The 50,793-nt window shown below is 69.0% G+C and carries 50 protein-coding genes and 1 pseudogene; 28 read left to right on the top strand and 23 right to left on the bottom strand.

Translation table 11 applies throughout. The features are described 5' to 3' along the window. Nucleotides 1-429 (bottom strand): annotated as a pseudogene (locus tag ACOMG5_RS07470) (acetyl-CoA C-acetyltransferase); the annotation flags it as partial. A gap of 378 nt (nt 430-807) precedes the next feature. After that, on the bottom strand, nt 808-1,653 hold the full coding sequence (locus tag ACOMG5_RS07465) for an EAL domain-containing protein (protein WP_420343167.1): 846 nt from the start codon (nt 1,651-1,653) through the stop codon (nt 808-810). Nucleotides 1,654-1,806: 153 nt separating this feature from the next. On the opposite strand from ACOMG5_RS07465, the gene ACOMG5_RS07460 reads away from it, so the two are divergent. Continuing rightward, a complete protein-coding gene (locus tag ACOMG5_RS07460; protein WP_420343166.1) occupies nt 1,807-3,072 on the top strand; it encodes a hypothetical protein in 1,266 nt (421 codons plus the stop codon). Nucleotides 3,073-3,435: 363 nt separating this feature from the next. On the opposite strand, the gene ACOMG5_RS07455 is transcribed toward ACOMG5_RS07460, so the two are convergent. Next, on the bottom strand, nt 3,436-3,975 hold the full coding sequence (locus ACOMG5_RS07455; protein ID WP_420343165.1) for a TlpA family protein disulfide reductase: 540 nt from the start codon (nt 3,973-3,975) through the stop codon (nt 3,436-3,438). 24 nt (nt 3,976-3,999) lie between these two features. Here ACOMG5_RS07455 and argH point away from each other — a divergent pair, with 24 nt between their 5' ends. Genes argH through ACOMG5_RS07430 form a run of 5 tightly spaced genes read left to right on the top strand, consistent with a single transcriptional unit; the run spans nt 4,000 to nt 9,646 of the window. Further along, on the top strand, nt 4,000-5,400 hold the full coding sequence (gene argH / locus ACOMG5_RS07450; protein WP_420343164.1) for an argininosuccinate lyase: 1,401 nt from the start codon (nt 4,000-4,002) through the stop codon (nt 5,398-5,400). Further along, the gene (locus ACOMG5_RS07445) at nt 5,397-5,537 is read left to right on the top strand and encodes a lipoprotein (protein ID WP_420343163.1); all 141 of its coding nucleotides are present in this window, start codon (nt 5,397-5,399) and stop codon (nt 5,535-5,537) included. Before argH ends, ACOMG5_RS07445 begins: the two co-directional genes overlap by 4 nt. Beyond that, the gene (locus ACOMG5_RS07440) at nt 5,537-5,752 is read left to right on the top strand and encodes a hypothetical protein (RefSeq protein WP_420343162.1); all 216 of its coding nucleotides are present in this window, start codon (nt 5,537-5,539) and stop codon (nt 5,750-5,752) included. Before ACOMG5_RS07445 ends, ACOMG5_RS07440 begins: the two co-directional genes overlap by 1 nt. 53 nt (nt 5,753-5,805) lie before the next feature. Further along, entirely contained in the window at nt 5,806-7,071 is a 1,266-nt protein-coding gene (lysA, locus tag ACOMG5_RS07435) for a diaminopimelate decarboxylase (RefSeq protein WP_420343161.1), read from the top strand. A 28-nt stretch (nt 7,072-7,099) separates the two neighbouring features. Then, nucleotides 7,100-9,646 carry a DUF4175 domain-containing protein gene (locus ACOMG5_RS07430; RefSeq protein WP_420343160.1) on the top strand — a complete coding sequence of 849 codons (2,547 nt, stop codon included), beginning with the start codon at nt 7,100-7,102 and terminating at the stop codon, nt 9,644-9,646. Here ACOMG5_RS07430 and ACOMG5_RS07425 read toward each other — a convergent pair. Further along, on the bottom strand, nt 9,643-10,569 hold the full coding sequence (locus tag ACOMG5_RS07425) for a zinc-ribbon domain-containing protein (protein ID WP_420343159.1): 927 nt from the start codon (nt 10,567-10,569) through the stop codon (nt 9,643-9,645). The two genes, ACOMG5_RS07430 and ACOMG5_RS07425, sit on opposite strands and share 4 nt — an antisense overlap. Nucleotides 10,570-10,691: 122 nt before the next feature. On the opposite strand from ACOMG5_RS07425, the gene ACOMG5_RS07420 reads away from it, so the two are divergent. The 3 genes from ACOMG5_RS07420 to ACOMG5_RS07410 are packed head-to-tail and all read left to right on the top strand — an operon-like array spanning nt 10,692 to nt 12,984. Then, nucleotides 10,692-11,363, top strand: a complete 672-nt coding sequence (locus ACOMG5_RS07420; protein ID WP_420343158.1) for a cell division ATP-binding protein FtsE — start codon at nt 10,692-10,694, stop codon at nt 11,361-11,363. 11 nt (nt 11,364-11,374) lie between these two features. After that, the gene (locus ACOMG5_RS07415) at nt 11,375-12,259 is read left to right on the top strand and encodes a cell division protein FtsX (RefSeq protein ID WP_420343203.1); all 885 of its coding nucleotides are present in this window, start codon (nt 11,375-11,377) and stop codon (nt 12,257-12,259) included. Next, complete coding sequence (locus ACOMG5_RS07410) at nt 12,256-12,984, top strand: lysophospholipid acyltransferase family protein (RefSeq protein WP_420343157.1); 729 nt, start codon at nt 12,256-12,258, stop codon at nt 12,982-12,984. Before ACOMG5_RS07415 ends, ACOMG5_RS07410 begins: the two co-directional genes overlap by 4 nt. A 3-nt stretch (nt 12,985-12,987) precedes the next feature. Here the strand turns inward: ACOMG5_RS07410 and ACOMG5_RS07405 are convergent, their stop codons facing one another. The 3 genes from ACOMG5_RS07405 to ACOMG5_RS07395 all read right to left on the bottom strand — a co-directional run bounded on the left by ACOMG5_RS07405 (nt 12,988) and on the right by ACOMG5_RS07395 (nt 15,508). Next, nucleotides 12,988-13,302: a DMT family transporter gene (locus tag ACOMG5_RS07405; protein WP_420343156.1), complete on the bottom strand. Its 315-nt coding sequence runs from the start codon at nt 13,300-13,302 to the stop codon at nt 12,988-12,990. Then, the gene (locus ACOMG5_RS07400; protein ID WP_420343155.1) at nt 13,299-14,261 is read right to left on the bottom strand and encodes an acetyl-CoA carboxylase carboxyltransferase subunit alpha; all 963 of its coding nucleotides are present in this window, start codon (nt 14,259-14,261) and stop codon (nt 13,299-13,301) included. Before ACOMG5_RS07400 ends, ACOMG5_RS07405 begins: the two co-directional genes overlap by 4 nt. A gap of 290 nt (nt 14,262-14,551) precedes the next feature. Beyond that, nucleotides 14,552-15,508 (bottom strand): L-malyl-CoA/beta-methylmalyl-CoA lyase, encoded by a 957-nt coding sequence (locus ACOMG5_RS07395; RefSeq protein WP_420343154.1) that lies wholly within the window; start codon nt 15,506-15,508, stop codon nt 14,552-14,554. A gap of 294 nt (nt 15,509-15,802) precedes the next feature. On the opposite strand from ACOMG5_RS07395, the gene dgcN reads away from it, so the two are divergent. From dgcN to ACOMG5_RS07380, 3 genes are read left to right on the top strand one after another with little or no spacing between them, the layout of a single operon-like run. Continuing rightward, nucleotides 15,803-16,804: an N-acetyltransferase DgcN gene (gene dgcN, locus ACOMG5_RS07390; RefSeq protein ID WP_420343202.1), complete on the top strand. Its 1,002-nt coding sequence runs from the start codon at nt 15,803-15,805 to the stop codon at nt 16,802-16,804. 30 nt (nt 16,805-16,834) lie between these two features. Beyond that, on the top strand, nt 16,835-17,797 hold the full coding sequence (dgcA, locus tag ACOMG5_RS07385) for an N-acetyl-D-Glu racemase DgcA (protein ID WP_420343153.1): 963 nt from the start codon (nt 16,835-16,837) through the stop codon (nt 17,795-17,797). 10 nt (nt 17,798-17,807) lie between these two features. Continuing rightward, nucleotides 17,808-18,668, top strand: a complete 861-nt coding sequence (locus ACOMG5_RS07380; RefSeq protein WP_420343152.1) for a D-amino-acid transaminase — start codon at nt 17,808-17,810, stop codon at nt 18,666-18,668. Nucleotides 18,669-18,702: 34 nt separating this feature from the next. On the opposite strand, the gene ACOMG5_RS07375 is transcribed toward ACOMG5_RS07380, so the two are convergent. The 3 genes from ACOMG5_RS07375 to ACOMG5_RS07365 are packed head-to-tail and all read right to left on the bottom strand — an operon-like array spanning nt 18,703 to nt 21,307. Next, nucleotides 18,703-20,058: a PepSY-associated TM helix domain-containing protein gene (locus tag ACOMG5_RS07375; RefSeq protein WP_420343151.1), complete on the bottom strand. Its 1,356-nt coding sequence runs from the start codon at nt 20,056-20,058 to the stop codon at nt 18,703-18,705. Between the two features lie 58 nt (nt 20,059-20,116). Continuing rightward, nucleotides 20,117-20,500, bottom strand: a complete 384-nt coding sequence (locus ACOMG5_RS07370) for a hypothetical protein (RefSeq protein ID WP_420343150.1) — start codon at nt 20,498-20,500, stop codon at nt 20,117-20,119. A 57-nt stretch (nt 20,501-20,557) separates the two neighbouring features. Further along, nucleotides 20,558-21,307: an N-formylglutamate amidohydrolase gene (locus ACOMG5_RS07365; protein ID WP_420343149.1), complete on the bottom strand. Its 750-nt coding sequence runs from the start codon at nt 21,305-21,307 to the stop codon at nt 20,558-20,560. 132 nt (nt 21,308-21,439) lie between these two features. Here ACOMG5_RS07365 and pyk point away from each other — a divergent pair, with 132 nt between their 5' ends. The 6 genes from pyk to pheT all read left to right on the top strand — a co-directional run bounded on the left by pyk (nt 21,440) and on the right by pheT (nt 27,867). Beyond that, nucleotides 21,440-22,885: a pyruvate kinase gene (gene pyk / locus ACOMG5_RS07360; RefSeq protein ID WP_420343148.1), complete on the top strand. Its 1,446-nt coding sequence runs from the start codon at nt 21,440-21,442 to the stop codon at nt 22,883-22,885. 120 nt (nt 22,886-23,005) lie between these two features. Continuing rightward, nucleotides 23,006-23,206 carry a 50S ribosomal protein L35 gene (gene rpmI, locus ACOMG5_RS07355; protein ID WP_420343147.1) on the top strand — a complete coding sequence of 67 codons (201 nt, stop codon included), beginning with the start codon at nt 23,006-23,008 and terminating at the stop codon, nt 23,204-23,206. 15 nt (nt 23,207-23,221) lie between these two features. Next, nucleotides 23,222-23,587: a 50S ribosomal protein L20 gene (gene rplT / locus ACOMG5_RS07350; protein WP_420343146.1), complete on the top strand. Its 366-nt coding sequence runs from the start codon at nt 23,222-23,224 to the stop codon at nt 23,585-23,587. A gap of 128 nt (nt 23,588-23,715) precedes the next feature. Continuing rightward, nucleotides 23,716-24,798, top strand: coding sequence for a phenylalanine--tRNA ligase subunit alpha (gene pheS, locus ACOMG5_RS07345; RefSeq protein WP_420343145.1), 1,083 nt, complete (start codon nt 23,716-23,718; stop codon nt 24,796-24,798). Next, on the top strand, nt 24,795-25,442 hold the full coding sequence (locus ACOMG5_RS07340) for a hypothetical protein (protein ID WP_420343144.1): 648 nt from the start codon (nt 24,795-24,797) through the stop codon (nt 25,440-25,442). Before pheS ends, ACOMG5_RS07340 begins: the two co-directional genes overlap by 4 nt. A 13-nt stretch (nt 25,443-25,455) precedes the next feature. Continuing rightward, nucleotides 25,456-27,867: a phenylalanine--tRNA ligase subunit beta gene (pheT, locus tag ACOMG5_RS07335; RefSeq protein WP_420343143.1), complete on the top strand. Its 2,412-nt coding sequence runs from the start codon at nt 25,456-25,458 to the stop codon at nt 27,865-27,867. Here pheT and ACOMG5_RS07330 read toward each other — a convergent pair. Together ACOMG5_RS07330 and ACOMG5_RS07325 are read right to left on the bottom strand one after the other, a co-directional pair. Next, the gene (locus ACOMG5_RS07330) at nt 27,864-28,133 is read right to left on the bottom strand and encodes a hypothetical protein (RefSeq protein WP_420343142.1); all 270 of its coding nucleotides are present in this window, start codon (nt 28,131-28,133) and stop codon (nt 27,864-27,866) included. The two genes, pheT and ACOMG5_RS07330, sit on opposite strands and share 4 nt — an antisense overlap. Further along, a complete protein-coding gene (locus ACOMG5_RS07325; protein ID WP_420343141.1) occupies nt 28,130-30,403 on the bottom strand; it encodes an FdhF/YdeP family oxidoreductase in 2,274 nt (757 codons plus the stop codon). The genes ACOMG5_RS07330 and ACOMG5_RS07325 overlap by 4 nt, the downstream gene beginning before the upstream one ends. Nucleotides 30,404-30,560: 157 nt before the next feature. Here ACOMG5_RS07325 and ACOMG5_RS07320 point away from each other — a divergent pair, with 157 nt between their 5' ends. Together ACOMG5_RS07320 and serB are read left to right on the top strand one after the other, a co-directional pair. Continuing rightward, entirely contained in the window at nt 30,561-31,205 is a 645-nt protein-coding gene (locus ACOMG5_RS07320; protein WP_420343140.1) for an HAD family hydrolase, read from the top strand. Between the two features lie 29 nt (nt 31,206-31,234). Beyond that, nucleotides 31,235-32,107, top strand: coding sequence for a phosphoserine phosphatase SerB (serB, locus tag ACOMG5_RS07315; protein ID WP_420343139.1), 873 nt, complete (start codon nt 31,235-31,237; stop codon nt 32,105-32,107). Here the strand turns inward: serB and nagA are convergent. After that, nucleotides 32,083-33,198, bottom strand: coding sequence for an N-acetylglucosamine-6-phosphate deacetylase (nagA, locus tag ACOMG5_RS07310; protein WP_420343138.1), 1,116 nt, complete (start codon nt 33,196-33,198; stop codon nt 32,083-32,085). The two genes, serB and nagA, sit on opposite strands and share 25 nt — an antisense overlap. Then, nucleotides 33,183-33,998 (bottom strand): BadF/BadG/BcrA/BcrD ATPase family protein, encoded by an 816-nt coding sequence (locus tag ACOMG5_RS07305; RefSeq protein ID WP_420343137.1) that lies wholly within the window; start codon nt 33,996-33,998, stop codon nt 33,183-33,185. The genes nagA and ACOMG5_RS07305 overlap by 16 nt, the downstream gene beginning before the upstream one ends. A 191-nt stretch (nt 33,999-34,189) precedes the next feature. Between ACOMG5_RS07305 and ACOMG5_RS07300 the strand changes: the two genes are divergently transcribed. The 3 genes from ACOMG5_RS07300 to ACOMG5_RS07290 all read left to right on the top strand — a co-directional run bounded on the left by ACOMG5_RS07300 (nt 34,190) and on the right by ACOMG5_RS07290 (nt 35,934). Next, nucleotides 34,190-34,804, top strand: coding sequence for a hypothetical protein (locus ACOMG5_RS07300; RefSeq protein WP_420343136.1), 615 nt, complete (start codon nt 34,190-34,192; stop codon nt 34,802-34,804). Between the two features lie 74 nt (nt 34,805-34,878). Further along, on the top strand, nt 34,879-35,598 hold the full coding sequence (locus ACOMG5_RS07295; protein ID WP_420343135.1) for a DUF6478 family protein: 720 nt from the start codon (nt 34,879-34,881) through the stop codon (nt 35,596-35,598). A gap of 9 nt (nt 35,599-35,607) precedes the next feature. Continuing rightward, nucleotides 35,608-35,934, top strand: a complete 327-nt coding sequence (locus tag ACOMG5_RS07290; protein WP_420343134.1) for a hypothetical protein — start codon at nt 35,608-35,610, stop codon at nt 35,932-35,934. Here ACOMG5_RS07290 and ACOMG5_RS07285 read toward each other — a convergent pair. Then, the gene (locus ACOMG5_RS07285; protein ID WP_420343133.1) at nt 35,931-37,928 is read right to left on the bottom strand and encodes an FAD-dependent oxidoreductase; all 1,998 of its coding nucleotides are present in this window, start codon (nt 37,926-37,928) and stop codon (nt 35,931-35,933) included. The genes ACOMG5_RS07290 and ACOMG5_RS07285 overlap by 4 nt on opposite strands. Before the next feature lie 279 nt (nt 37,929-38,207). Between ACOMG5_RS07285 and ACOMG5_RS07280 the strand changes: the two genes are divergently transcribed. The 4 genes from ACOMG5_RS07280 (at nt 38,208) to ACOMG5_RS07265 (ending at nt 41,835) form a co-directional block, all read left to right on the top strand. Then, nucleotides 38,208-39,251, top strand: coding sequence for a methionine ABC transporter ATP-binding protein (locus ACOMG5_RS07280; RefSeq protein WP_420343132.1), 1,044 nt, complete (start codon nt 38,208-38,210; stop codon nt 39,249-39,251). Next, entirely contained in the window at nt 39,241-39,915 is a 675-nt protein-coding gene (locus ACOMG5_RS07275; RefSeq protein WP_420343131.1) for a methionine ABC transporter permease, read from the top strand. The genes ACOMG5_RS07280 and ACOMG5_RS07275 overlap by 11 nt, the downstream gene beginning before the upstream one ends. Before the next feature lie 21 nt (nt 39,916-39,936). After that, the gene (locus ACOMG5_RS07270) at nt 39,937-40,713 is read left to right on the top strand and encodes a MetQ/NlpA family ABC transporter substrate-binding protein (protein WP_420343130.1); all 777 of its coding nucleotides are present in this window, start codon (nt 39,937-39,939) and stop codon (nt 40,711-40,713) included. Nucleotides 40,714-40,791: 78 nt separating this feature from the next. Next, nucleotides 40,792-41,835 carry a phosphotransferase gene (locus tag ACOMG5_RS07265; RefSeq protein WP_420343129.1) on the top strand — a complete coding sequence of 348 codons (1,044 nt, stop codon included), beginning with the start codon at nt 40,792-40,794 and terminating at the stop codon, nt 41,833-41,835. Here ACOMG5_RS07265 and ACOMG5_RS07260 read toward each other — a convergent pair. The 3 genes from ACOMG5_RS07260 to ACOMG5_RS07250 are packed head-to-tail and all read right to left on the bottom strand — an operon-like array spanning nt 41,798 to nt 46,605. Continuing rightward, complete coding sequence (locus tag ACOMG5_RS07260) at nt 41,798-42,901, bottom strand: ABC transporter permease (protein WP_420343128.1); 1,104 nt, start codon at nt 42,899-42,901, stop codon at nt 41,798-41,800. The two genes, ACOMG5_RS07265 and ACOMG5_RS07260, sit on opposite strands and share 38 nt — an antisense overlap. Nucleotide 42,902: 1 nt before the next feature. Beyond that, a complete protein-coding gene (rbbA, locus tag ACOMG5_RS07255) occupies nt 42,903-45,581 on the bottom strand; it encodes a ribosome-associated ATPase/putative transporter RbbA (RefSeq protein ID WP_420343127.1) in 2,679 nt (892 codons plus the stop codon). A gap of 1 nt (nt 45,582) precedes the next feature. Next, nucleotides 45,583-46,605 (bottom strand): HlyD family secretion protein, encoded by a 1,023-nt coding sequence (locus tag ACOMG5_RS07250; RefSeq protein ID WP_420343126.1) that lies wholly within the window; start codon nt 46,603-46,605, stop codon nt 45,583-45,585. A gap of 145 nt (nt 46,606-46,750) precedes the next feature. On the opposite strand from ACOMG5_RS07250, the gene ACOMG5_RS07245 reads away from it, so the two are divergent. Further along, on the top strand, nt 46,751-47,803 hold the full coding sequence (locus ACOMG5_RS07245) for an AI-2E family transporter (RefSeq protein ID WP_420343125.1): 1,053 nt from the start codon (nt 46,751-46,753) through the stop codon (nt 47,801-47,803). 233 nt (nt 47,804-48,036) lie between these two features. Here ACOMG5_RS07245 and ACOMG5_RS07240 read toward each other — a convergent pair whose 3' ends face one another. From ACOMG5_RS07240 to ACOMG5_RS07220, 5 genes are all read right to left on the bottom strand, one after another. Then, the gene (locus ACOMG5_RS07240; protein ID WP_420343124.1) at nt 48,037-48,462 is read right to left on the bottom strand and encodes a hypothetical protein; all 426 of its coding nucleotides are present in this window, start codon (nt 48,460-48,462) and stop codon (nt 48,037-48,039) included. A 20-nt stretch (nt 48,463-48,482) separates the two neighbouring features. Then, entirely contained in the window at nt 48,483-48,827 is a 345-nt protein-coding gene (locus ACOMG5_RS07235; RefSeq protein ID WP_420343123.1) for a hypothetical protein, read from the bottom strand. Nucleotides 48,828-48,953: 126 nt separating this feature from the next. Then, nucleotides 48,954-49,667, bottom strand: coding sequence for an adenosylcobinamide-GDP ribazoletransferase (locus tag ACOMG5_RS07230; protein ID WP_420343122.1), 714 nt, complete (start codon nt 49,665-49,667; stop codon nt 48,954-48,956). After that, entirely contained in the window at nt 49,664-50,671 is a 1,008-nt protein-coding gene (gene cobT, locus ACOMG5_RS07225; RefSeq protein WP_420343121.1) for a nicotinate-nucleotide--dimethylbenzimidazole phosphoribosyltransferase, read from the bottom strand. Before cobT ends, ACOMG5_RS07230 begins: the two co-directional genes overlap by 4 nt. Further along, a complete protein-coding gene (locus ACOMG5_RS07220) occupies nt 50,668-50,790 on the bottom strand; it encodes a bifunctional adenosylcobinamide kinase/adenosylcobinamide-phosphate guanylyltransferase (protein ID WP_420343201.1) in 123 nt (40 codons plus the stop codon). Before ACOMG5_RS07220 ends, cobT begins: the two co-directional genes overlap by 4 nt. Nucleotides 50,791-50,793: the final 3 nt, after the last annotated feature.

The raw sequence follows: 50,793 nt of genomic DNA, 5'->3' as shown, positions 1-50,793 counted from the left end.
GATCATGGTGTCGATGAACTTCATGTCGCCCATCTTCTGGCCCGCGCGCAGATGCGCCGCATGGGCGGAGAGCGACATGCTTTCCTGACCGCCGGCGATCACAACCGAAGCATCGCCAAGCGCGATATGCTGGGCGCCGAGGGCAACGGCGCGCAGGCCCGAGCCGCAGACCTGGTTGATGCCCCAGGCGGCCGATTCGACCGGTAGGCCGGCATGGATATGGGCCTGGCGCGCCGGGTTCTGGCCCTGGGCCGCGGTCAGCACCTGGCCGAGGATGGTTTCGGAGACATCCGCCTTTTCGATTCCGGCCCGGGCGACGACGGCCTCGATCACCGCTGCGCCCAGTTCATGCGCCGGGGTATTGGCAAAGGAGCCGTTGAAGCTGCCGACTGCGGTGCGCGCAGCCGAGACGATTACCACGTTGGTCATGTGTCCTCTCCTCAAAGGAAACCCGGCAGGCAGGGCACCGGGATCGGGGAGGAGGATGCCCGACAGGAGGGGTAGGTCAAGCGGATTTGCCACGGGGTGGCAATTTGTATCGTTCCCGCAGACTTTGGTCGGGGGGCGTGGGAGGGTGAGTATGCCAGCCGAAGGTCTCTGACGTGCCGCTGCGCTTGGGCCGCCGGGGCTGCGTGTGATGCGCCGGGGTCAGATCCTGGATCAATATGATCCGGCCTAGGGTGTCAGGCTCTGCGGAAGACCCGAGGGCGGCAACGCGGCGGCACGATTTCTTGGTCTGGAGTGCCGGGCTGCGGGCCATTCCGCGAGGCGGTTTGGGCAAATCCTTCTGACACGCGTCCCCGCAGGTCAGGCGCTGCGTACCGTCGATGCCTCGGCCAGCTTCCAGGGCGGCAGGACGCTCGGGGCACCGAAATAATAGCCCTGCATGCAGTCCACGCCTATTTCCGTCAGATAAGCCGCATCGGCAGCGCTCTCGACGGCTTCGGCGACGGTGAACATCTCGAAATGTTTCGCGATGGAGATCAGCGCGGCGGTCAGGACCTGATTGTCGGGGTTGTCCGCGATACCACGAATGAACTGGCCGTCGATCTTGAGGATGTCGAAGTAGAACTCGCGCAGGTAGCGGAATGACGTGTAGCCCGCGCCGAAATCGTCCAGCGCGAAGCTGACCCCGCGTTCCTGAAGCTCTCCCATGAAGGCCATGACGATCTCGGGCATCTGCATCGCCGAGCTTTCCGTGATTTCCAGAATCAAGCGCTCGGAGATGGTCGTGTCACGGCCAAGGCCCGAGTTGAGCACGCGCTGCCATTGCGGATAGCCGATCGAGCGCGCGGACATGTTGACTGCCAGGCGCAGAGACGGATCTTCGGCCAGCGCATTGAGGCCGAGTTCGAGTGCCAGACAATCGATTCGGCGCCCGGTTTCATTTGTCTCGGCCTCGTCGATGAAATCGCGCGCGGGGATGATCCGGCCCGAATTGTCCAGCAGACGTATCAGGCCCTCATGGAAGGCCGGGCGCTCCGGGTTGCTGGTCTGTACGATCGGCTGGAAGGCCAGAAGAACCTGACGTTGGTCCAGCGCGCGCTGCACCATCGACAGCACTTCGCTGTCGCGCCGCGCGATGGCGTAGTCGAGCGGGCTGCACAGGGCGGGGTCAAGCGGATCCTTGGGAGGGAAGACGCTCTTGGACATGACAAACTCCGTATCAGGCCCGGCAAGGATCCGGCAACCGGGCTAACAACCCGTAAACGGCGGCCAAACTTCGAGAATTCGTGAACAGGGGTCGCTTAACCGGCTGGAAAGGAAGGCATCCTAGCCTGCGGGCAGCAGAGGCCCGGAGGGAAGATGAACATCCGCAAAGACATTTCCGCCGATCGGGCGGTCGGTCAGGAGGCGTTGGCGCCCCTGTACACGCGGGTGAATGCGGCGGGAATCGTGCGCGCGGTCAGCCCGTCTGTCGTCAGGCAGCTGGGCATTTCTGCAGTGGATCTTATCGGTGCGCCGCTGCGCGTCATGCAGGTCTGCGACCAGCCGCAGGTGCTGACCGACGTGATCACGGAGGCGCTCGCTGCGGGCGAACCCGCCGTTGCCTATCAGAAAATTCGCATGGCCGAGGGGCGCGACGTCTGGATGGTGGTGTTCCACCTTCCCACCGAGGATGGGCTGCTACAGCTGCGCATTCCCGCATTGGCAGAGACATTTTCGGGCGTTCCGGAGCTTTATGCCAAACTGAATGCGGATACGGGCAGCCGTGCGAGCCAGTTGCAGGTGCTGCAGCGCGGGTTCGCCGCCTACGGGGGCTATTCCGTTCACGCCATCGGTCAGGAGCTTCCCGCGCGCGCGGATGCGTTGGGCAAGCCGCGCAACCAACGCGCTCATGTCATGCACCGGGTCAGCGATGCGCTCGACAATGCACTGAAGGAAAAAATCGAACTGATGCGCAGCTTCAATGCGCTGCAGCTGATCCCGAACAATATGCGCATCGTCGCATCGCGGCTGGAGCCCGCCGGGGGGCCGATTTCTGCCATCGCCGAGAATTACAAAGCCTCTTCGGCGGCGATTTCGCAGCGGCTCGCGAGCTTCATCAGTGCGCCCGACAGCCTCTGCGAGCAACTGCGGGCTCAGATCATGCGGATGCTGATCCAGATGGCGGCCCGGCGCCTGCTGCTCGATGTGCGTTCGACGAATTTCACCCCTGTCGCCGGGCAAGAGGCCGAATCGCCGGCTCTGGATCAGCGGTGGCAGGAGGAATGCACGATGATGATCGCCACTGCGGACAGAATCGGCCGCGAATCGCGCAGCGCGATGGCCGGCGCCGAGGAATTTGCCGCCCGCTTTGGCCGCGCCAGCGCCGATATCCGTCGTCATATGCTGGGGCTCGACACGATCCGAGTGCTGGGGCGGGTCGAATGCAGCCGCCTGCACGAGAGCGAGGGGCTGTCCGCGACGATCGACCAACTGGACGCCTTCCATTCTGAAATCCGCACACGGCTGGAAGCGATCATCCGGTATGCCGAGGTGGTCAGCGAGGCGATGGGAGAGATCCCGGGGACGGACCAAAGGACGGCTACGAGACCTCGAAACATGGCTTTTCATGCCGTTAGAACCTAAGGCGGGAAGTCGCTCCAGATGCGCAGATCTGAGGTCGGCATCGGGGGGGCGGTTCTTTGCGGCCCGGGCCAGGTGATCTCATTTTGCGTCTCCGGGAGTTTCCCGCGCGCGCACTGGTGCCTCGAAGTGCCTTTTGATCTTTCGGAGCGGCGCGCGGGTCCGCCGCGCGGGGAATGCCGGATGCGCCGCCAGGTGGCATAACCGCTCGGTCAGGCCCACGCGCACCGCCCCTTGCCTGGCCAACCATCGGGGCACGGGAGAGACCGACTGCGGCGGCCGCTGTCTGGTTTCCTGCGGGGGAGCCACATAGCCCGGCAGATACTATCGGCCGTGCGCAACGACTTTGGTCGCCCCGCCGCGCCCCTATTCCATCAGCGCCGCGATCACCTTGCGGGCCTCGGGGGCGTTCCAGTCGGCATCGCCGATCAGCCGCGCGACCTCGCGGCCCTCGCGGTCGATCAGCACCGAGACCGGCAGCCCCATGACCCCCATCGCACGGGCCAGCTGCTGGCGCTCGTCCTGATAGCGGGGCAGGCGTGTCACCCCGGCCTCGGCGAAGAAACGCTGGATCTGCGCCTGCGGATTGCGCCCGGTGGCGATGGTCACCACGGCGAAACGCGCGCCGCCCATGGCGCCCTGCAGGGCATCGAGCGCGGGCATTTCCTTGCGGCAGGGCGCGCACCATGTCGCCCAGAAATTCACCAGAACTGCCTTGCCGCGAAAGTCCTTCAGGCTGTGCTCGGCCCCGCCCTCATCGGTGAAGGGCAGCTCCGGCACCGCGAGCGGCTCCTCGTAGACCACCAGTTTCGCCATGTCGCCCGCCTTCAATGCGGCGAGATCGGCCGCCGTGGCAGCGTTTGCGCACAGGCTCAGGGCCGTATAAAGGACGAACAGACGCAGCATGATGCCTCCCGAAAGGGCCGAACGATGACCGACAGCACGGAAAAATCCTCGAACGCCATGTGGGGCGGGCGCTTCGCCGCCGGTCCGGACGCGATCATGGAGGCGATCAACGCCTCGATCTCGTTCGACAAGCGGCTCTATGCGCAGGATATCCGCGGCAGCCGGGCCCATGCAGCGATGCTCGCGGCGACAGGCATCCTCACCGATAAAGACGCCGAGGCGATCCGGGAAGGCCTGCTCACGGTCTTGTCAGAAATCGAGGCGGGCGATTTCCCGTTCTCGACCGCGCTCGAGGACATCCACATGAACGTGGAATCGCGGCTGAAGGAGATCATCGGCGAACCGGCCGGGCGGCTGCATACCGCGCGCTCGCGCAACGATCAGGTGGCAACGGATTTCCGGCTCTGGGTGCGAGACCAGTGCGATGCCGCCGCCGCGGCGCTGGAGGCGCTGATCCGGGCGCTGCTCGCGCGGGCGGAGGCCACGGCGGATTGGGTGATGCCGGGCTTCACCCATCTGCAGACGGCGCAGCCGGTGACCTTCGGCCACCACATGATGGCCTATGTGGAAATGTTCGCCCGTGACCTGTCGCGCTTCCGGGATGCGCGCAAGCGGATGAACGAATCGCCCCTCGGCGCCGCGGCGCTGGCCGGCACCGGCTTCCCGATCGACCGCTTTGCCACCGCGCAGGCGCTCGGCTTCGACCGGCCGATGGCGAACAGCCTCGATGCCGTATCGGACCGCGATTTCGCGCTCGAATTCCTCTCGGCCTCCTCGATCTGCGCGGTGCACCTGAGCCGCATGGCCGAAGAGCTGGTGATCTGGTCCTCGGCGCAGTTCCGCTTCGTGGCGATGTCGGACAAATGGTCCACCGGCTCGTCGATCATGCCGCAGAAGCGCAACCCGGATGCGGCCGAGCTGATCCGCGCCAAGATCGGGCGGATCCTTGGCGCCACGGTCGCGCTGTTCACCGTGATGAAGGGCCTGCCGCTGGCCTATTCCAAGGACATGCAGGAAGACAAGGAGCAGGTCTTCGATGCCGCCGACACGCTGATGCTGGCGCTCGCGGCGATGACCGGGATGATCTCCGACCTGAGCGTGAACCAGCCGAAGCTGGAGGCGGCGGCCTCCAGCGGCTTCTCCACCGCCACCGATCTGGCCGACTGGCTGGTGCGCAAGGCCGGGCTGCCGTTCCGCGAGGCGCATCATGTCACCGGCTCGCTGGTGGCGATGGCGGAGAAGACCGGCGTGGATCTGCCGGAACTGACGCTCGCGCAGATGCAATCGGTGCATTCCGCGATCACTGATGATATATTTTCCGTGCTCGGGGTGCATAATTCGGTCGCCTCGCGGCAATCCTATGGCGGCACGGCCCCCGATCAGGTGCGTGCGCAGATCGCCCGCTGGAAGGAATACCTGAAGTGAGACAGATCCTGATCCTGGCAACCCTCGCCGCGCTCGCTGGCTGCGGCGTGGATGGCCCGCCGCAGCCGCCGCAACAGGCGCAGCCCGGTGTGACCATCTCGGGCGAAGCCAGGACGGGTGTCTCGGCGCGGCTCTGATGCGCTGGCTGCTGCTCATCGCGGCGCTCGCCGGCTGCGCGTCCGACCCGCCGCCGGTGCGCAGCCCGAGCGTCGGTGTCTATCGCGGCGCGGGCGGGCAGGTGGGCACTTCGGTGGCCTCCGGGGTCGGGCCCGTCACCGTGGGCGTGAACAACCACGGCGGCGGTTTCCTGGGCACCCATCTCGGCCCGATCCACGTCGGCGCCGGCTTCTGATTGCGCGGCTCCCGGTTCTGCGCTAGCGAACGGCGCACAGCAGGGAGCGCGCCATGGACCATTTCCTCTATCGCAACGGCATCCTCCACGCCGAGGACGTGCCGATCCCCGAGATCGTCGCGGCTGTCGGCACGCCGGTCTATGTCTATTCCGCGGCAACCCTGACGCGCCATTTCCGCCTGTTCGACGAAGCCCTGGGCGCGATGCCGCACCTCGTGTGCTTCGCGATCAAGTCGAATTCGAACCTCGCCGTGCTGAAGCTTCTGGGCAGCCTTGGCGCCGGGATGGATGTGGTCTCGGGTGGCGAATACCGCCGGGCGAAGGCTGCAGGCGTGCCGGGCGAGCGGATCGTATTTTCCGGCGTGGGCAAGACCCCGGAGGAAATCCGCCTCGCGCTCACCGGCGGCATCCGCCAGTTCAACGTGGAATCGGAGCCCGAACTGCTGGCGATTTCGCGGATCGCGGCGGAGCTTGGCCTGCGCGCGCCAGTGGCGCTGCGGGTCAATCCCGATGTCGATGCCCAGACCCATGAGAAGATCGCCACCGGCAAATCCGAGAATAAGTTCGGCATCCCGATTGCGAAGGCCCGCGACGTCTATGCGATGGCGGCCGCCCTGCCGGGCATCGAGGTGATCGGGATCGATGTGCATATCGGCTCGCAGCTGACCCAGCTCGAGCCCTTCGAGGCGGCGTTCCGCAAGGTCCGCGCCCTGACCGAGGCGCTGCGCGCCGATGGCCACGATATCCGCCGGCTCGATCTGGGCGGGGGGCTCGGGATTCCCTATACCCGCTCGAACGAGGCGCCGCCGCTGCCGGTGGAATATGTGGGCGTGATCCGCGAGACGCTGGGCGATCTGGGCTGCGAGATCGAGATCGAGCCCGGCCGCCTGATCTCCGGCAATGCCGGGATCCTGGTGTCCTCGGTGATCTATCTGAAGGAAGGCGAGGGGCGGAATTTCCTCATCGTCGATGCGGCGATGAACGATCTGGTGCGCCCCTCCATGTATGGCGCCTGGCACGATATCGTGCCGGTGCTGGAGCCCGCGCCGGGCACGCCGCTCGCGCCCCTCGATGTGGTCGGCCCCGTCTGCGAGACCGGCGACACCTTCGCCCGCGCCCGCGCCCTGCCGCCGCTCGCGGCCGAAGATGTCGTGGCGTTTCGCTCGGCCGGGGCCTATGGTGCGGTGATGGCATCCGAATACAATTCCCGCCCGCTGGTGCCCGAGGTGCTGGTCAGCGGGGATCAATTCGCTGTCATTCGCCCGAGACCGAGCTTTGAGGAAATGCTCGGGCGCGATACCATCCCCGAGTGGCTCTAGGCATTCCGCCCGGCGCCGGAAAGGACCGATGCGCCGACGCTCTGCCCCTCCGCCCTCGCCGCTTGCGGCCTTCGCCCGCCCGATCGCGCTGACGCGGGCGGCTATGGTGCTGGAGCGGGGGCTACGCGCGTTCTGGCCGCTCCTCTCCGTTTGCGCGCTGTGCTTTGCCGCGCTGGCCTTCGGGCTCTGGCGCGTGCTGGATCCGCTCGGGCAATGGCTGGCGCTGAGCGTTGCGGGGCTGGCCGTGCTCGCCGCGGCCGGGTTCGGCCTGTGGCGGTTCCGCTGGCCGAGCCGGGCGGCCGCCGTGGCGCGGCTCGATGCGACACTCCCCGGACGGCCGCTGACGGCGCTGGTCGATGGGCTGGCGCTTGGCGCTGAGGATCCGGCGGCGGCCGCGCTCTGGCAGGTGCACCTGCGCCGGATGATGCGGCTTGCGCAGGGCGCGCGGGCGGTGGCGCCCGCGCCCGATCTCGCCCGGCGCGATCCGTTCGGCCTGCGGCTGACGGCGGCTGCGGCGCTGGTCCTCGCGCTGATTTTCGGCGCGCCGATCGCGGGGCTATCCCCCGGCCCCGTGCCCGGCACCACCGGCCCGGCGCAGGCCGCGCTCGGGCCGAGCTGGGAAGGCTGGGCGGAGCCGCCACGCTATACCCGCAAGCCGGGCCTCTATCTGAACAGCCTCGACACCGCCGAAATCACCGTGCCCGAAGGCACCCGCTTCGCCTTCCGTTTCTATGGCTCCGAAGTGCCGTTCACCGAAAGCGTCTCCAGCCCGGCCGCGCCGCCGCAGGCCGCGTCCGATGATGCGGTGCCGCGGCGCGATTTCGAGGCGGTCCGCTCGGGTGTGATCGAGATCGGCGGCCCGCTCGGGCGCGGCTTCCGGGTGACGGTGCTGCCCGATGCGGCGCCCTCGGTGATGCTGCTGGGCGTGGCGGAGCGCCGCGCCGATGGCAAGATGGCGCAGCCCTTCCATGCGATGGACGATTATGCCGTGGTCTCGGGCCATGCCCGGATCACGCTCGATCTGGCCGCAGTGCCGCGCCGCTATGGGCTTCGGGCGGAGCCCGAACCGCGCGAGGATCTGGTCTTCGACCTGCCGATGCCCTTCTCCGGCTCGCGCGCCGATTTCACCGAGCAGATCGTCGAGGATGCGTCGAAGCACCCTTGGGCAAACCTGCCGGTGAAGCTCACGCTCGAGGTGGAGGATGGCCGCGGCCAGCAGGGCAGCACCGGCGCGCAGAGCCTGGAGCTGCCGGGGCGGCGGTTCTTCGATCCGCGCGCGGCGGCGCTGATCGAGCTGCGGCGCGATCTGCTCTGGTCGCGCGCCAATGCGGCCAGCACGGCGCAGCTGCTGCGCGCGATCACCAACCGGCCCGGAGATCTGTTTCCGGTGCCGCAGATGGCCGAGACCCTGCGCCAGGCGGCGCTGCGGCTGGAGGAGCCGGAGCTGAGCCCTGAGGCGCGTGATGAGATCGCCGAGAAGCTCTGGGAGCTGGCGCTGCTGCTGGAGGATGGCGGCCTGTCCGATGCGCTGCAGGCGATGCAGCAGGCGCAGCAGCGGCTTTCGGAGGCAATCCGCAATGGCGCCTCCAAGGACGAGGTCGCCAAGCTGATGCAGGAGCTGAAAGAGGCCACCGACCGCTACCTGCAGATGCTCGCGGAGCGCGGCCAGCAGCAGGAGCAGGGTCCGCAGTTCGGCCAGCAACAGCAGCAGGGCCAGCAGATCACCGGCGATCAGATCCAGCAGATGATGGACGAGATCCAGAAGCTGATGAACGAGGGCCGCATGGCCGAGGCGCAGGAGCTGCTGGATCAGCTGGCGCGGCTGATGGAGAACCTGAAGGTGACCCAGGGTCAGGGCGGCGAAGGCGGCCCGGGCAGCCAGGCGATGCGCGATCTGGGCCAGACGCTGCGCGACCAGCAACAGCTTTCCGACGATGCCTTCCGCGGCATGCAGCAGCAGCCGGGGGATGGCCAGCAGCCGGGCGAGGGCACGCAGGGGCAGCAGCCCGGATCCGGCCAAGGCCAAGGGCAGGGCCCGGGGCAAGGCGAGGGGCAAGGCCTGGCGGAGCGGCAAGGCGCCCTGCGCCGCGAGCTGGACCGGCAGCGCGGGCTGCTGCCGCAAATGGGTGGCGAACAGGGCGAGGCCGCGCGGCGGCAGCTCGACGAGGCGGGCCGCGCCATGGAGGGCGCCGAGCAGGCGCTGCGCCAGGGCGACAATGGCACCGCGCTCGACCAGCAGGCCGATGCGATCGAGGCGCTGCGCGAGGGCATGCGCAACCTGCGCGATGCGCTGGCGCAGGAAGGCGGCCAGAACGGTGAGCGCAGCCCGGGCGAGGGCGAGCAGCGCACCGGCGATGCGATGGGCGGCCAGCCCGGGCGCGAGCTGCCGCGCGACCCGCTCGGGCGCGCCACGGGCGAGGGCGCGCAGATCGGCTCCGAGCGCAACATGCTACAGGGCGAGGATGTGTATCGCCGGGCCCGCGACCTGCTCGACGAGATCCGGCGCCGCTCCGCGGACCGGCTGCGCTCGGCCGAGGAGCTGGATTACCTGCGCCGGCTGCTGGACCGGTTCTAGTCGCCCAGCACCGCCTGCACTTCGGCGATCAGCGCGCTCACATGCGCATCGAGCCAGAGCCGCCCCGCGTTCACCTGCAGCACATAGGCCTCCAGCCCGGGCGCGAGCGCCGGCAGCGCCCGGCCGATCTGCGGGGCGAAGCCATAGGTGGCCGTGGCCAGCGCGGCCGCCGCCATCACCGTGCCGAAGCCCAGCCGGAAGCCCGCCCGGTGCCGGTCCAGCACCTGGGGGGTGTCGAGCGTCGCGGGTTCGCCCGGGCGGTCGGCGCTCGCCCGCAGCGAGGAGTTGATCTCGCCGATATCGGGCAGCGAGACCACCTCGGCCTCTGCCGGGCCATCGTCTTCGGCCTCGGCCACGGCCTCGGCCACGATCACGGGCGCCGCCGCCACCAGCGGCTCCGCATCGGAAAACACCCGCGGCAGCGCCAGGGCGACTGTCTTGCCGCGGCTTGCCGGGCCGCCCGGGGGCTGCAGGCGCACGGCGGGGCGCAGCACTTCGGGGCGCTGCGGCTCCAGGATCATCTCTTCCTGCGTTTCCAGGGCGCCGCTTTCGGCGCGGCGCGCCTGGGCTTCGCGCTCGGCCTCCTCGCGCAGGATCGCGAGCAGGGAATCGTCCAGCGGCCGGCGCGGCACCGCGCCTGCAGCGGGAGCAGGGCCGATCTCCTCCCGGTTGTTCTCGGCGCGGTTGTCCTCGGCCCAGGCCCGCAGCGCGGCGGCGCTCACCGGGCCGGGATCGGGCGCGCCATCGGGCTCCCAGTCATCCTCGGGCAGGGTGACGGCCTTTTCCTCCGACAGCAGGATCGGGCGGCTCTTCTGGAACCAGACATGGCCACAGGCGGAGCATTGCACATCGCGCCCGGCGTCGGGAATGACACCGTCGTCGACCTCGTACTGGGCCCCGCATCCCGGACAGATCAGCCGCATGCCCCTCCCACTCCGACGTCAATCGGCATTCTGGCAATTCTTCTGCACATGTTGTAGCAAGCGCCAAACCATTATCCAAGGGTTTGAGTGCCCGCGCGGACGGGCCGTCAGAGGGGTGCGCATTGATCGAGCTGCAGAATGTGGCGGTGGGCTATGGCGGAAGCGAGCTCCTGGCGGAGATGACGCTGAAGCTGGTGCCGGGCTCGTTCCACTTCCTCACCGGCCCCTCGGGCGCGGGCAAGACCACCTTTCTGAAACTGTGCTATGCGGAGCTGCTGCCTGCGGCCGGCTTCATCGGCCTGTTCGGCCAGGATGTGCGGATGATGGGGCGCGACGATATCGCCCGCACCCGTCAGCGCATCGGCATCGTGCACCAGGACTGCCAGTTCCTGGACCATCTGTCGCTGGTGGAGAATGTGGCGCTTCCCCTTACGGTTGCGGGGCGCGGGGTCGATATCGGCGAGCTGAAGGAGCTGCTGAGCTGGGTGGGCCTGCGGGCGCAGGCCAATGCGCTGCCGCCACAATTGTCGGGCGGGGAGCGGCAGCGGGCGGCCTTGGCGCGGGCGGTGATGACATCGCCCGAAGTGATCCTCGCGGACGAGCCCACCGGCAACCTGGATTGGGAAATGTCGCTGCGGCTCCTGTCGCTGCTGGTGGAGCTGAACCGGATGGGCAAGACGGTCGTGATCGCGACGCATGATCTGAACCTGATCCGGCAGGCCAAGCAGCAGGTGCAGGCGCGGGTGCTGCGCATTGCCGGGCGGCGGCTGCATCTGGCGGGGGCAGACCTGTGATCCGCGCCGTGATGATGTTCCTGCGCGCCGAGGGTACGGCGGTGGACCGGGTGGTGCCGCCGTCGTCGCATACCGCGAACCTTACCGTGCTCACCTCCGCGGCTATGGCGTTTCTGGCCGTGTTCGCGCTGGCGCTGTCGCTCGCGACAGGCCGGCTGGCGGATCGCTGGTCCGATGCGCTGGCGCGCTCGGCCACGATCCGGATCTCGGCCCCGGCCGAGCAGATGGAGGCGCAGACCCGCGCCGTGCTGGACGCGCTGAAAACCACGCCCGGGATCGAGAGCTACCACGCCCTCGACGAGGCCGAGATGAAGACCCTGCTCGACCCCTGGTTCGGCCCCGACCTGCCGGTGGAGAGCCTGCCGCTGCCGACGCTCGTCGAGCTGACCGAAACCTCCGCCGGAATGGATGCCGAGGGGCTGCGGATGCGGCTCGCGGCCGAGGCCCCCGGCGCGGTGCTCGATGACCATACCCGCTGGCGGCGGCCGCTGGTGGCAGCGGCGGGGCGGCTGCGCTTCCTCGGGGTGCTGTCGCTGCTCCTGATCGGCGGGGCGATGGCGGGGATGATCACGCTGGCGGCGCAGGCCTCGCTGGCCGCGAACGGGCAGGTGATCCGCACGCTGCGGCTCGTCGGCGCGCGCGACAGTTTCATCGCCCGGGCTTTTGAGCGCCGCTTCACCCTGCGCGGCGCCATCGGGGCTGCGCTCGGCACGGTGCTGGGCATGCTGGCGGTGGCGTTGCTGCCTGCGGCGAACGCGGCCGGCGGCTTCCTCACCGGGCTCGGCTTCACCGGCTGGGGCTGGCTCTGGCCGTTCATCATCCCGCCGCTGGCGGCCGGGGTGGCCTTCTGGGCGACGCGGATGGCCGCGCGCCATATGCTGCGGGGGATCCGGTGATCGTGGTGCAATACATCCGTTCGTTCGTCTTCATCGTGCAGATGTATGTGGTGATGGCGGTGATGGCGGTCGGGCTGTTCCCGGTTGCGCTGCTGGGGGGGCGCGGCGCGGCGGTCTGGGTCTGCCGGAGCTATTGCAAATGGGTGCGGCTGTCGCTGCGCGTCCTCGTCGGGCTGCGCACCGAAATCCGCGGCCCGGTGCCGCAGGGCGATGCGCTGATCGCCTCGAAGCATCAGAGCTTCCTCGACATCCTGCTGATCTACTCGGCCCTGCCGCGGGGCAAGTTCATCATGAAGAAGGAGCTGATCTGGACCCCCTTCGTCGGCTGGTACGCCTGGCTGATCGGCTGCATTCCGGTGGATCGCAGCAAGGGCGGCAAGGCGGTGAAATCCATGCTGCGCGCGGCGCGCAATCCGCGCTATGCGGGCGGCCAGCTGATCATCTTCCCGCAGGGGACCCGGGTCGCGCCGGGCGCGCGCAAGGAATACAAGATCGGCGCCGCCGCGCTCTACCGCGAGCTGAAGCTGCCCTGCATCCCGGCCGCAACCAATGTGGGCGTGTTCTGGGCCCGCCATGGCATCCTGCGCAAGCCGGGCCTCGCGGTGGTCGAATTCCTGCCCGCGATCGCGCCGGGAGAGGATCCGCATGGCTTCATGACCCGGATCGAGACCGAGATCGAGGCCGCCTCCGACCGGCTTATGGCCGAAGCGGGCTTTCGCGGCTAGGCCTCAGGCCGTCTTGAGTGCGACGACGCCACCGAGGATCAGCACGATGCCCAGAACCCGCTGCAGGCCAAGCGGCTCACCAAGCAGCACCATCGCCATCACCGCGGTGCCAAGCGCACCGATCCCGCCCCAGACCGCATAGGCGGTGGCGACGGGAATATCGCGCGCCGCGCGCTCCAGCAGCCAGACGCTGAGGAAAATCAGCACGATGGTGCCTGCGGAGGGCCAGAACCGGGTGAATCCTTCGGAATATTTCATCCCGATCACCCAGCCGATCTCCAGCAGCCCTGCCAGCAGCAGGACGAGCCATGCCGTCATGCTGCGAGGCCCTTGGAGCCCATGTCCAGGAACTTCTTGCGCCGGTCCTTGATCAGCTCGGAGGGCTTCTTGCCCTTCATCTCTTCGAGCATGAAGGCGATTTCCGATCCTACCGCGGCGATCGTCGCTGCGCGGTCGCGTTGCGCGCCCCCGAGCGGCTCCTTGATGATCCGGTCGATCACGGCGAGCTTCTTCAGGTCCTGCGCGGTCAGGCGCAGCGCCTCGGCGGCCTCGCGCATCTTCTCGGCATCCTTCCACAGGATCGAGGCGCAGCCCTCGGGCGAGATCACCGAATAGACCGAATGCTCCAGCATCGCGATCCGGTTCGCCGTGGCGAAGGCCACCGCGCCGCCGGAGCCGCCCTCGCCGATAATGACCGACACGAGCGGCACGCCGATGGTCAGGCATTTCTCCGTCGAGCGTGCGATCGCCTCGCTCTGCCCGCGCTCCTCCGCGCCCTTGCCCGGATAGGCGCCGGGCGTATCCACCAGCGTGATCACCGGCAGCCGGAACCGGTCCGCCATATCCATCAGCCGGATCGCCTTGCGATAGCCCTCGGGGCGCGCCATGCCGAAATTGCGCTCGATCCGGCTCGCCGTATCATGGCCCTTCTCGTGGCCGATCACCACCACCGGATGGTCGTTGAACCGCGCCAGCCCGCCCATGATGGCGTGGTCGTCGGCGAAGTTCCGGTCCCCGGCCAGCGGCGTGTATTCGGTGAAGATGGCGTCGATGTAATCCTTGCAATGCGGCCGGTCGGGGTGCCGCGCCACCTGCGTCTTGCGCCAGGGCGACAGGTCCTTGTACAGGTCGCGCAGCATCTGCGCCGCCTTCTTGTCGAGGGCGGCCGCTTCCTTCTCCACGTCCATCTGCTCGTTCGCGCGCGCCATCGCGCGCAGCTCCTCCGCCTTGCCTTCGATCTCGGCCAGCGGCTTTTCGAACTCGAGATAGGTGGTCATCGGATCCCTCCGTTACGCGGTGGCGTCTATATGCCGATCTGGCCATGGAATTGCAACCGAAGGCACCTCCGGCCCGCGTTCTCCCGATGCCCACTTTTGGCGCGCCCCGCGCCGGTGCTGTTAAATTTCCGTTAACTTCGCCCGTCAGGCTGGGCCGGGCCGGGGCTTTCACAACGGAAAACGCCCCGGACCGGGGTCCGGGGCGTCTCTGGTTCCCTCATGCTGGCAGGACCTCCCCTTCCTGCCGCTCCGGGAGCCGATTCGTTCGTGAATCGCCGTTCACGATTCGCCTAAGCTTTAATCATTTCAGACTGTCTGACAATAACCTCTGCTTGCCGAATTGAAGCCAAATCGACGAGACGGCCTTTATACACTGCGGCGCCCGCGCCTGCGGCCTTCGCCTTCTCCATCGCTGCCAGAATTTCGCGCGCTTCGGTCACCGCGGCCTCCGAAGGGGTGAAGACCTCGTTCGCGAGCGTCACCTGCTTCGGATGGATCGCCCATTTGCCGACCATGCCGAGCGTGGCCGAGCGCAGCGCCTGCGCGCGGAAGCCGTCATCGTCCGAAAAGTCGCCGAACGGGCCATCGACCGGCAGGATGCCATGGGTGCGGCAGGCCGCCACGATCGCCGTTTGTGCCCAGTGCCACGGATCGGCCCAGTATTTCTGCCCATCGCGGATCATGTAGTAGTTTTCCTGGGTGCCGCCGATGCCGGTGGTGGCCATGCCCATGGAGGCCGCGAAATCCGCCGCGCCGAGGCTCATCGCCTGCAGCCGCGGCGAGGAGGCCGCGATCTCCTCGACATGGGCGATGCCGGCCGCGGTCTCGATGATAACCTCGAGGCTGATGCGCTTCTTGCGGCCCTTGGCGGCCTCGATCGCGCTCACCAGCGCATCCACCGCATAGACATCGGCCGCGCAGCCGACCTTCGGGATCATGATCTGGTCGATCCGCTCGGAGCCCTCTTCCAGCACCTCGACCACATCGCGGTACCAGTAGGGCGTATCGAGCCCGTTGATCCGCACGGAGAGGTACTTGGTGCCCCAGTCGATGTCGTGGCTGGCCTGGATGATGTTGCGCCGGGCCTGCGCCTTGTCGTCGGGGGCGACCGAATCCTCGAGGTCGAGGTTGATCACGTCGGCGGCCGACTGCGCCATCTTTTCAAAGATCGCGGGGCGCGAGCCCGGGCCGAACAGCTGGCAGCGGTTCGGGCGGGCGGGGGCGGCAGGCTGGACGCGGAAGCTCATGATACCTCTCGGCAATGATGTTTCGAGTTTACAGTGTGTCGAGATATAATATTGCGCGCAATGCTGCAAGTGCGCTGTTTTCGGGCCGAAGCTGGCCGGCCGCGCTCCTGGAATCCTCGCGCCCGCAGAAACTTCTGCATAAATCTGCGGCGCAATGGCGGATCTGTCGAAGATTCTTCTTGCTGCGGTGGGCTTCGGCCCGCAGTTTCCGAGGAAATCCCGCACATGGAGGCTATTCTGGGCGCAATGGCCCGGCACAGGGCGCATCCAGACAGCAGAGAGGACACCATGTCGCTGATCGAAACCCCCTATCTCCTGTTCCTGGGCGATGCGCCCGATCCGCTGGCGGCGAAGGTCGCGCAGGGCATCAAGGACTGGCGCCCGGAATATGCGGTGGGGCAGTTCCGGATGGAGGGCTGCAAGGCCGATATGGGCCTGCCGGACATGGACCTCGCCACGGCGAAGGCCGCGGGCTGCAAGACCATGGTGATCGGCGTGGCGAATCGCGGCGGCGTCATCAGCCCGGCCTGGAAGAAGGTGCTGGTGGCGGCGCTGGAGGAGGGCTTCGACCTCGCCTCCGGCCTGCACAACCTGCTGCGCGACGAGCCCGAGCTGGTCGCGGTGGCGGAGGCCTGCGGGCGCCAGCTGCACGACGTGCGCGTGCCCACGGTCGAGTACCCGATCGCCAATGGCGTGAAGCGCAGCGGCAAGCGCATGCTCGCGGTGGGCACGGATTGCTCGGTCGGCAAGATGTACACGGCGCTGTGCATGGAAAAGGAAATGCGCGCGCGCGGCACCAAGGCCACGTTCCGCGCCACCGGCCAGACCGGGATCCTGATCACCGGCAATGGCGTGCCGCTCGATGCGGTGATCGCCGATTTCATGGCCGGCGCGGTGGAATGGCTGACGCCCGACAATGACGCCGACCACTGGGACCTGATCGAGGGCCAGGGCAGCCTGTTCCACGTCTCCTATTCCGGGGTGACGATGGCGCTGGTGCATGGCGGGCAGCCCGATGCGCTGGTGCTGTGCCACGAACCGACGCGGCCGCATATGCGCGGCCTGCCGGGCTACACGCTGCCCTCGCTGGAGGCGCTGCGCGCGCTGGCGCTGAGCTGCGCGCAGGTGGCCAATCCGGCCTGCAAGGTGGTGGGCGTTTCGGTCAACACCCAGCATATGCCCGAGGCCGAGGCGCTGGCCTATCTGGCGCAGATCGAGGCCGAGATGGGCCTGCCCGCCACCGACCCGTTCCGCTTCGGCGCGGTGAAACTGGTGGACGCGCTGGACGCGATCTGAAACCCTGCCGCGAGCCTCTGGAGGATCCGCATGATCAGCGTTACGGCCGATGTATTCCGGCTGGCCGAAGTCTTTACCATTTCCCGGGGCAGCCGGACCGAGGCCAGGGTCCTGACGGTACGGGTGGAGCGCGGCGGCGTGCTGGGCTGGGGCGAATGCGTGCCCTATGCCCGCTACGGCGAAAGCCTCGAAAGCGTCACCGCGCAGATCGAGAGCCTGCCCGGCGACATCACCCGCGCCGCGCTGCAGGAGGCGCTGCCGCCCGGGGCCGCGCGCAATGCCGTGGATTGCGCGCTGTGGGACATGGAGGCGAAGGCCGCGGGCAAGCGCGCCTGGGAGATGGCGGGCCTGCCCGCGCCCGGGCCGCTGACCACGGCCTATACGCTCTCGCTCGATACCCCCGAGGCGATGCGGCGCAAGGCTGCGCAGCATGCGCACCGGCCGCTCCTGAAGATCAAGCTCGGCACGCCCGACGACATGCCCCGGCTGGAGGCGGTGCGCGCGGGCGCGCCCGAGGCCACGATCATCGTCGATGCCAATGAGGGCTGGACGAAGGAGGTCTATCTGGACCTCGCGCCGCATCTGCAGCGGCTGGGCGTGGCTTTGGTGGAGCAGCCCCTGCCTGCGGCGGCGGATCAGGACCTGATCGGGCTCGATCGGCTGGTGCCGGTCTGTGCCGATGAAAGCTGCCACGACCGGGAGAGCCTCGCGCATCTGCATGGCAAGTATGACATGATCAACATCAAGCTCGACAAGACCGGCGGGCTGACCGAGGCGCTGGCGCTGCGCGATCTGGCGCGGGCGGAGGGCTACAAGGTGATGGTCGGCTGCATGGTGGGCTCGTCGCTCGCGATGGCGCCGGCGGTGCTCGTGGCGCAGGGCGCGGAGGTGGTGGACCTTGACGGGCCGCTGCTTCTGGCCGAAGACCGCGAGGCGCCGCTGCGCTATGACGGCGGCAGTGTATTCCCGCCCGAGCCGGGCCTGTGGGGCTAAGGAGAACGTGATGAGCCGGATCGTCTATCTGAATGGCGAGTATCTGCCCGAGGAGGAAGCGAAGGTCTCGATCTTCGACCGGGGCTTCGTGATGGGCGATGCGGTCTATGAGGTGACTTGCGTTCTCGACGGCAAGCTGACCGATTTCGACGGCCATGTGGCGCGGCTGAACCGCTCGCTCAAAGAGCTGCAGATGGTCTGCGAGAAGAGCCGCGAGGAATGGCTGGAGATCCACCGCAAGCTGGTGGAGCTGAACGGGCTGACGCTTGGCGGGGTCTATCTTCAGGTGACGCGCGGCAATGCGGGCGACCGGGATTTCCACTTCCCGCCCGCGGGCACCCCGGCCACGGTGGTGCTCTATACCCAGAAACAGCCGCATATGCTCGACAGCCCCAAGGTCGACAAGGGCGTGAAGGTGATCTCGGTGCCCGATCTGCGCTGGCACCGGCGCGACATCAAGACCGTGCAGCTGCTCTATGCGTCGATGTCGAAGATGGCCGCCGAAGCCGCGGGCAAGGACGACGCATGGTTCGTGGAGGACGGCTATGTCACCGAGGGCTCGTCCAACAACTGCTATATCGTGAAGGGCAACACGATCATCACCCGGCCCCTGTCGAACGACATCCTGCACGGCATCACCCGCGCCGCGCTGATGACGATCCTGGCCGAGCGGCAGATGAAGATCGAAGAGCGGCTGTTCACCATCGAGGAAGCGCAGGGCGCGGACGAGGCGTTCTATACCTCGGCCTCGGCCTTCGTGATGCCGATCGTGGAGGTGGATGGCGTGGCGCTCGGCACCGGCGCGCCCGGCCCGGTGACGAAGCACCTGCGCGAGATCTATATCGACGAAGCGCGCAAGAACGCGATCTGATGCAAAGGCCCCGCCACTGGCGGGGCCTTCCGGTTCAGGCGTGGCGCGCCCGGCGCAGCCCTAGGCCCGCCAGCTCCACCGCGGCGAACACGAGCATGGACAGCCCGACCATCGGGAAGAACAGCCCCGCCACCACCGCCATCGACAGCAGCACCCAGGGCGCGCCCTCCGCCACCGGCAGCCGCGGCGCCGCAAGCCGCCCCGCCGGGCGCCGCTTCCACCACATCACCACCCCCGAAAGCGGCAGGCCCGCGATGGCGATCAGCGCCACCAGCAGGATCAGCTGGTTCGTGCGGCCGAAAGCCTGGCCCATGTGGAAGCTGATCCCCCATTCCGCCAGCCGCCCGAACAGCCCGAGCTCCGCAAGCCCCATATCGAACAGGACCTGCCCGGAATACTGGTCCAGATGGATCACGCGCTCGCGGGTGATGTCGTCGGGGTAGACCGAGGTGGTAAACACGCCGGTGGGCTTCGCCGGGATGCTGAGCGCATAGCCGGGCGCAAGGCCGCGCGCCTCGACGGTGGCGATCACGTCGTCGATCTTCGCGGGGATGCCGGCGGCGGCGGAGGAAAGCGGCACGGGCTGGTTTTCCATGATCCAGGGCGCATGGTCGACCACCTCTTTCACGGGGACGGTGGAGACGGGCACACTGTCCCAGTAACCATCCGGCATGCCCATCCCCGCCCGATAGGCGAAATCGTAGAACTTCGCCCCCCAGCAGCCGGACCAGGGCAGGCCGGTCAGCGCCAGGAACAGGATGAAGCCCGCCGCAAACACCCCCGTCACCGCATGGGCATCGCGCCAGAACACGCGTTTGCGCGGCGTGCCCCGCACCGAGACCACGCCGCCCGTCTGGCCGCGCGGCCACCACAGATAGAGGCCCGAGGCGCTGAGCAGGATCATCCAGCCCGCGACGCCTTCGATGATGCGCTCGGTGACCCAGCCGAAATATTTGAGGCTGTGCAGCTTGCGCACCAGCAGCATCGCGGGCGATCCGGCCGCGCCGCCATCGCCCTGCTGGCCCAGCACCTGCGCCGTCCAGGGGTTGACGAAGACGGAGGCCTTGCCGCCCTCGGGCGTGGCGATGCGCACCTCGGCGGAGCGGCCGGGGGCGGCAGCGGGGAGGTAGGTCTTGACCGTGCCGGGCTGCGCCGCACTGGCCGCCGCGATGAGCGCGGAGGCGGGCTGCGGCGCCTGGGCTTCGGGCGTAACGAAGCGCAGCCCGGGGTAGGCGCGGTCGTTGATCTCGTCCTTGAACAGATAGATCGCGCCGGTGATGCAAAGGATCAGGACGAAGGGAAGCGTCAGCAGCCCGGCGAAGAAATGCCAGCGCCAGAGCATGCGATAAAGCGCGGAGGGCTGCGCCCCGCGTTGCGTGGAAGAGTTCATGGGGGTTCCTGCAGGCAGAAATGGTCCGTTCCCGGCCGCGGCCGGGCGTTTCAGCGGATCATGTAGCCATCAGGGGTGGCCCGCGGGCCAGGAACGGCACCCGCGCGCCCTGCGCGGGCGGGCAGGCCCATAGCGCGGGCCGGGCCGGCGCCGGGCGCGGCAGAAGCGCCAGAAGCGCGAGCAGCACCGGCAGCACCGCGAGAAAGCCCGCGTGCCACAGGCAGGGCATCGGGGTAGGGCGGGATGTGTCGTCCTGCTCGGGGGTGGCGCCATCCGGGCCCAGCGGCACGGCGACCATTTCGGTGCCGGTACAGATCAGCACATAGCCCGGCTGCGCCTGCGCAAGGAGCCCGGGCCCGAGCAGCCGCAGCAGCAGGACCAGCGCCAGCGCCAGCCCCATGGCAAGGGATGCCAGATCCTGTTCTGCGCGAAAGGCCCTCATGCCCCGGCTATGCCACGGCCGCACCGATCCGCCCAGCGGATTTTCCGCGTCACCTGGTCACAGCCCGCTTTCGGCCAGCACCCGCTCCAGCACCGGCGCCAGCCGCGCGCCCCATTCGGCCTGGCCCGCAGCATCGCGGATCAGGTCGTTGCGGACCTCGATCAGCACATTGGGGCGGCCCGGTGCCAGGGCGTGGCGGTCGATCGAATCGCCATCGAGATGCCCGGCATAGGGCTCGTTGTCGCCGACGCAGAGCCCGAGCCCGGCCAGCGCCGCGATCAGCGGCTCGGCCAGGCGCCGGTCCTTGTGCGAGGACAGCACGCCGACCTCCCAGGGCCGCGGCGCGTGGCCGCGCAGGCAGGGCGTGTAGGAATGGATCGCGCAGAGCACCACATCGGGGCGCCGCGCCGCCATCTCCTCCAGCGCCGCGTGATAGGGCCGGTGCAGCCGCTCCAGCCGCTCCGCCACCGCCGCATTGGAAATGCCGCGGTTCGCGGGGATGAGGGTGCCGTCATAGAGCTGCATCACCAGCGTCGGGTCGTCCTCGCCGCGGTTCGGGTCGATCACCAGGCGGGAGAAATCGCTGTGGATCAGCGGTGCACCCAGCCGGTCGGCCAGCACCGCGCCGACCCCGAGCGCCCCCACGTCATAGGCGATGTGGCGCCCCATATCCGCGGGCGCGACGCCCAGATCGCCCCCCGCGACCCAATCGGGCACCCGGTTCGTGGCATGGTCCACCGTCACCAGCCAGCGCGCGGCCCGCCCCGTGTCGATGATCCGGTAGGCGGAGTGTTCTGTCGTGGTCATCATTGCGTCGTTCGTTTCCGTTACGGCAGATTTACGCGAGCCTGCGGGCGGGTGCCAGTTGCCTGCGCGAAGAAATTGCTTCATAGCTGGGCGCGGCCCACGAAACGTTTGAAACTTAAGCATCGAGGCAGCATGAGACGCCTTCGCAACGTCAAGATCGTGGCCACGCTCGGCCCCGCATCTTCCGATTACAAAACCATCCGCGCGCTGTTCGAGGCCGGAGCCGATGTGTTCCGCCTGAACATGAGCCACGGCAGCCATGCCGAGCAGCAGGCCCGCTACGAGATCATCCGCCAGATCGAGGCCGATACGGGCCGCCCGATCGCGGTCCTCGCGGACTTGCAGGGCCCGAAGCTGCGCGTCGGCACCTTCGCCGCCGGCGCGGCCGATCTGGAGGAAGGCAACCAGTTCCGCTTCGACCTGGATCCGGCGGAGGGCGACGGCCACCGCGTCTGCCTGCCGCATCCGGAGATCTTCGCCGCGCTGGAGCCCGGCGCGCGGCTCCTGGTCAATGACGGCAAGATCCGGATGAAGGTGCAGAACTGCGGCGCCGATTTCGCCGATTGCATCGTCACCACCGGCGGCACCATCTCCAACCGCAAGGGCGTGAACGTGCCCGACGTGCTGCTCCCGCTGGCGGCGCTCTCGGAAAAGGACCGCAAGGACCTGGAATTCGCTTGCGGGCTGGGGGTGGACTGGCTGGCGCTGAGCTTCGTGCAGCGCCCCGAGGACGTGACCGAGGCGCGCGCGCTGGCCAAGGGCCGGGCGGCGATCCTTTCCAAGATCGAGAAGCCCGCGGCAGAGCGCGCCTTCGACGAGATCCTGAAGGTCTCGGACGGGATCATGGTGGCGCGCGGCGACCTCGGCGTGGAGCTGCCGGTGGAAGCGGTGCCGCCGATCCAGAAGCGGCTGATCCGCAAGTGCCGCGCCGCCGCGAAGCCGGTGATCGTGGCCACGCAGATGCTGGAAAGCATGATCGAGAGCCCGGTGCCGACCCGCGCCGAAGTCTCCGACGTGGCGACGGCGATCTATGAGGGCGCCGATGCGATCATGCTCTCGGCCGAATCCGCCGCCGGGCGCTATCCGGTCGAGGCGGTGACGACGATGAACGCCGTCGCCCGCTCGGTGGAGAGCGACCTCACCTACCGCGAGGTGATCGAGGCCTCGCGCAGCGTGCAGCGCAAGACCGTGGCCGATGGCATCGTGGCCGCCGCGCGCGAGATCGCCGAATCGACGGATATCTCCGCGATCTGCTGCTACACCCAGACCGGCAAGACGGTGCACCTCATCGCGCGCGAGCGCCCGCGGGTGCCGATCATCGCGCTCTCGCCCGAGACCGTAGCGCTGCGGCGGCTGTGCCTGAGCTGGGGCGTGCATACGGTGCATTCGAACGAGGTCGAGCGCTTCAAGATGGCGGTGGTCAATGCGGCCCGTGCCGCGCGCGACTATGGCTTCGCCGACGAGGCCAACCAGATCGTGGTCGTGGCCGGCGTGCCCTTCAACGTGCAGGGCACCACCAACATCCTGCGCGTCGCGCCCTGCGACGAGCGGCTGATCTTCCGCACCGATCCGGAATAATTCCGATCCATGCTGGACAAGCGGGGGGCGGTCCTGTAATGGCCGCCCCCTGAATACATGTGCGGCCGGCCGGTGTGGCATGCCGAGTCGCGCATTCACCACTCGAAAGAGGAGATGGAAATGCCCAAGATGAAGACCAAGTCGGCCGCAAAGAAGCGGTTCAAATTCTCTGCAACCGGCAAAGTGATCGCTGGTCCTGCTGGCAAGCGCCACGGCATGATCAAGCGCAGCACGAAGTTCATCCGCGACAGCGCGGGCACGATGGTCCTGTCCGATTCGGACGCGAAGATCGTCAAGAAATACATGCCCTACAACCGCTGATCAGGAGACCGACACATGGCACGCGTCAAATCCGGCAAGGTTACCCACGCCGCACACAAGAAGGTCCTGAAGGCCGCCAAGGGCTACTACTCCGCCCGTTCGCGCAACTTCCGTACCGCCACCCAGGCCGTCGACAAGGCGAACCAGTACGCCACCCGCGACCGTAAGCAGCGCAAGCGCAACTTCCGCGCGCTGTGGATCCAGCGGATCAACGCCGCTGTCCGCGCCTACGACCTGGAAATGACCTATTCGCGCTTCATCAACGGCCTGGCGCTCGCCGGGATCGAAGTGGACCGCAAGGTTCTGGCCGATCTGGCCATCCACGAGCCCGAAGCGTTTGGCGCCATCGTCGAAAAGGCGAAGGCTGCCGCGGCTGCGTAATCTCCCCTCACACGGGATTGCATACCGAACCCCGCGCCGGCAGCCGCCTAGCGCGGGGTTTTTGTTTCATCCGCTTGAAATGCGGCCGGGCCGCGGGTAGCACGGCTGCGACCAATCAGGAGACGAACATGGACGCGCTCGACCAGCTGAAGGCGAAATACCTGGACGGGATCGCGCAGGCCTCGGACGAGCCGGCGCTGGAGGAGCTGCGGCTCGCGGCGCTTGGCAAGAAGGGCGAGATCAGCCTGAAGATGCGCGAGCTGGGCCAGATGTCTGCCGAGGAGCGCCAGACCACCGGCGCCGCGCTGAACCTGCTCAAGACCGAAATCGACGCCGCCCTGCGCGCGAAGAAAGAGTCGCTGGCCGATGCGGCGCTCGATGCGCGGCTGAAGGGCGAATGGCTCGACGTGACGCTGCCCGGCCGCCCGCGCCGCCAGGGCACGATCCACCCGGTGTCGCAGGTGATGGACGAGGTCACCGCGATCTTCGCCGATATGGGCTTCGCCGTGGCCGAAGGGCCGCAGATCGAATCTGACTGGTACAACTTCGACGCGCTGAACATCGCCCCCGAGCACCCCGCCCGGCAGGAGCACGACACCTTCTTCATGGCGCGCGACCCGGCCGACCCGCGCCCGCCGCATGTGCTGCGCACCCATACCTCGCCGGTGCAGATCCGCGCGATGCAGAAGACCGGCGCGCCGATCCGGGTGATCGCGCCCGGCCGCGTCTACCGTATGGATATGGACCAGACCCATACGCCGATGTTCCACCAGGTCGAGGGCCTCGCGATCGGGCGCGACATTTCGATGGCGAACCTGAAATGGACGCTGGAGGAATTCTGCAAGGCCTTCTTCGAAGTGCCGAACGTGGAGCTGCGCTTCCGCGCCTCGCATTTCCCCTTCACCGAACCTTCGGCGGAGGTCGATATCCGCTGCTCCTGGGAGGGCGGCCAGCTGAAGATCGGCGAGGGCAATTCCTGGCTCGAAATCCTCGGCTCCGGCATGGTGCATCCGAAGGTGCTCGAAGCGGGCGGCATCGATCCGGCCGAATGGCAGGGCTTCGCCTTCGGCATGGGCATCGACCGGATCGCGATGCTGAAATACGGCATCCCCGACCTGCGCGCCTTCTTCGAGAGCGACCTGCGCTGGCTCAGGCACTACGGGTTCCAGGCGCTGGACCTGCCGACGGTGTTCGGGGGGCTGAGCAGGTGAGCGAAATCCTTTTTGTTGTATGCGGTTTGGTGCCGGTTTCTATCGCGTGTTTTGCGATTTTCCCTAATTTGAGACGCTGCAGCTCTCGTGGAAAAACTTCCTTCTCAAGCGAGGATTTAAAGCCACGGATGGAGGCTTATGCGTCCTTGTCAAATCGCGATGTGACGGGCCCGAAAGACGATGATAAAATTATCCTGAATGCGGAAGCACACCAAATACTCCTTGGAACCTTAAAGAAGGTTGAGGCAAAGAGTGCCACACTTGCGTCTGTTGTTGTGTTTGCGCTCGGCTTCTCGCTTGCGAGTATCGTCGCTATAATGGTTGCCGGAAGTGGGGCGGGAACCGTGCCCCCCGCAACGGCTACACCGCAAAATCTGCTACTGTTTGCCTTTTCTGTTTCTGCGTTCATCATGTTGCTTCCACTTTGCTGGTCCCTAAAAGGTATCCGGCAAATTGATCAGCATGACTTCGTTAAACTGAAAGAAAGCGATCCGAACGTTCGCGCGTCAGCAATGCAAGATGCTCTCATGGAGGACCTTCTTAAGAAGGAAAGGATGTTTCGGCAGTCGCAGTCGGTCGTTATGGGCAACACTAGTTTTGTCGTTATTGTCGTATGCGTTGCAGCATTGACGACACTATTTTGAAAGAAACGGGGCAATGAAATTCACCCTCTCCTGGCTGAAAGACCACCTCGACACCACGGCCACCGTCGAGGAGATCGCCGATGCGCTGACCGATCTCGGGCTCGAGGTCGAGGGCGTCGAGAACCCGGCGGCGAAGCTTGCGCCCTTCACGCTGGCGAAGGTGCTCCATGCGGAAAAGCACCCCGATGCGGACAAGCTGCGCGTATGCACCGTGCTCACCGATGAGGGCGAAAAGACCATCGTCTGCGGCGCGCCGAATGCGCGGGCGGGGATCACCGTCGTGCTGGCGAAGCCGGGCGATTATGTGCCGGGGATCGATGTCACGCTGGGCGTGGGCAAGATCCGCGGCGTGGAAAGCCTCGGCATGATGTGCTCGGAGCGCGAGCTGGAGCTGTCGGACGAGCATAACGGCATCATCGAGCTGCCCTCCGGCACCGTCGGGCAGAAATTCGTGGACTGGCTCGCGGAGAACCGCCCCGATGCGGTCGATCCGGTGATCGAGATCAAGATCACGCCGAACCGCCCCGATGCCCTGGGCGTGCGCGGCGTCGCGCGCGATCTGGCCGCGCGCGGGCTCGGCCAGCTGAAGCCCTTGGAGATCGAGGCCGTCCCGGGCGGGTTCGAAAGCCCGATCCGGGTGGAGATCGACCCGACGCTGAAGGAAAAGGGCTGCCCGCTCTTTGCCGGGCGGCTGATCCGCGGCGTGAGCAATGGCGAAAGCCCGGACTGGCTGAAGGAGCGGCTGGAGGCGATCGGGCTGCGCCCGATCTCGAAGCTGGTCGATATCACCAACTACTTCACCTATGACCTGAACCGCCCGCTGCATGTGTTCGATGCGGCAAAGGTGCAGGGCAAGCTGCGCATCGTTCCGGCGGCGGAGGGCGACGAGATCCTCGCGCTCGACGGCAAGACCTATGCGCTCCGCCCCGGGCAGATGGTGATCAAGGACGCCAATGGCCCCGAGAGCATCGCGGGCATCATGGGCGGAGAGCATTCGGGCTGCACCGAGGCCACCACCGATGTGTTCCTCGAAAGCGCCTATTGGGACCCGATCACCATCGCGGCGGCGGGCCGGGCGCTGAAGATCAATTCGGATGCGCGCTACCGCTTCGAGCGCGGGGTGGACCCGGCCTTCACCCTGCCGGGGCTGGAGCTCGCGACGCAGATGGTGCTCGATCTGTGCGGCGGTGAGGCGTCCGCGGTGGTGGTAGATGGCGCGGTACCCGATACGGCGCGGGCCTACCGGCTGGATCCGGCGCGGGTGTCGCGCCTTGTCGGCATGGACATTCCGGCCGAAACGCAGCGCGCCACGCTGGAGGCCTTGGGCTTCACCTTCGAGGGCGACATGGCCCGGGTGCCGAGCTGGCGCCCCGATGTGCTGGGCGAGGCGGATCTGGTGGAGGAAGTGGCCCGCATCGCCTCGCTCACGAAGCTGCAGGGCAAGCCGCTGCCGCGCGAGGTTTCGGGCGTGCCCGGGCCGATCCTGACGCCGATGCAGATGCGCGAGCGCATGGCCCGGCGTACCATCGCGGCGCTCGGCTATAATGAATGCGTCTCCTACAGCTTCATCGACGCGGCTTCGGCTGCGCTCTTCGGCGGCGGCGCCGAGGCCACGCGGCTGGAAAACCCGATCAGCTCGGAAATGACGCATATGCGCCCCGATCTGCTGCCCGGGCTGCTGCAGGCGGCGGCGCGCAACCAGGCGCGCGGCTTCGCCGATCTGGCGCTGTTCGAGGTGGGCCCGGCCTTCACCGGCGGCGAGCCCGGCGAGCAGGTGCTGCAGGCGGCGGGGCTGCTGGTGGGCGCCTCGGCCCCGCGCGAACCCTGGGCCTCGCGCCGGGCGGTGGATGTCTATGATGCCAAGGCGGATGCCGAGGCCGTGCTGGCGGCAATCGGCGCGCCCGCGCGGGTGCAGATCAACCGCAAGCTCGCGGGCTGGTGGCATCCGGGGCGGGCGGGCAATGTGGCGCTCGGGCCCAATGTGCTCGCCACGTTCGGCGAGGTGCACCCCAAAGTGCTGCGGCAAATGGGCGTGAAGGGGCCGGCGGTGGCCTTCACCATCTGGCTCGAAAATGCGCCCTTCCCGAAGGCGAAGACGCCCACCCGCCCGGCGCTGGCGATTTCCGGCCTGCAGGCGGTGGAGCGCGATTTCGCTTTCGTCGTCGATAGTGGCGTGGAGGCGATCACGGCGGTGAACGCGGCCCTCGGCGCGGACAAGGCGCTGATTGCGGAGGTTTCGGTCTTCGACCAGTTCACCGGCGCCAAGGCCGAGGAGCAGATGGGGGCGGGCAAGAAGTCGATCGCGCTCGCGGTCCGGCTGCAGCCGAAGGACAAGACCCTGACCGATGCCGAGATCGAGGCGGTGGCCGCCAAGATCGTCGAGAAGGTCACCAAGGCGACGGGGGGCACCCTGCGGGGCGCCTAAAGCAACGCGCGGCCCGCAGGCGTCAGGCTGTAGAACAGCCGGTGCGTGCGGGCATCGCGGCGCTCCACGGTGATCAGCCCGGCCTCCTCAAGCGCCACGCAGTCGCGCAGCACCAGCGCATGGGCCACGCCCAGCAGCCGGGCGAAGGCGCGGCTGTCGGTGGCCTCGCCCGCATCGGCCGCCACAAGGATCCCGGCGCCGATGCCGGGCAGCCCGGCCCGCCCGGCCAGATCCGCCACCCGCTCCATGAAAGCCTCGGGGCTCATCGGCGGCGGAACGACACCAGGATGGATTTCGACGCGGGCGTGAAGCTCTTGTCGCCGAAGGCGCCGAGCGGCACCAGCGCGTTCAGCTCCGGGTAATAGCCCGCGACGCAGCCCTGCGGGATATCGTAGGGCACCAGCCGGAAATCCTCCGCGATGCGGGCGATACCGTCCTCGGAGGGCCCGATCACATCCACCCGGTCCCCGGCGGCGGCGCCCATCGCGGCAATGTCGGTGGGGTTCATGAACACCACATGGCGCTCGCCATAGATGCCGCGGTAGCGGTCGTCCATGCCGTAGATCGTGGTGTTGTACTGGTCATGCGAGCGGAAGGTCTGCATCACGAACAGGCCCTCGCCCGCGGAGGCCTTCTGCCATTCGGTCTGGGCGGGCAGGGGCTCCGCCGCGAAGCGCGCCCGCGCCCCCGGCGTGCGCCATTCCCGCTCCGAGGCCGGGTTGCGCAGCCAGAAGCCGCGCTGCACCCGCACCCTTTCGTTGAAGTCCGCGAAGGCGGGCAGCACCCGGGCGATCATCTCGCGGATGCGGTCGTAGTCATCGGCAAGGCCCGCCCAGTCCAGCACCGCATCGCCCAGCGTCGCCTGCGCGATCCCGGCCACGATCGCCACTTCGGAGCGCAGATGCTCGGAGGCGGGCAGGTTGATCCCGCCCGAGCCATGCACCATCGACATCGAATCCTCGACGGTGACGATCTGCCGCGCGCCCCGGCTGTTGCGGTCGATTTCCGTGCGCCCGAGGCAGGGCAGCAGGAAGCCCACCTTGCCCGGCAGCAGGTGCCCGTGGTTCAGCTTCGTGGCCACATGCACGCTCATCTCCAGCCGGTCCATCGCGGCGGCGATCAGCGCGCTGTCGGGCGTGGCGCGGGCGAAATTGCCGCCGAGCCCCACGAACACCCGCGCCGAGCCATCCAGCATCGCCCCGATCGCGGCCAGCACATTGTGCCCATGCCCGCGCGGCAGCGCCTGGCCCAGCTCCGCCTCCAGCGCGGCGATGAAGGCCTCGGGCGCCTTTTCGTTGATGCCCATGGTGCGGTCGCCCTGCACGTTGGAATGGCCGCGCACCGGGCACAGCCCCGCGCCCGGCCGCCCGATATTGCCGCGCAGGAACATGAAATTCGCGATCTCGCGGATCGTCTGCACCGAATGGCGGTGCTGGGTCACGCCCATGGCCCAGGTGGTGATGACGCTCTGCGCCCCCATATAGACCTCGGCCGCCGCCTCGATCTGCGCGCGGCTGAGCCCGGATTGTGCCTCGATCTGCTCCCAGGGCGTGGCGCTCACCTCCGCCTCCCAGGCCGCCAGCCCCTCGGTATGCTCCGCGATGAAGGCATGGTCGATCACCGCGCGCCCGGCGGCCTCGGCGGCAAAAACCGCCTTCGCCATGCCGCGCACCGCGGCCATGTCTCCGCCCAGCCGCGGCTGGTAGTAATCGGTGGAGGTGGCCTCGGAGCCGCCCAGCACCATCTCCAGCTTGTTCTGCGGGTCGGCGAAGCGCTGCAGGCCCTTTTCCTTCAGCGTGTTGAACACCACCACGCGGGCGCCGCGTTCGGCCGCGCGGCGCAGGTCCGCCAGCATGCGCGGATGGTTCGTGCCCGGGTTCTGGCCGATCACGAAAATGGCCTCGGCCAGCTCGAAATCCTCCAGCCGCACGGTGCCCTTGCCGATGCCGATCGCCTCGGTCAGCCCGACGCCCGAGGCCTCGTGGCACATGTTGGAGCAATCCGGGAAATTGTTCGTGCCATAGAGCCGCACGAAGGCCTGATACAGGAAGGCCGCCTCGTTGCTTGCCCGGCCCGAGGTATAGAATTCCGCCCGGTCCGGGCTGTCGAGGCCGCGCAAAGTGGCGCCTATCTCGGCGAAGGCCGCCTCCCAGCTCACCGGCAGGTAGCGGTCCGCCGCGGCATCGTAGCGCATCGGATGGGTCAGCCGGCCCTGATGCTCCAGGTCGTAATCGCTCCAGCCGCGCAGCTCCGCCACCGGATGCGCGGCAAAGAACGCGGGCGTCACCCGCTTCGCCGTCGCCTCCCAGGAGACCGCCTTCACCCCGTTTTCGCAGAATTCGAAAGAGGAGCCATGCTCCGGGTCGCCCCAGGCGCAGCCGGGGCAGTCGAACCCGTCGGGCTGGTTGGCCTTCAGCAGCGTGCGCGCCCCGGTCACCGGGCGCCCCATCTCCATCAGCCGTGCGCCGCAGCTTTTCAGCGCGCCCCAGCCCCCCGCGGCCTTGGATTTCCGGCCGATGAAATCGTTCTTGCCCATGCCATCCCCCTGCGGTGACCCCTTAGCATATGTGCCGGATCGGCGCCAAAAGCAAAGATTTCCTGAAGGGAATATTTGTTTCCATGGCTCCAGGCCGCGAGCGGTGGACATCGGCGCCGATCCGGGGTCATCTGCCGCCAGCAGGAAAGGACGCCGCATGACCGAGACAGCCATCGCCGGTATCGCCTGGGACGTGGATGGCACGCTGGTAGATAGCGAGCCCACCCATCACCAAGGCATGATCGAGGTCTGCCTCGCTCTCGGGATCGACCTGCGCCGCGATCCGCCCGAGCGCTTTCTCGGCATGAACCAGGATGCGATCTGGGCCGTGCTCGCGCCGCAGATGCCCGCAGGCATCACCCGCGAGGCCTGGAAAACCCGGCTGCAGGACCGCTTCATCGCTGCCGTCGGCGAAGTGCCGACCATGCCCGGCGCGCGCGCGGCGATGGAGGCCTTTGCCGAAGCCGGCATCGCGCAGGTGGCGGTGTCGAATTCGGGGCGGCGGGTGATGGATGCCTGCCTGCGCGCGGGCGGGTTCGACCGCTTCCTGCGCGGCACGGTGAGCTTCGACGATGTCACCCTCGGCAAGCCCGATCCGGAGCCCTACCGCAAGGGTCTTGCGCTCCTCGGGCTTGCGCCGCGGCAGGTGATGGCGGTGGAGGATTCGGGCACCGGCGCGCGGGCGGCGCGCGCGGCGGGGCTGCGGCTTGCGGCGCTCGGCGCGGCGCAGTCGGTCGGCGGCCATGCGATCGGCTCGCTGCACGAGCTGCCGCCGCTGGTGCTGCGGGGCGATCTGCGCTAAGGCGGCGCAAACAACCCTGCGGAGCGCTCATGTACGTCGTCACCCTGCTCGCCGACCCGAAGGCGCCGAACCTGGACCGCGTCACCGTGGAGGCGCTGCGCGACGCCTGGGGCGGCGGCGGCGTGCGCTGGCTGAACTATGGCATCGCCGCGGAATTCCCGCTGCAGGCCCTGCCCGCGAACCGCTGGGAGGTCTGGGAAGGGCTGCAGGGCATCGGCATCGACAGCCTGATCCAGCCCGCCGAGGGGCGGCGCAAGCGGATGCTGCTGGCCGATATGGACAGCACCATGATCCAGCAGGAATGCATCGACGAGCTGGCCGATGTGGCGGGCGTCGGCGCGCGGGTGAAGGAAATCACCGCCCGCGCGATGAACGGCGAGCTGGATTTCGAAGGCGCGCTGACCGAGCGCGTGGGCCTCTTGAAGGGCCTGCCGGAGACGGTAATCCGGCAGGTGATCGACGAGCGCCTCACCTTCATGCCGGGCGGCGCCGAGCTGTTGCGCACGATGAAGGCGAACGGTGCCTATTGCGCGCTGGTTTCGGGCGGCTTCACCGCCTTCACCGGCTATGTGGCGCAGGCGCTTGGCTTCGATGAGAACCGCGCCAATGTGCTGCTGATCGAGGATGGCCGCCTGACCGGCGTGCCCTCGCGCCCGATCCTCGGACGCGAGGCCAAGGTGCAGGCCTTCCACGAGATTTCCGCGCGGCTCGGGCTCCGCCCCGAGGAGGTGATGGCGGTGGGCGATGGCGCGAACGATCTCGGCATGCTGCATCTGGCCGGGGCCGGGGTGGCGCTGCATGCCAAGCCCGCCGTGGCCGCGCAATGCGACATCCGCATCAACCATGGCGATCTGACCGCGCTGCTGTACATGCAGGGCTACGCGGCCGAAGATTTCTCCTGACCGCGCTGCCAGACCCGGGTCAGCCGCCAGTCATCGTCGAAATGCACGAGATCGGCGGGCAGGCCCGGCGCGATCTCCGCCCGGTGCCCGATCAGCGCCGCCGGGCGTGAGGAGGCCATCGCCAGCGCCACCTCCGGTGCCACACCGAGCCCGATGAGGGTGCGCACTGCCTGCGGCAGGCTCAGATCCGCCCCGGCGAGCGTGCCGTTCTCCAGCCGCAGCGCGCCGTCCCGGCGCAGGATCCGCCGCCCGGCCAGCGGGAATTCGGCCAGATCCGTGCCGGCCACGGCCATCGCATCGCTCACCAGATAGATCCGCTCCCCCGCGAGCCGCAGCGCGAGGCGCATCACCTCGGGCGCCACATGGACCCCGTCGGCAATCAGCCCCGCCGCCACCGGCAGGCTCAGCGCCGCGCCCACCATCCCGGGCTCGCGCGCGCCGAGCTGGCTCATCGCGTTGAACAGGTGGGTCACGCCGCGCGCGCCCGCCGCCACCGCCGCCGCCGCTTCGGCCATGCTTGCCTCCGCATGCCCGAGCGAGACGAAAATCCCCGCCGCCGCCAGCCGCCCGATCTGCTCCGGCGTGGCGGCCGCGGGCGCCAGCGTGAGCATCAGCGCGGGCAGGCCGGTGCGCGCCTCCAGCAGGGTCTCCATATCGGCCTCGTCTATCGGGCGGATATGGCCGGGCGGGTGGCAGCCAGGGCGCCGCGGGTCGATATGCGGCCCCTCCAGATGCAGGCCCAGAAAGCCCGGCACCCGGGTGACGGCCGCGATCCCGGCCGCCAGCGCGGTTTGCGTCGCGGCCCGGCTGTCGGTGATCAGCGTGGGCAGAAGCCCGGTGGTGCCGAGGCGGGCATGGGCGGCGCAGATCGTGGCGATCCGCTCCACCGTGGCATCGCCATCCAGCATGATGCCGCCGCCGCCATTCACCTGCAGGTCGATCAGCCCGGGCGCCAGAACGCCGCCGCCGAGGTCCAGCCGCCGCCCCGCGCCGGGCGCCACGAAGCGCCCGCCCTGAAGCGCCACATCGCCGGTGACGAAGCGGCTGCCGTCGAACACCCGCGCGCCGGTCAGGATCAGGGGGTCTTCCATGTCGCCTCCTCGCGCGCGAGCGCCAATGCCCCGTCGAGGGCGGTGCCCTGCGGCGCGCGCCGGGGCCAGTCTGGCAGGGCGAGCTGCGCGCCGAGCCCGCCGAGCCAGGTCACCGGCAGGGCGGCCCCGGGCTGCAAAAGCGTGATCGCGGCGCGGACCTCGGCCTCGGCCTCGGCGCGCACGGCCTGCGCGGCCGGATCGTCCTGCAGTGCGCGGGGCGCATGGCGGGCCCAGTCGGCGGGCGTCGCGCGCAGCGAAAAGGCCACGATCCCGGCCGGGCCGCCCAGTTCGCGGGCAAGCTCCGCCAGAAGCGGCGTCAGTGGCACGAAGCCGTCGAGGCCGCGCGTCACCCGCGCCAGCAGCCGCTGCCCGATCCAGGCGCCCGACGCCTCGTCGCCGAGCCGCAGCCCCCAGCCGCCGATGGCGCGCACCTGCCCGCCCAGCTGCCGGGCAAAGACGGAGCCGGTGCCGATCGCGGCCACGATCCCGTCCGCGGGCCCGAGCGCGCCGCGCACCGACGTCGTCACGTCCTGCACCACCCGCGCCTCGAAGGGCAGCTCCGCCGCCAGCCGCTCCGCCGCGCCGGACAGGTTCGCGCCCGCAAGGCCCAGCACCGCGCGCACCGGCCCGCGCCCGGCCACCACCTCCGCCGCCACCTGCCGCAGCGCCCGCAGCGCGCCGTCGTAATCCGAGGCGATGTTTGCAGGGCCGCCTTCGGCGCGCGCGAGGATCCGGCCCTCCGCATCGGCCAGCGCCGCGCGGCAGCCGGTGCCGCCGCCATCGATCCCCAGATAGAACATCGCGCCCTCCGTTTCGGCGCGACCATGCCCCGGGACCGGCGGCAGGGCAAGGGCGACGCGCAGCAGGGCTGGGACCACAAGCCAACGTCGCGATGGTGAACGCAGCCCGCCCCGCCTCGACGCACGCGAAGTTGCGCCGAGGCCCGGCCGCAAGGCTTGCCCGAAGGGCGCCCGGGCTCTATTGGGGCGGCATGATCCGCATGCGTCTCCATATCTGCCTGGCCGTGCTGAGCCTCGCGCTTGCCGCCTGCGTCGCGCCAGGGGGGGGCACCGACCGGGTGCGCATCCTGGGTGGCACGATGACCATCGCCGCGCCGCAGGGCTATTGCGTCGATCCGGGCTCGCGGCGCGATACCGGCGGCGGCGCCTTCGTGCTGTTCGGAAGCTGCGCCGCGATCAGCGGCGATCCCTCGGCCGCAAAGCCGCCCTATCCCGCGATGCTGAGCGCCACCGTCGGCCCGACCACGCCCGAGCCCCTGCGCGAGACCTTCCCGGGCTTCGAGAAATTCTTCCAGTCCAGCGCCGGGCGCGCGGCGCTGGCCCGCTCCGGCGCGCCGCAGGACGTGGCGATCCTGCGCGTGGTGCGCAGCGACGGGCTCCTGCTGCTGAAGATCCGCGACCGCTCGCGCCAGCAGGGCACCCCGGTGAGCGAGACCTACTGGCGCGCCATCACCGGCCTCGGCGGGCGCATCACCGCGCTTTCGGTGCTGCCCCTGCGCGGGGCGCGGCTGAGCGATGCGCAGCAGATCCGTCTCCTGCACGACTTCGACGCGGCGATCCGCGCCGCGAACCGCACCGGCCTCTGAGCGCGCGAGGGCCTTCATTTCGGCCCGAAACTGTGCTTGGTCAGGGGGCCGGCGCGGGGCCGGGAGGATGCGGCATGGCGATGGGCGCGGGCATGATGGGGCAGTGGCTGCGGCGCCAGGCGCAGGCCCATTGGGCGCGCCTCGCCGCCAATGCTGCGCCCCCGGGCGCGGCCGATCTGGCCGAGGCCCACGCCCTGCGCGCCGATCTGGAGCGGCTCCTGCGCCGGGCGGAGGCACAGCAGCTGCGCGCCACGCGCCCGCTGCCGCTTGGGTGCGACTGGGCCTGGCGCCCCGATCCCTGGCTGCGCCGGATGCAGCCACCGGGCTTGGCCCAGCCCACCGCGGGCGCGGCGCTCGCGCCCGGGGTGCGCGTGTTTCACGATGCGGGGCGGGCGGAATGCACGGTGCGGCAGCTGCCGGGGCCGGATTTCGGCCTGGCGCTGGAGGCCTATGGCTTCGATGGCGGCTTCCTGTCGCTCTCCTTCGATCTGCCGCCGGAGGCGGTGGCGGGGCTCGGGCATACGCATGTGCTGGTGGTGCAGCTGGCGCTGGAGGCCGAGCGCCCGGCGCAGCTGTTTTGCCGGCTGAACCTGCGCCACGGGCCGAATACGGAGCAGATGCTGCGCTCCGTCGCCCCCGATACGCAGCGCGCCGAATTCGACCTCGCCTATGCCGCCTTCAACGACCGGCGGCTGGAGCAGGGCTGGCTCGACGTGATCGTGGAAGCGCCGCGGATGACGGCGGTGGTACTGCGCGACATGGTGCTCTTGCGCCATCCGCGCGCGGATATTTAGGGGGTAGTCATGCTGCAATCGTCGCGCGTGCACGAAGGCGTGTGGGAGGGGCACTGGCAGGGGGACCTGCCTGCGCTGACGGTCCTGCATGCGGGCCGGCCGCTGCCGGGGCTGAGCGTGCAGGCGCTGGAGGAGGGCTGGGCGCTGCGCCTGCCGATCCCGGTGGCGCTTCTGTCCGAGGGCGTGCAGGCCTTCGTGATCCGCTCCGGCCCGGAGGTGGTGGGCGGCTTCGCCATCGGCGCGGGCGCGGTCCTCGATGAGGACCTGCGCGCCGAGGTGGCCCTGCTGCGCGCGGAGCTGGAGCTCCTGAAGCAGGTGGTGCGCCGCCTCGGCTAGAGCCGCGCGCCGAGCCGCACCCCCTGATCGATCGCGCGCTTCGCATCGAGCTCGCCCGCCACATCGGCGCCCCCGATCACATGCGCCCCCGGCAGATCCGCCAGCCCCCGCTCCGAAACCTGGCCCGCGCAGAGCACCACCGTATCGGCCGCGATCAGCTCCGGCCGCTCCCGCCCTGGCCCATGGGAAATCCGCACGCCCGCGGCGGTGATCTCCTCGTAATTCACGCCGCCCAGCATGCGCACCCCCTTCGCCGCCAGCGCTGCGCGGTGGATCCAGCCGGTGGTGCGGCCCAGATGGCGCCCGGGCTTCTCGGGCTTGCGTTGCAGGAGCGTCACCTGGCGGGCGGGCGGGGCGGGCTGCGGCCGGGCAATGCCGCCCGGTGTCCGCGCCGGATCGCCCACCCCCCATTCGCGCGCCCATTCGGCTGGGTCGAGCGTCGGGCTCTCCGTCACCGTCAGGAATTCCGCCACATCGAAGCCGATGCCGCCCGCGCCGATGATCGCCACCCGCGGCCCGGCTTCGACCCGGCCGGTGAGGATATCGATATAGCTCACCGCGCGCGCCTCGCCGGGGATGCCGGGGCTGCGCGGGCGCACGCCGGTGGCCACCACCACCGCATCCTGCCCCGCCAGCATCTCCGCAGTGGCCTCTGTCCCGAGCCGCAGCACCACCCCCCGGCGCGCGAGCATCACCCCGAACCAGTCGGTCAGCCCGTGGAACTCCTCCTTGCCCGGGATCCGGCGCGCCATCGTCAGCTGGCCGCCGATCTCGGCCGCGCGGTCATAGAGCGTCACCCGGTGCCCGCGCCCGGCCGCGGTGATCGCGGCGGCCATGCCCGCAGGCCCCGCGCCCACCACGGCCACGCGCTTCGGCGCGGCGGCGGGGGAGAGGATCAGCTCGGTCTCGTGCCCCGCGCGCGGGTTCACCAGGCAGGAGGAGACCTTGCCCGCGAAAGTATGATCGAGGCAGGCCTGGTTGCAGGCGATGCAGGGCGCGATCTCCTCGGCGCGGCCCTCAGCGGCCTTGCGCACGAACTCCGCATCGGCCAGGAACGGCCGCGCCATCGAGACCATATCGGCCTCACCGCGCGCGAGGATGCCTTCGGCCACCTCCGGCCGGTTGATCCGGTTGGAGGCGATGACCGGGATCCCCACCTCCGGGCGCAGCCGTGCGGTGAGCCAGGTGAAGGCCGCCCGCGGGACCGATGTGGCAATCGTGGGCACCCGCGCCTCGTGCCAGCCGATGCCGGTGTTGAGCATGCTCGCCCCGGCCGCCTCCAGCGCACGCGCGAGCGTCACCACCTCGGCCCAGGTGGAGCCGTCGGGCACCAGGTCGATCAGCGAAATCCGGAAGATCACGATGAAATCCGCCCCGACCGCCGCCCGCACCCGGCGCATCACCTCCAGCGCCAGCCGCATCCGGTTCTCGTAGCTGCCGCCCCAGCGGTCCGCGCGCCGGTTCACATGGCGGGCGAGGAACTGGTTCAGCAGGTAACCCTCCGATCCCATCACCTCCACCCCGTCATAGCCCGCCTCGCGGGCACGGGCGGCGGCGGTCGCGATATCGGCGATCTGCTTTTCGATCCCGGCCTCATCGAGCGCCCGCGGCGCGAAGGGCGAGATCGGCGATTTCACCGCCGAGGCGGAGACGCAATCCGCGCCATAGGCATAGCGCCCCGCATGCAGGATCTGCATCGCGATCCGCCCGCCCGCCGCGCGCACCCGCGCCGTCACCAGCCGGTGGTTGGCCATGTCTTCGGGGCCAAAGAGCCCCGCCGCGCCCGGGAATACGCCGCCCTCGCGGTTCGGCGCCATGCCCCCCGTCACCATCAGCCCGACGCCCCCGCGCGCGCGCTCGGCATAGAATTCGGCGACCCGGTTCCAGTCGCCGTGCTCTTCGAGATTGGTATGCATCGAGCCCATCAGGACCCGGTTCGGCAGCACCACATGCCCGAGGTCGAGCGGCTGCAACAGATGCGGATAGGCGCTCATGGTCCTCCCTCCATTCGCTGGCGCGCAGAGTGACGCGCAGGGCAGCTTTCGTCACCCCCTACGCTGCGTCACCGCAAAAAGAACCCCGGTCCGGCCTGCGCCACCGCCGCCGAACAGCCGTTGCCCGCCATGGCCGGGGTGGGACGTTTGGCCCACGCCTGCGCCGGATTTCCGAACGCCATTTGCCCCGGGGCGGGCGGGAATCGGCCTGCGGCTCTTGCATTTGGGGCGATTCTGGGGCTACCGGGCAGGGTTGCATTCTTGACCAGAAAGTCAGCCATGACCGAGACCGGCGCCGCGATCAGCTTCGACAGGGTGGGCAAGTCCTTCACGAAGAAGGGCGTGGCCACGCTGGCGCTGGAGGATGTGAGCCTCTCGGTCGCGCCCGGCGCGATCATGGGGATCATCGGGCGCTCCGGGGCGGGCAAATCCACCCTGCTGCGGATGGTGAACGGGCTTGAGCGGCCGAGCACGGGGCGGGTTCTCGTCGGCGGGCGCGATGTGGGGGCCGCGCGCGGGGCGGCGCTGCGCGAGATCCGCCGCGATGTCGGCATGATCTTCCAGCATTTCAACCTGCTCGCCTCGCGTACCGTGTACGAGAACATTGCCCTGCCCCTGGAAATCGCCGGGATCGCCCCGATCCGGCCGCGGGTGGAGGAGCTGATCGAGCGTGTCGGCCTCAGCGCGCACCGCGACCGCTATCCGGCCGAGCTTTCGGGCGGGCAGAAGCAGCGGGTGGGCATCGCCCGGGCGCTGGCGACGCAGCCGAAGGTGCTCCTGTCCGATGAGGCCACCTCCGCGCTCGATCCCGAAACCACGCGCACGGTGCTGGCGCTGCTCGCGGAAATCAACCGCGACCTTGGCCTCACCATCCTGCTCATCACCCATGAAATGGCGGTGGTGCGCGATATCGCGACCCATATGGCGGTGATCGACGGCGGTCGTATCGTCGAGGCCGGCGCCACCTACGATATCTTCAGCCGCCCCACACACCCGACGACGCGCAGCTTCCTCGGCGGCGTCACCGGGCTCACGCTGCCCGCCTTCATCGCGGGCCAGCTGCAGGCCGAGCGCCCGGAGGTGGAAGCGCAGGAGGTGATCCGCGTCACCTTCGCGGGCAACCATGCCACCGATCCGATGCTCTCGCTGCTGACCTCGGAGCTGGGGATCCCGGTCAATATCCTCGCCGGCGCGATCGAGGAGGTCGGCCCGCATCCCTTCGGCAACCTGATCATCGCCGTGGATGCGGCGCAGGCCGAGGCCGCGCGCGCCTATCTCGAACGTCACGGGCTGCTCACGGAGGTGCTGGGCTATGTCGGCTAACCTGATAAACCTGCTGATCTCCTCCACCGGCCAGACGCTGTATATGGTGGCCATTTCGGCGCTGCTCGGCACGGTGCTGGGCCTGCCGCTCGGCGTGTTCCTCGCCACCTCGCAGCGCGGAGAGCTGCTCAGCGCGCCGGTGGTGAACAAGCTTCTGGGCCTCGTGGTCAATGCCACCCGCTCGGTCCCGTTCATCATCCTCGTCGTCGCGATCATCCCCTTCACCCGCGCGCTCGCGGGCACCTCCATCGGTACCACGGCGGCAATCGTGCCGCTCACGCTGGCCGCGGTGCCCTTCATCGCGCGGCTGGTGGAAAATGCGATCCGCGAGGTCGATGCCGGGCTGATCGAGGCCGCCCGCGCCATGGGCGCGACGCCGCTGCAGATCATCCGCAAGGTGCTGGTGCCCGAGGCGCTGCCCGGGATCACGCTCGGCCTCACGCTCGCGGTGGTGAGCCTCATCGGCTATTCGGCCATGGTCGGTGCGGTGGGCGGCGAGGGGCTGGGCGATCTCGGCATCCGCTATGGCTATCAGCGCTTCATGCCCGAAGTGATGGCGGCGGTGGTGGTGATCCTGATCGTGCTGGTGCAGCTCGTGCAGAGCTTCGGCGAATGGATCGCGGCCCGGGTCGACAAACGCGCGCCCAAGGGCCGCGGGAACTGATTTCAACCAAGGAGTAGTGCAATGCTGCGTCTCATCCCCCTGGCCGCTTCGCTGGCGCTGATCGCCGGCATGGCCACCGCCGAGGACATCAAGGTCGGTGTCTCGCCGGGCGAGCATGCCGAGATCATGGAAGAGGTGGCCAAGGTCGCCGCGCCGAAGGGCCTGAATATCAAGGTCGTGGAATTCTCGGATTACGTCGTGCCGAACCAGGCGCTGGCCGATGGCGACATCGAGGCGAATTCGTTCCAGCACAAGCCCTATCTGGACAACCAGATGAAGGACCGCGGCTTCGATCTCGCCGTGGTGGGCACCACGATCACCACCCCGATGGGCGTCTATTCCGACAAGATCAAATCGCTCGACGCGCTGAAGAGCGGCGATACCGTGGGCATCCCGAATGACCCGACCAATGGCGGCCGCGCGCTTCTGGTGCTGCAGCAGCTGGGCGAGATCAAGGTCGATGCGGGCGCCGGGCTGAAACCCACCGTGCTCGACATCACCGAGAACCCGAAGGACCTGAAGTTCCGCGAGCTGGATGCCGCGCAGCTGCCGCGCTCGCTCGCCGATCTGACGGCCGCGCTGATCAACACGAACTATGCCATCGCCTCGGGCCTGAACCCGAAGACCGATGCGATTGCGATGGAAAGCGCCGAGAACCCCTATGTGAACGTCATCGTCGTGAAGAACGGCGATCAGGACAAGCCCTGGGTGAAGCAGCTGGTCGAGAGCTACCATTCGCCCGAGGTGAAGAAGTTCATCGAGGACAAGTACCACGGCACCGTCCTGACCTCCTGGTGAGCCACGTTGACGCCCCCGCCCGGGGGCGTTAGCACTTTCCCGTCCCCGGGCACGCCGCCCGGGCCCGGGAGGCGGCGCATGGACCTGCAGGACCCGCTCGAGAGCCCTCCGCCGCCCGTTACCGAGGCCGAGGCGGAGGCGCTGCTGCGCGCATATTGGGGGCTCACGGGCCGGGCCAGTGTGATCGCCTGCGAGCGCGATGCGAATTTCCGCGTGGCGGGCACGCCCGGCCATGTGCTGAAAATCTCCAACCCCGCCGAGCCGGCCCAGGACACGAATTTCCAGACCGAGGCGCTGCTCTGGGTGGCGGCGCAGGATCCGGCGCTGCCGGTGCCGCGGGTGATCGCGGCGCTGGACGGGCGCTATGAGGTCGCGGTTCCGCTGTCCGACGGGCGCCGGGCGGTGGCGCGGGTGCTGGGCTGGGTCGCGGGCGCGCCGCTTGCGCGCGCGGGCTTCGCGCCGGGGATGGCGGAGGATATCGGCTCCGTTCTGGCCCGGCTGGGCTGCGCGCTGCGCGGCTTTGCCCATCCGGCCGCGGGCCACCGCCTGCAATGGGATATCCGCCACGCGCTCGACCTGCGCCCGATGCTGGTGCCGGGGCAGGAGGATCTCGCGGCGGAGCTCGACGGCTTTGCCGCGCGGGTGGCGCCCGTGCTGCCGGGGCTGCGCCGGCAGGTGGTGCACAACGACATGAACCACCACAATATCGTCGTGGATCCGGCCGATCCGGGCCGCATCGCCGGGGTGTTGGATTTCGGCGATATGGTCGAGACCGCGCTCATCTGCGATGTGGCCGTCGCCGCGGCCTATCTCATCACCCACGATCCGGATCCGGTGGCCCCGGTCGCGCGGATGGTGGCGGCCTATCACCGGATCACGCCGCTCCTGCCTGCGGAAACCGCACTCCTGCGCGACCTGATCGTGGCGCGGCTGGTGACATCCATCGTGATTTCGGAGACCCGGGCGCGGCGCTATCCCGGCAATGCGGCCTATATCCTGCGCAACACTCCGGCCATGCGCGATGCGATGGCGCGCTTCGCAGCCCTGCCGCGCGCGGAGGTGACGGCCCGGATCGAGGCCGCCCTCAGCCCGACAGCACCCTGCGGAACCGCATCAGCGTGATCGCGAAGGTCGCCGCCGCCATCACCGCCATCGCCAGCATCTGATCCCAGACCAGCGCCAGCCCGGAGCCGCGATACAGCACCGATTGCGCGAATTTCACGAAATGCGGCGACGGGCTGACCAGCGCCATCGCCCCGCGCAGCAGCGCGGGCTGCGATTCCACCGGGGTCATGCCGCCCGACAGCAGCATCATCACGATCATCACCGGGATCACCAGAAGCCCGAACTGCCCCATGGACTGGCAGAAGGTGGAGAGCATCAGCCCGATCGAGGCCACCGCCACCACATAGATCGCCGTCCCCGCCACGAACAGCAGCAGCGAGCCCGCCACCGGCACCCCGAGCGCCCATTGCACCACCAGGTGCAGCGAGACCACCGCGGCGGTGAGGATCACCGCGCCATTTGCCAGGATCTTCGACAGCACGATCTGATGCGGGCGCACCGGCATCACCAGCACATGCTCGATCGTGCCATGCTCGCGCTCGCGGATCAGCGAGGCGCCAGACAGGATCAGCGTCAGGATGGTGATCGAATTCATCAGCTGCATCACAGACATGAACCATTTCGAGGTCAGGTTCGGGTTGAAGCGGCTGATCGTCACCACATCCACCGGCGCCGTCGTCGCCGCATCGAAATAGCGGCTCACTTCCTCGGCCAGCAGTTGCTGCAGGAAGGCCGCGCCATTGCCCGCCTGCGCCACCGCCGTCGCGTCGATATCGAGCGCGATCACCGCCTGCTTGCCCTGCCGGATGTCCTCCTCCATCCGCGGCGGGAAGCTCGCAATGAGGATATAGCGCCCGTCGCTCAGCGCCTGCCCGGCCTCATTGGGGCTCAGCTGCACCGGCGGGCGGAACATCGGCGGCTGGATCGCATCGGTGAGCCGCTGCGACAGCGGGCTTCTGTCCTCGTCCACCACCGCGATGGCCAGATGGTCGACATCGGTCGAGATCGCATCCGAGACCATATAGGTCGCCACGGTGAAGACATAGGCCGTCAGCACCAGCATCACCACGTCGCGCGCGATGGCGCGCAGCTCCTTCACCGTGAGCCGCAGGATCGTGCGCATCTCAGGCCTCCTGCTTGCGCAGCAGCAGCGCCGCCAGCACCAGATAGACCAGCGCGAACCCCGCCAGCACCAGCGCATGGCCCGCCACATCGGGCCAGTGGAAGCCCTTCACGAAGGTCCCCGAGACCACCGGCTGATACCAGGCGCCCGGAAACGCCTGCCCGACCAGCCGCCCGCCCGCATTCAGCGACGAGACCGGCACGATCAGCCCGGCGAAGTTTACCGTCGGGATCACGTTCAGCACCGCCGTGGCAAAGACCGCCGCCACCTGCGTGCGCGTGAACGAAGACATCAGCTGCCCGATGCCGGTGGTGGCCGTCACATAAAGCAGCGTCACCCCGGCCAGCGCCGCCAGAGAACCGGTGAACGGCACCCCGAACAGCGTGAGCCCGAGCCCGAACAGGATCCAGAATTCGACAAAGGCGATCAGGATATAGGGCAGCTGCTTGCCCACCAGGAATTCCACCCGGGTGATCGGGGTGGCGCGGAAATTGGCGATGGTGCCGGTCTCCTTCTCGCGCACCACCCCCACCGCCGCCATGATCGCGGGCACCAGCACCAGGATCAGCATGATCACCGAGGGCACCATGGCATTGGCGCTCTTGAACGCCTGGTTGAAGCGGAACCGGCTCTCGATCGCGATCGGCGCGCTCTGGGCGGAGAGGCTCTGGCCATACTGGCTCAGCAGGCCCACCGCATAGCCGCGCACCGTCTCTGCCCGGAACGGCATCGAGCCATCGAGCCAGAGCGCCACCTCCGGCACCTTGCCCTGATGCAGGGCCTTGCCGAACCCTTCCGGGATTTCGAGCGCAAGCGTCAGCCCGCCGCGGCCCATGCGCCGGTCCATGTCGGCGGGGCTGTCCAGAGGCGCCTGCGCCTCGAACTGCCGGATCGCGGAGAACTGCTCGCCCAGCTGCCGGCTCTCCGCGGACTGGTCCTGATCGAGCACGGCAAAGCTCAGGCTGTCCACGTCAAACGAGATGCCATAGCCCACCGTGATCAGCAGGATCACCGGCCCGAGGAAGGCAAAGAACATCCGGATCGGGTCGCGCACCAGCTCGAGCGATTCGCGCCAGCTGTAGGCCCAGAGCCGGATCAGCGCCTGCGCCAGCCGCCCCGAAGGCCGCGCCGCCTCGAAGCCCTGCGTTTCGGCCAGCGGCGCTTCTGCGCCGATCTCGTCCTGCAGATAGGCGATGAACGCATCCTCCAGCCGCGCGGTCCCCCGCGCCGCCGTCAGCTCTTCGGGCGTGCCCACCGCCAGCACCCGCCCCGCATGCATCAGCGAGATCCGGTCGCAGCGCGCCGCCTCGTTCATGAAATGGGTGGAGATGAAGATCGTCACGCCCTTGTCGCGGCTGAGCTCGATCAGCTTGCGCCAGAAGGCATCGCGCGCCACCGGATCCACCCCGGAGGTCGGCTCGTCGAGGATCAGGATCCGCGGCTCGTGGATGGTCGCGACCGCGAGCTGCAGCCGCTGCTTGATCCCGAGCGGCAGGCTCTCCGGCATCTGCCCGGCCACATGGCCGAGCTCGTAATCCTGAAGCACTGCCTCCGCCCGCTCCGGCGCCACGCCATAAAGCTTCGCATGCAACTCCAGGTTCTGCCGCACGGTCAGCTCGGTATAGAGCGAAAACGCCTGCGACATGTAGCCGATGCGCAGCCGCGCCTGCATGTCGGAGGCGCCAAGCCGCTCGCCAAAGAGCCGGGTCTCGCCCTCGCTGGGCTCCAGCAGGCCGGTCAGCATCTTCATCGTGGTGGATTTGCCGCAGCCGTTGGAGCCGAGGAAGCCGAAAATCTCCCCCTCCGGGATCTCGAAGCTCACATCCTCCACCGCGGTGAAGCTGCCGAAGCGCTTCGTCAGGTGATGCGCCTCGATTGCAGGCGCGCTGCCGCGGTCGGGGCGCGGCGGCAGCACCACCGCGCTGTGCCCCGCCCGGGCCGCCTCCGGCAGAAGGGCGATGAATGCATCATCGAGCGTCGCCTTCCCGGTCTGCGCGAGCAGCGTCGCGGGCGCGCCTTCGGCAATCACCCGGCCGTCGTCCATTGCGGCCAGCCAGTCGAACCGCTCCGCCTCGTCCATATAGGCGGTGGCGGTGATCACGCTCATCCCCGGCATCCGCGCGCGGATATGGCCGATCAGCTCCCAGAACTGCCGCCGCGAGAGCGGATCGACCCCGGTCGTCGGCTCATCGAGGATCAGCAGGTCCGGGTCATGGATCAGCGCGCAGCACAGGCCGAGCTTCTGCTTCATCCCGCCCGAGAGCTTCCCCGCCGGCCGGTCCGGGAACGGGGCGAGGCCGGTGGCCTGCAACAGCATCTCGATCCGGGCCGCGCGCTCCGCGGCGCCCTGGCCGAACAGCCGGCCGAAGAAATCCAGGTTCTCGCGCACGCTCAGCGTCGGATAGAGGTTCCGCCCGAGGCCCTGCGGCATATAGGCGATGCGCGGCTGGGTCGCGGCCCGCGCCGCCGCCGCGCCCATATCGGCGCCAAGCGCGCGCACCGTGCCCGTTTGGCCCCGCCGCACCCCGGCAACCAGCGCGAGCAACGTGGATTTGCCCACCCCGTCCGGCCCGATCAGCCCGGCCATGCACCCGGCCGGGATCCGCAGCGTCACCTCGCGCAGCGCCGCGGTGGCGCCGTAGCGGTGGCTCACGCCGGTCAGATCGGCTGCGAACTCCATCTCACTGCGGCAGTTTCACGGCCAGATGCGCAGGCCATTCGGCGGCCGGGTTGCGCCGCACATAGCCCATGCCGCGCACGCCGACCTTCACATATTTCTCGAATTTCTCCAGCAATTCCGGCGGGATCCGCAGCTTCACCCGAAACACGAGCTGCGCGCGCTCCTCCTGTGTCTCCACGCTCTTGGGGGTGAACTGCGCCTGCGGCGAGATGAAGGTCACCGTCGCCGGGATCACGAATTGCGGCACCGGGTCCAGGATCAGCCGCGCCGCATCATCGGCCGCCAGCATGCCCACCACATCGGCGGGCAGATAGAGGTTCATGTAGACGTCGCTCAGGTCCAGCAGGGTCACGATCGGCGTGCCCGCGGCCAGTACCTCGCCGGGTTCGTGCAGCCGGTACTGCACCCGCCCGCGGATCGGCGCGGTCACGGTCAGGTCCTCCAGCGCGACCTTGACCTCCTCCTCCTGCGCCTGTGCCGCGGCAATCAGCGCATCGCCATTGCTCACCTGCGCCTGCGCCGAGGCGAGCGAGGCCTTCGCCCCCTGCAGCGCATTGGTGGCATCGTCCAGCACCGATTGCGCGGCATGGCCCTCTGCGTTCAGCTTCGCGGTGCGGTCATGGCTCGTCTGCGCCACCGAAAGCGCGCTCTGCGCCTGCATCACCGCGGCCTGGGCCTGCTCCTTCGCGGCCTTCGCCTGCAGCACGGCGGCCTGCGCCGCCAGCAGCTTCGCCTGCACGTCGCGGTCGTCGATCCGCGCAATCACATCGCCGGGCGCGACGGTCTGCCCCTCGGCCACCAGCACCTGCGTCAGCCGCCCGGCATATTTCGCCGCCACATCGACCGACTGCGCCTCGATCCGGCCATTCGACGCGGCGATGCCGTCATCGTGGCTGCGCAGCCCCATCCGGGTCAGCAGCCCGTCGATCACCCCTTCGGCCGCCGCAGGCATTCCCGCCGCGCCGAAGCCCGCCACGGCCACCGCCGCCGCCAGGCAGGCGTACCGAACCGTCTGAGGGATCATCGCATCCTCCGTTCACTCTCGCCCGACGCTGCGGCGAAAGCCGCGCCCTGTCAATGTGATGCCGCGTCGCAGCGCGGCGTTTCGGGCTTCGATGCGCGCGCGCGCCGCGCTATGCTCCGCCCGAGCGATCCGCCGGGGGCCCCGCATGACCATCCCATCCGAACATACGCGCAGCTTCACCGTGCTGATCTGGGCGGTGAGCCTCGCCATGATCTGGCTGATGCTGCCCTATTACGGGCCGATCCTCTGGGCGATGATCCTGGCGATCCTGTTCCGGCCGCTGCATGTGCGGCTGACCGCGCTGCTGGGCAACCGCCGCTCGCTCGCGGCCTTTTTCAGCGTGCTCATCTGCATCTGCCTCGTGGTGCTGCCGGGCTCGCTGATCCTGGGCGCGATGGCGCGGCAGGCGGGGGAGGTCTATGCCAGCATCGGCCGGCGCGAATTCGATCCGGCCGGGATGCTCGACCGGATCCGCCTCGCGCTGCCGCTGCGGCTCCAGGATGCGCTGGCCGCGCTCAACCTCGGCGATTTCGCCGAGATCCAGACCCGCGTGACCGATTTCCTGCAAACGGCGATGCAGTCGCTCGCGAAGCGGGTCTATTTCGTGGGCCAGGGCACGGCGCAGTTCTTCATCGGCACCGGGGTGATGCTCTATCTGCTGTTCTTCCTGTTCCGCGACGGCGCCCGGATCGCCGGTACGATCCGCCGCGCGAGCCCGCTGAGCAACGAACACACCGACCGGCTGATCCGCACCTTCGTTTCGGTGGTGAAGGCGACGGTGAAGGGCAACCTGATCATCGCGCTGATCCAGGGCAGCATCGGCGGCCTCGCCTTCTGGGCGCTCGGGATGAAGGCCGCGCTGCTCTGGGGGGTGGTGATGACGGTGCTGTCGCTGCTGCCTGCGGTGGGGGCGGGGCTGGTCTGGGCGCCGGTGGCGATCTACCTGCTCATCGCGGGGGACTGGTTCCGCGGCGTCGCGCTGATGCTGGTGGGGGTTTTCGTGATCAGCCTGATCGACAATCTGCTGCGCCCGTCGCTCGTCGGCAAAGATACGCGGCTGCCGGATTACGTCGTCCTGATCTCCACGCTGGGCGGGCTCGCCGGGATCGGCATCAACGGCTTCGTCCTCGGCCCCCTGATCGCGGCGCTGTTCTTCGCAGTCTGGACCCTGCGCATCCACGACCGCGAAGCGGGCTGAGCGCAGGCAAACGCGCCCCGAAGGCTGGTCCCGCGCCGGTGGTATTCCTGAGGATCGGGCCTGAGCGCCGGCCCGAGACTTGTGCCTTAGAGCTGGGCGCGCCGCCCCAAGACACGCGGCAGGTGCAGGCCAGGGCGCCGCGAGGCCGGCGAGCCTTCTGCGCCCGGAGCCCCCACGCGCCACGAATCCCCGCCCCGGTTCGGGCCTCAGGTTCGGGCCCCCGAATTCCGGCCTCAGTCGCCCCGGCGCAGGAGCCGGCGCAGCAGGTTGAACAGGCTCAGCCCGGTCAGCACGCTGCGGGTCAGGCCATCGGCGCGCATGCCGAGCCCGTTTACCGCCAGCACCGCCTTTTGCTTCGCCTCGGCCTCCATCAGATCGAGCGCCTTCAGCTCAGGCGAGGCCGGTTCGCGCAGCGCCAGCACGCCGAAGATCAGCGCGATGAGCAGATAGCCCCCGCCCACCGCCGCCGTGGCGCCGAGCTCGCCGAGCCGCGGCAGGAGCGCCAGATACACCACCCGCGTGCCGAACCCCGCCGCCACCAGCGCCGCCGCCGCCGCGATCAGCCCCGCCAGCACGCGCCGCAGCGCCAGCTGCAGCAGCACCCTGCGCCTGAGCAGCGCGATGCGCGCATAGATCCGCGCGGATTCGACTGTGGTCATCCGGTCCTCCTGCCGTCCGTTCAGCGCATCTTGCGCCCGAGAGACAGGCCGAGCGCCAGCCCGAAGCCAAGCGCGGTGAGCGCGGTCAGCGTCGGATATTTGGCGGGCACGCGCTCGAGCTCACTGCCCACCTGCGTCAGCGTGCCGCTGAGCGACTGGCGCAGCGCGGTCAGGTGATCGGGATCGGTCGCCTCCGTCACCGCCTGTTTCGCGGCGCGCACGCGCTTTTCCACCCGGTCCAGCCCCTCGGTCACCTTGGCCTGCACGGCCTCGGCGCCCTTGCGCACCGTTTCGGAAACCTTCTCCTCGGCCTCGGGGGTGTCGAGTTCGCCCCGCAGCTGTCTGATTTCGTCCTTGAGACCCATCGGCTTTCTCCCATGCTCGCGTTGCGGTCGGGCGCCCAGATGAAGCGCCGGATTTTCCTCCGGGGCAAGCCGATTCCCGGCGCACCCAGAAAGCAACGCGGGCCGGGCGCCCGGGGTTCCCCGGGCTCAGCCTGCCTGTGCCAGAGCGATCAGCAGCGCGATCTCCGCCAGCTGCTGCCCCGCGCCCAGCACGTCGCCGGTCTGCCCGCCGATCTTGCGCCGCGCGATCAGCGCCAGCGCCGCCACCCCGGCCGCGGCCGCGGCCAGCGCACACAGCCCCCCCCGAAGCCACAGCAGCGGCCCGAGCCCGATCAGCGCCGCGCCCGCCAGCCGCCCCGCGCCCACCGCGCGCGCGGCATGGCCCATGCCATCCGTCCGCGCGGGCGCCAGCACCGCCATCAGCACCACCGGCGCCACCCGGCTCGCCACCGCCGCCACCAGCAGCGCGAGCGGCCCGGCCAGCATCGCCGCCTGCCAGCGCAGCCCGATGGCCAGGATCAGCGCCAGCGTGCCATAGGAGCCGATCCGCGAATCGCGCATGATTTCCAGCCGTCGCGCGCGCTCCCGCCCGCCCCAGAAGCCATCGGCCACATCGGCCAGCCCGTCCTCGTGCAGCGCGCCGGTCAGCGCCACCATCGCCGCCACCGCGAACCCCGCCGCCAGCGGCCCGGGCAGGCCCGAGGCCAGGAGCGCCGCGCCCGCCAGCCCCGGCAGCAGCCCCGCCAGCGGGAAGGCCCAGGCCGCCGCCGCCACCGTAGGCGCCTGCGCCATCCGCCCCGCGGGCACCCGGGTGAGCAGCATCACCGCCAGCTGGAGTTCGGCCAGCCGCGCCCGGATCATGCCTCGCTGACCCCGGCCTCGCCGAAGGTGGCCATGCCGTTGTGGCATTCCAGCGCCGCGCGCAGGATCCCGAGCGCCAGCGCCGCGCCCGAGCCTTCGCCCAGCCGCATGTCGAAGGCCAGGACCGGCTGCTTCTTCAGCGCCTCCAGCAGCCGCCGGTGCCCCGGCTCCGCCGACACATGGCCCACCAGGCAATGATCGAGCAGCCGCGGATCGGCCGCATACAGGGGGGCCGCCGCCGCGGTGCAGATGAAGCCGTCGAGGATCACCGGAATGCGGTGGCTGCGCGCCGCCAGCACCGCGCCGCAGATCGCCGCCTGCTCGCGCCCGCCGAGCGCCGCCAGCACCTGCATGGGACGAAGCCCGCGGTGCCGCGCGAGCCCCCGCTCGATGGCCGAGACCTTGCGCGCGAGCCCCTCCGCATCGGAGCCGGTGCCGGGGCCGACCCAGTCCGGCACCGCCCCCCCGAACAGCGCCGCCGCCAGCGCCGCGGCAATGGTGGAATTGCCGATCCCCATCTCGCCCAGCACCAGCACATCGGCGCCCGGGTCCACCGCCGCCGCGCCGCGGGCCATGGCCTCCAGTGTCTCCGCTTCGGTCATTGCCGGGCCTTCGGTGAAATCCGCCGTCGGACGGTCCAGCTCCAGCGCCACCACCGAAAGCGCCGCGCCATTCACCCGGCAGAGCTGGTTGATGGAGGCTCCGCCCGCCTCGAAATTCGCCACCATCTGCGCCGTCACCGCCTGCGGATAGGGGTTTACCCCCTGCGCGCAGATGCCATGATTGCCCGCAAACACCACCGCCTGCGCGCGCCCGATGCGCGGGCGCGGATCGGCGCGCCAGGCCGCCATGAACAGCGCCAGCTCCTCCAGCCGCCCGAGCGAGCCCGGCGGCTTCGTCAGGCTGTCCTGGCGCCGGGCGGCGGCGGCGCGCGCCTCCGCATCGGCTTCGGGCAGGCTGTCGGCCAGCGCGGGAATGGCTGCAAGGGATTGGAAGTCCATCATTTCACCTTCATCGGCAGGCCCGCGACGGCGAGGATCACCTCATCCGCCGTCGCCGCGACCCATTGGTTGAGAAGCCCCGCCGCATCGCGGAACGCGCGGGCGAGCGGATTGTCGGGCACGAT

Origin of the sequence: Paenirhodobacter sp. (assembly GCF_041916475.1) — a bacterium.
GTDB lineage: Bacteria > Pseudomonadota > Alphaproteobacteria > Rhodobacterales > Rhodobacteraceae > Rhodobacter.
Note: the sequence above shows the minus strand (reverse complement) of the source record. Positions and strands in the feature narration are given on the sequence as shown.

What these genes read in the sequence shown, in the direction of transcription:
- ACOMG5_RS07465 (WP_420343167.1), bottom strand. Translation starts at nt 1,653, where the DNA reads ATGTCCAAGAGCGTCTTCCCTCCCAAGGATCCGCTTGACCCCGCCCTG.
- ACOMG5_RS07460 (WP_420343166.1), top strand. Translation starts at nt 1,807, where the DNA reads ATGAACATCCGCAAAGACATTTCCGCCGATCGGGCGGTCGGTCAGGAG.
- ACOMG5_RS07455 (WP_420343165.1), bottom strand. Translation starts at nt 3,975, where the DNA reads ATGCTGCGTCTGTTCGTCCTTTATACGGCCCTGAGCCTGTGCGCAAAC.
- argH (WP_420343164.1), top strand. Translation starts at nt 4,000, where the DNA reads ATGACCGACAGCACGGAAAAATCCTCGAACGCCATGTGGGGCGGGCGC.
- ACOMG5_RS07440 (WP_420343162.1), top strand. Translation starts at nt 5,537, where the DNA reads ATGCGCTGGCTGCTGCTCATCGCGGCGCTCGCCGGCTGCGCGTCCGAC.
- lysA (WP_420343161.1), top strand. Translation starts at nt 5,806, where the DNA reads ATGGACCATTTCCTCTATCGCAACGGCATCCTCCACGCCGAGGACGTG.
- ACOMG5_RS07430 (WP_420343160.1), top strand. Translation starts at nt 7,100, where the DNA reads ATGCGCCGACGCTCTGCCCCTCCGCCCTCGCCGCTTGCGGCCTTCGCC.
- ACOMG5_RS07425 (WP_420343159.1), bottom strand. Translation starts at nt 10,569, where the DNA reads ATGCGGCTGATCTGTCCGGGATGCGGGGCCCAGTACGAGGTCGACGAC.
- ACOMG5_RS07415 (WP_420343203.1), top strand. Translation starts at nt 11,375, where the DNA reads ATGATGTTCCTGCGCGCCGAGGGTACGGCGGTGGACCGGGTGGTGCCG.
- ACOMG5_RS07405 (WP_420343156.1), bottom strand. Translation starts at nt 13,302, where the DNA reads ATGACGGCATGGCTCGTCCTGCTGCTGGCAGGGCTGCTGGAGATCGGC.
- ACOMG5_RS07400 (WP_420343155.1), bottom strand. Translation starts at nt 14,261, where the DNA reads ATGACCACCTATCTCGAGTTCGAAAAGCCGCTGGCCGAGATCGAAGGC.
- ACOMG5_RS07395 (WP_420343154.1), bottom strand. Translation starts at nt 15,508, where the DNA reads ATGAGCTTCCGCGTCCAGCCTGCCGCCCCCGCCCGCCCGAACCGCTGC.
- dgcA (WP_420343153.1), top strand. Translation starts at nt 16,835, where the DNA reads ATGATCAGCGTTACGGCCGATGTATTCCGGCTGGCCGAAGTCTTTACC.
- ACOMG5_RS07380 (WP_420343152.1), top strand. Translation starts at nt 17,808, where the DNA reads ATGAGCCGGATCGTCTATCTGAATGGCGAGTATCTGCCCGAGGAGGAA.
- ACOMG5_RS07375 (WP_420343151.1), bottom strand. Translation starts at nt 20,058, where the DNA reads ATGAACTCTTCCACGCAACGCGGGGCGCAGCCCTCCGCGCTTTATCGC.
- ACOMG5_RS07370 (WP_420343150.1), bottom strand. Translation starts at nt 20,500, where the DNA reads ATGAGGGCCTTTCGCGCAGAACAGGATCTGGCATCCCTTGCCATGGGG.
- ACOMG5_RS07365 (WP_420343149.1), bottom strand. Translation starts at nt 21,307, where the DNA reads ATGACCACGACAGAACACTCCGCCTACCGGATCATCGACACGGGGCGG.
- pyk (WP_420343148.1), top strand. Translation starts at nt 21,440, where the DNA reads ATGAGACGCCTTCGCAACGTCAAGATCGTGGCCACGCTCGGCCCCGCA.
- rpmI (WP_420343147.1), top strand. Translation starts at nt 23,006, where the DNA reads ATGCCCAAGATGAAGACCAAGTCGGCCGCAAAGAAGCGGTTCAAATTC.
- rplT (WP_420343146.1), top strand. Translation starts at nt 23,222, where the DNA reads ATGGCACGCGTCAAATCCGGCAAGGTTACCCACGCCGCACACAAGAAG.
- pheS (WP_420343145.1), top strand. Translation starts at nt 23,716, where the DNA reads ATGGACGCGCTCGACCAGCTGAAGGCGAAATACCTGGACGGGATCGCG.
- pheT (WP_420343143.1), top strand. Translation starts at nt 25,456, where the DNA reads ATGAAATTCACCCTCTCCTGGCTGAAAGACCACCTCGACACCACGGCC.
- ACOMG5_RS07330 (WP_420343142.1), bottom strand. Translation starts at nt 28,133, where the DNA reads ATGAGCCCCGAGGCTTTCATGGAGCGGGTGGCGGATCTGGCCGGGCGG.
- ACOMG5_RS07325 (WP_420343141.1), bottom strand. Translation starts at nt 30,403, where the DNA reads ATGGGCAAGAACGATTTCATCGGCCGGAAATCCAAGGCCGCGGGGGGC.
- ACOMG5_RS07320 (WP_420343140.1), top strand. Translation starts at nt 30,561, where the DNA reads ATGACCGAGACAGCCATCGCCGGTATCGCCTGGGACGTGGATGGCACG.
- serB (WP_420343139.1), top strand. Translation starts at nt 31,235, where the DNA reads ATGTACGTCGTCACCCTGCTCGCCGACCCGAAGGCGCCGAACCTGGAC.
- nagA (WP_420343138.1), bottom strand. Translation starts at nt 33,198, where the DNA reads ATGGAAGACCCCCTGATCCTGACCGGCGCGCGGGTGTTCGACGGCAGC.
- ACOMG5_RS07305 (WP_420343137.1), bottom strand. Translation starts at nt 33,998, where the DNA reads ATGTTCTATCTGGGGATCGATGGCGGCGGCACCGGCTGCCGCGCGGCG.
- ACOMG5_RS07300 (WP_420343136.1), top strand. Translation starts at nt 34,190, where the DNA reads ATGATCCGCATGCGTCTCCATATCTGCCTGGCCGTGCTGAGCCTCGCG.
- ACOMG5_RS07295 (WP_420343135.1), top strand. Translation starts at nt 34,879, where the DNA reads ATGGCGATGGGCGCGGGCATGATGGGGCAGTGGCTGCGGCGCCAGGCG.
- ACOMG5_RS07290 (WP_420343134.1), top strand. Translation starts at nt 35,608, where the DNA reads ATGCTGCAATCGTCGCGCGTGCACGAAGGCGTGTGGGAGGGGCACTGG.
- ACOMG5_RS07285 (WP_420343133.1), bottom strand. Translation starts at nt 37,928, where the DNA reads ATGAGCGCCTATCCGCATCTGTTGCAGCCGCTCGACCTCGGGCATGTG.
- ACOMG5_RS07280 (WP_420343132.1), top strand. Translation starts at nt 38,208, where the DNA reads ATGACCGAGACCGGCGCCGCGATCAGCTTCGACAGGGTGGGCAAGTCC.
- ACOMG5_RS07275 (WP_420343131.1), top strand. Translation starts at nt 39,241, where the DNA reads ATGTCGGCTAACCTGATAAACCTGCTGATCTCCTCCACCGGCCAGACG.
- ACOMG5_RS07270 (WP_420343130.1), top strand. Translation starts at nt 39,937, where the DNA reads ATGCTGCGTCTCATCCCCCTGGCCGCTTCGCTGGCGCTGATCGCCGGC.
- ACOMG5_RS07265 (WP_420343129.1), top strand. Translation starts at nt 40,792, where the DNA reads ATGGACCTGCAGGACCCGCTCGAGAGCCCTCCGCCGCCCGTTACCGAG.
- ACOMG5_RS07260 (WP_420343128.1), bottom strand. Translation starts at nt 42,901, where the DNA reads ATGCGCACGATCCTGCGGCTCACGGTGAAGGAGCTGCGCGCCATCGCG.
- rbbA (WP_420343127.1), bottom strand. Translation starts at nt 45,581, where the DNA reads ATGGAGTTCGCAGCCGATCTGACCGGCGTGAGCCACCGCTACGGCGCC.
- ACOMG5_RS07250 (WP_420343126.1), bottom strand. Translation starts at nt 46,605, where the DNA reads ATGATCCCTCAGACGGTTCGGTACGCCTGCCTGGCGGCGGCGGTGGCC.
- ACOMG5_RS07245 (WP_420343125.1), top strand. Translation starts at nt 46,751, where the DNA reads ATGACCATCCCATCCGAACATACGCGCAGCTTCACCGTGCTGATCTGG.
- ACOMG5_RS07240 (WP_420343124.1), bottom strand. Translation starts at nt 48,462, where the DNA reads ATGACCACAGTCGAATCCGCGCGGATCTATGCGCGCATCGCGCTGCTC.
- ACOMG5_RS07235 (WP_420343123.1), bottom strand. Translation starts at nt 48,827, where the DNA reads ATGGGTCTCAAGGACGAAATCAGACAGCTGCGGGGCGAACTCGACACC.
- ACOMG5_RS07230 (WP_420343122.1), bottom strand. Translation starts at nt 49,667, where the DNA reads ATGATCCGGGCGCGGCTGGCCGAACTCCAGCTGGCGGTGATGCTGCTC.
- cobT (WP_420343121.1), bottom strand. Translation starts at nt 50,671, where the DNA reads ATGATGGACTTCCAATCCCTTGCAGCCATTCCCGCGCTGGCCGACAGC.